This is a genomic window from Pseudomonas khavaziana, assembly GCF_019145205.1.
GTDB classification, from domain to species: domain Bacteria; phylum Pseudomonadota; class Gammaproteobacteria; order Pseudomonadales; family Pseudomonadaceae; genus Aquipseudomonas; species Aquipseudomonas khavaziana.
Map to the genome: position 1 here is coordinate 1 of NZ_JAHSTT010000007.1, position 57,671 is coordinate 57,671.

The window sequence follows — 57,671 nt, forward strand, 5'->3', positions numbered from 1 at the left end:
CGTCACCGCAGCTACATCTACGAGCCGAACAGCTTTCGCCCATTTGCACTACTGGAAGGCTTCGGCCCAAAAGAAACAAAGCCCTACCACTACCAACTCGACCACCTCGGCACACCGCAGGAACTCACCACGCCTGAAGGCGAAATCGTCTGGTCCGCCCACTACCGCGCCTACGGCCAAATCGCCCGGCTCGACGTACGCAAGATCGATAACCCGCTGCGTTTCCAGGGACAGTATTTCGATCAGGAAAGCGGTCTGCACTACAACCGCCATCGCTACTACAATCCGGATATTGGTCGTTACCTGTCACCGGATCCGGTGAAGTTGGCGGGTGGGATCAATGGGTACCAGTACGTGCCCAACCCGACGGGATGGGTGGACCCGTTGGGTCTAAATACGTGTCCAGGTAGGGATGGGTGTCAGTCAACAACCGGCCCAGATAGCCCAATAGCAAAGGCAAGAGTTGATGAGGGGCAACCCTCAGCGCCTCAACCGACCGGGGATCATAGACGGGCTAGAATAGAGGAGCTAAGTGAGGCAAATGCAAAACGTCGAATTTTGGAATACGAAGCAAAGTACGACATGCACATGGTTGGCAAGCATGGTCCAGAAGTTGAGCCATCTAAAATGAGTCAACGTTCGATAGATGGAACGGACCCCATAACAGGTAGCTTACCGCTTAAGAGAAAAGGGGTTCCCAGCTCACAATTTAACAGTTGGAAGCTTCAGCTTCAGGCTTGGACAAAGGCAACTTCAAGGGTTGAACGTGGACTCCCGCGTTACACCGGAATAGATGGTAACAAGAACAATATAGTCCGACTAGAACTGCCAGGTGCTGGGCGTGGCTACAGGCCAAATAAGATGGACCCGAACAATCCATTATTTAACCCTTCGATGAATGGTGCCGAAATGAAATTCCGTGAAGATGGCACGCCATTTACCCTATTCCCTATTAAGGAGTGAAAAATGCTATTTCATCCATGCTCTGAAAGCATACCTTTCGACGCGAGCTTACGCTATTTCGTGGGAGCTTTCGATATTTACGACAGAGAAGAAACCAAGGGAAAAGAGCTGTATGCCTATAACCCCAACAACGAGGAAGATAGGGAATACCTAATTATAAATTACTGCCTAGATCCTCATACCAGATACTCTTATCGTCACAAATACAAATTAATTGAAAACCTAGTTACTGCTCTAAACACTGAAAACTTTGACTTTGGCTCCTTCTTTGAAGACGACCCTGATGAGCATTCATCGATGGCCTGGGACGAAACAGAAATAGCCGACCCCCGAGGCTTCTTCGCGGACATCTATCGGCTAGCCAACGAGGTCTGGAAAGAAGATCTCCAAAAAGCCAGCCTCGAAGACCCCTCCACATGGTAACCCTCAGTATTGGATACACTGAATGCCCAGTGTGGGAGGGGGCTTGCTCCCGATAGCAGTAGTTCAGTCAATGCATATGCAAGCTGACCCACCGCCATCGGGGGCTTGCCCCCTCCCACATTTGGATTGAGGCATATCAGGTAAATATTCGGCGGCTGAGATATCGCCACTGCTGCAAGCCAAGCCCCCCACCACATTTATATCTACTTCGTTCTGTAATCCCGGATCTGATCAGCGCTTGGCCAGTTCCATAATCATCCGGCTCAACAAATACACCCGCGGCACTACACTCTCCACCTCGGCATATTCCTCCGGTGTGTGAATATTCCCGCCCACTATCCCAAACCCATCCAACGTCGGCGTACCTACCCCGGCCGACAAACTCGCGTCCGCCGCCCCACCGCTGCCTTCAATGGTCAACTTGCGTCCCAGCTCACCATAAATACCCTGGGCTATCGCCACCAACTTATCCGACTCGGCCGTCTGCGGCATCGGCGGTAAGCCGCGTTGCAGGCTGGTCTTCACGTCGGTTTCGGGGATCAGTTTGTTGGCTGAAACCCGGGCCAGGTCCTTTTCGATCCGGTCAAATTCTTCCGGCAAGGCGGCGCGTACGTCGGCCTTGGCGGTGGCCTGGTCGGGGATGACGTTGGTGCGGTCGCCGGCCTTGAGCACGGTGAAGTTGATGGTGGTTTTCTTGTCTTCATCGCCCAGCTTGCCCAGTTGCAGGATCTGGTGCGCGGCTTCCATGGCGGCGTTGCGTCCCAGCTCCGGAGCGACGCCGGCGTGAGCGGCCTTGCCTTTGACCTCGACCACGGCGGTGGCACTGCCTTTGCGCCACACCACCAGGCCGTCGGCTGGGCGGCCGGGTTCGAGGTTGAGGGTCACGTCGTGGCCCTTGGCAGTGTTGCGGATCAGTTCGGAGGCGGCTTCGGAGCCGGTTTCTTCGCTGGCGTCGAGCAGGAAGGTGATTTGCGCGTAGTCCTTAAAGCCCTGGTTCTTCAGGACTTTGAGTGCGTAGATGCCGGCGACGATGCCGCCCTTGTCATCCATGACGCCGGGGCCATAGGCGCGGCCGTCCTTGATGTGGAACGGGCGCTCGGCGGCCGAGCCTTCCTTGAAGACGGTGTCCATGTGGGCCATCAGCAGGATTTTGGCCTTGCCGGTGCCCTTGAGCGTGGCGACCACATGGCTGTTATTGGCGGCTTTGTCCGGCACCAGTTCAATGCTGAAACCCAACTGTTTCAACTCGTCCACGGCGATGTCGCGCACTTGGGTCAGGCCCGGCTCGTAGCCTGAACCTGAATCGATGTTCACCAGGCGTTCGAGCAGTTTCAGGGCCTCGGCCTTGTACTGTTCGGCCTCGGCCTGGATCTGCTTGTGGGGCTCGGCGCTGTAGGCCGGCAGGACGAAGGACAAGGCCAGGGTGGCGGCCAGGAGGGTACGCGGGAAGGTGAAGAGCATGGGCCGATCCTTGTTTTTGTTGGAAGGTGCGCCAATACCCTACCCCACTAGACCGAGCGCAACCAACTCCCCTGCCCCGCGCTGACGCGGTTGCGCCCGCTGCTCTTGGCATCGTACAGCGCCTGGTCGGCATCGTTGAGCCAACTGATGGCGTCGGCATGGGCCGGCTGATACAGCGCCAGGCCGATGCTCAAGCTGACGCGCAGCGCCGGGTCCTGAGCGTAGGCCAAGGCGTTGAAGCGATCGCGCAGCGCCTCCATGACCTCAGTGGCACGGTTGAGCGGCATGTCTGGCAGGATCACACAGAATTCATCGCCGCCGTAACGTCCGGCCAGGTCGGTGGTGCGCAGGTTCTGGCGCAGCACCTTGCTCAACTGGCGCAGCACGATATCGCCGGTCACATGGCCGTAGGTGTCGTTGATGGTCTTGAAGTGGTCGATGTCGATCAAGGCGATGGCTGCACCCGCCGGGCCTCGGCGGCAGCGTTGGAATTCGATGTCCAGGTGGTCTTTCCAGGCCCCGTGGTTGAGCAGGCCGGAGAGGCTGTCGGTACGGCTCAGGGCCAGCAGCTCGCGCTTGTGGCGGGCCAGGGTTACCGCCTGGCGATAGCAGATCCAACCCAGGGCCATCGGATACAGCATCAGGATCGGCAGGCAGGCATACACCTGGGCCTGGGTGGTCACAGCGATAAACGCCGGGGCGAATATCAGCAGCGCCGTGCCCAGCCCCAGCATTTGTGCCAGCCAGCCGGCGAGCATGAAGCGCGGGCCGCCGATAGCGACGTTGTTCATGCTCATCATCGACAAGGTGGTGACGCTGGGCAGCGGGTTGAAGTGCATCGCGCCGACCCAGAAGCCACCGCAGAAGGAATCGAACAGCAGGCTGCGGCGTTCACTGCGCAATGTGTGGGCCGCACGCAACGAAATTTGATAAGCCACATGCGGCCACACAAACGCGTTGATCAGCATCCAGGCCCACACCCACACGGAGGGACCCAGCGGATACATGCCAAACGCGACGCAGATAAAGCCGAGCGTCAGCCCCAGCAGGCGTGATTTGTACAAGCGCGAAGCGAGCGGAAGTCCATTTCCTCCGACGGCTGGCATGGTGGGGTGCGATCCTGGGTGAGTGCCTGGAGTCTATCAGGGTAACGGCAAATCGCCACTACCGCCTAGAAGCTGACGTCAGTGTGAAAAACCACGTGCCAGCATCAACGCCACGCCCAACAACAACACCGCGGTGATGCGCTGCAACAACACCCGCCGCTTGGGGTTTTCCAACACGTGCTTGATACGCTGGCCGAAATAGCAATACAGGCAGCCGCTGGCAAATTGCAGCAACAGGAACGTCAGGCCGAGGATGGCGATATCCGCCGCTGAACTGTGTTCCCCCGACCCGGCGAACTGCGGGAACACCGCACTGAACATGATGATGGTCTTGGGGTTGGAAAACCCGGTCAACAGCCCCTTGCCAAACAGACTGCGCGAGCCCTCCACGGTGCCGGCGTTGTTGATTGCCACACCGCTGCTGGTCCACTGCTTGTAGGCCAGGTACAGGATGTAGGCGACGCCGACAAACTGGATGGTCTGGGTAATGGCGAGGTTGCCCTTGATCAACTCCGAGAAGCCGACGGCAAAGATCAGGATGGAAATCAGGTACGACACGCTGGCGCCGATCTGCGCCGGGATCGAACTGCGCAGGCCGTCCTTCAAGCCCAGGCTCAGCAACAGCAGGGTCATGGGGCCGGGACTGAAGGTCATGGTGGCGCAAAACAGCAGGAAGTAGAGAAACGAAGACAGGGTTAACGCACTTGTCATGGCCGTAGACCTTGAGTGGATAGAAACAGCAACGGGGCGAGCGCCGCAAGCGCCCGCCCCTGGGCCCGTCAGGCGACAGCGATTTCGGTCGTCAGGGATTCGCGGTACATCACCGCCAGATCAGCCAGGGCTGCCTTGGCGGTCTGGTTGCGGGTTTCGAAGGCCACCAGGCCTTTCCAGTTGGTCTCGACGATGGCCTGCATGACGTCGGCATAGTCACAGTTGCCGTCATGGATGCCGAAGTGCTGATCCTGCACGCCGTTGTTGTTGCTGAAGGAAATGCCCTTGATCAGGTGGTGATACTTGCGCACCACTTCCGCCGGCAGGCCGTTCTCGATGTTGGCGTGGCCGGCATCGAGGAAAAAATACAGATTGCTGTGGGCTTGCAGGCGCTCGAAGACAAAGGCGTATTCCGCTTCATGGGTGAAGATGTAGTGGAACGGCCGGTAGTTGACGTAGTTGGACAGGTTTTCCAGGTAGATATCCATGCCTTTGGCCTCGGCGTAAATCGCCAGCTCCTGCACCGACTTCAGGTAATGCTCCAGGGCGACCTTTTTGGCCATCAGCACCATTTTCGGTTCGACGATGCAACCGCCATGAATGATCAGCGGCGCGCCCAGGCGGCTGGCGATATCGATTTCTTTCTTCACATATTCCACGGCCGCGGCACGGAACGCCTCGACGTCACTGGCCAGGGGCGCCTTGAAGTTGCCATGGAAGATCGGCTTGATACCGGTGGCCGCGATTTGCACCTGCAGGCTTTCGATGCGCGCATCGGACCAGTCGTCGACCATTTCACCAAACAGGCTGCCGTCGATGTACCAGTGGGTGCAGTTGCCTTCGATGGCGGTTTCCAGGCCCTTCTCGGCGCCCAGGTATTTCTGGTGGGCCACACCGGTGCAGAACGGCACGGTGGCGTTGATCAGTTTGCTTTCCATGGGGCGATTCCTTTCGTGGATGGAGCGTCAGGCTTCTAGAGATTCGGGGAGCTCGATGGCCATGAAGTCGGCCTTGGTCACGCCGCAATCCGGGCATGTCCAGTCTTCAGGTACCTCTTCCCAAGGGGTGCCTGCCGGTATTCCGTCTTCCGGGATACCCAATTCTTCTACGTACATAAAACCGCAGGGAGCACACATATAAGTCTTCATGAGAATGCAGAATCCATTGCCCGCTTGTAGGAAACTTCGCCAACTCCTGGCGAGATGCCGCGCAGTCTAGGGAACTGGCATTGCACAAGGCAGGTAAAGTAGTGCCTAATCCGGCCTAACTTCACCGGTAAAAGCACCAGCAAAGACAAGGAAGGTTTATGTTTGTATCGGCTATCGCCTTTGTGGATGGCACGCCCAAGGTGCAACAGATCGTCGAGGCGTTCAGCCAGTCCATCGAAAACGGCGAATGGGCACCGGGCAGCAAGTTGCCGTCGGTGCGTGAATTGACCCAGGTCCTGGGCGTCAGCAAGTTCACCCTCAACGAAGCGCTGGACCGCCTGCGCGGGCGCCACCTGCTCACCTCCAGCCAGGGTCGTGGGTATTTCGTGGCCATGGACAACGCCCGCCCGGCATCGGTGACCTGGGTCGACCTGTTGCCCCAGGACCTGCTCAGCGTACTGCGCCGCCCCTTGGTCACCGCCAGTGGCGAGCTGCGTCCCGGTGGCGGGCACCTGCCGGAGGAATGGCTCAATGGCGAGGCCATTCGCCAGGCCATGCGCAGCGTGGTGCGCGCGCCGTCGTTGCGCATCGCCGGGCTGGGCACGCCAGCGGGGTTGCTGCCGTTGCGCCAGGCGTTGCAACAGAAGCTGCATGGCGAGGGCCTGTCGGTACCTGTGGAGCAAATCATCACGACGCCCAATACCGTGCAGGGCCTGGACATGCTTATGCGCCTGCTCGCCCGGCCCGGCGACACCGTGCTGCTCGATGCGCCGTGCTACTTCAACTTCCACGCCAACCTGGCGCTGCACGGCGTCAAGGTCGTCACTATCGAGCGCCGCCCCGACGGCTTCGACTTCACCGCCCTCGAAGCCTTGCTCGCCGAACACCGCCCCAGCCTGTACCTGACCACCAGCGTGTTACATAACCCCACCGGCCACTCCTTCAGCCCAAGCCAGGCATTTCGCCTGCTGCAACTGACCCAGCAGTACCACTGCCATATCGTCGAGGATGACCTCTACGGTGACCTGCACCCCAACCCGCCACCGCGCCTGGCCGCCGTCGCCGGGCTGGACCAGGTTACCTACCTGTCAGGGTTCTCGAAGATCCTCAGCGCCAACACCCGGGTCAGCTACGTGGTGGCCGCGCCGCAACTGGCCGCCAACCTGACCAACATGAAACTGATGAGCGGCGGCGTGACCTCGGAACTGTTCGAACAGATCGTCTACCGCATGCTCAGCGAAGGCAGCTACGCCAAGCATCGCAAGCGTATGGTGCAACGCCTGATGGAAGCCGGTGGGCGCGTCGAACAATGGCTCAAGCGCTGCGGCTGCGAACTGCCGATGGCCTATGAAGGCGGGATGTTCATCTGGGCGCGCCTGCCGCCGGGGGTCAACGGTGAACTGCTGGCCCAGGAGGCATTGAAGCGCAGCATGGTGCTCGCGCCCGGCGCGCTGTTTGGCTACGACCCGGCCCATCGCGACTCGATGCGCTTCAATGTGGCCCACAGCGATGAGCCACGGGTGCAGCGGGTGTTTGAGGCGCTATTGAGGGGGGCGCCGCGCTGACTTGTTTTGATTCGATCTCTGAGAGCCTTAATGCGATTGAGGCACCGAGAAAAACAATAACAATGTTTTCTGCAGTGCGGTTTAAAAACCCACTCTATGAAACCCAATATTATTAACTAATTTTTATACCCACCCTAATACTGCGCCCCATATAAACACTATGCAACCGTAACAACAAACTAACACCCCCCTTCAACAGCATTTTGCAACACGTGCCTCTGGAACCTATTATTTTTTTCACCACTACCCTTTGCGATACAACTTCGCGTCTGCTGGGCACCGCAGTTAGTTCAGCTCGAAATAAAATATCATCATGGAAACGGTATGAACGAAATCTCCCCTTCCTCTGCTCCGCTACACCATTCGGCCGCTCGCGCTTCACAATATGAGCCTGACGAGGAAATCGACGCAGATAAAGATAAGAAAATGTCGCTGGATACTTTTCAGGCCGGTAGAATTATTTCACGTAACGGAGCCACATGGCACGACCGAAATCGAGACGGCCACACAACAATCTATTACCAGCTCAACCAACATCACCCTATTGATCAACACGACATCAACACCAACTTCAACAATTCGCAAAAGCATGGACTTAGAGTTGCGATGCAAAGTTGGTCCGATATTGCCAACGTTATCTACAAGGAAAATCCACGAGAAAGCGAATGGGTGGATGATCAAAAGTTCAGGGAGAACACACCGGACGCTGAAGCACCGCTCTCGATACACAAATTTACAACTCCCAACCCAGGTGGGCTAGCCGTCCCTGGAACAAGTTTTGTTGCCATAAAATTTGCGGACCCAAACGAAACCACACTTCCTAATACCCGGTTTGCCAGCGTAGCCATCCATGAGTTAGGGCATCATCTGGGCTTGCCTCACCCTGGGCACTACAATGATGCGCAAGCCAGTCACGAGAATGACGCCATTTACAAAGAGGACACTAGAGCCCATAACATCATGAGCTATTTTTCCGAAAAAAATAGTGGTCACGATTTCGGAAAGTCATTTATACGTACGCCCATGATGGATGACATCAGTGCAATCCAAAGACTTTACGGCGCAAACTATAACACTCGAGATACAGACACCACCTATGGCTTCAATTCAAACACCGAGCGCGAAACCCTGACCTTCAAGTCCCCCAAAGACCTCCCGGTACTTTGTATATGGGACGGGGGTGGAAACGACACATTGGATTGTTCCGAATTCACGGCTGATCAACAAATCAACTTGAACGAGCAGACATTCTCCAATGTGGCGGGTCTGAAAGGTAATGTTTCCATCGCCAGGGGCGTTACCCTCGAGAATGCTATTGGCGGCCATGGCAATGATCAGCTTCTGGGAAATGAAGCAGATAACCGCCTGACGGGCGGTTCTGGCACGGATCAGCTGACAGGTGGCAAGGGTAAAGACACGTTTGTCTATAACGCCGTTTCCGACTCGACCCCGGAAAAACCCGATTTAATTACTGACTTTATCAGTGGTACCGACAGCATCGATCTTTCCACCTTGCTGAAAAACAACGGTCTGAGAGGCTTGCATTTCGTAAGCCAATTTTCAGGAAGACTGGGGGAAGCTTTGCTGGATTTCGACGAGAGTCATAATCTAGGTCGCTTGAAGATCGATTTTACCGGCACAGGTCAAGCAAACTTCATGGTCCAGGCCAACGGCAGGATTTATCCCTCCGATGTATTAAGCGCTCCGTCACTGCGTAAAACCGTTGATACCTCACCGCCACGCTTTACTCCGGACGGAGCCCGTACCGATGGTTATGTACCACCACCACCGCTCATATTACCCCCCACGACCAGATTCATGACGGGCACTCAAGGCAATGATGTGCTGCGGGGTGATGATGGGGACAATAATATTACAGGCGGCGCGGGTGCGGACGTATTATTGGGCGGTGCAGGAAAAGATATCTTTATTTATGAAAAAATTAGTGACTCCAGCGTTAAGCGTCCTGATCAAATACTCGACTTTACAACGGGCACAGACAAAATCGACGTCTCCAATATTCTTAGGGCTGCAAATATTGAAAGCCTAAACTTCGTCAATCAATTCACCAGAAAAATAGGCGATACGATTATTCGCCACAACAAAAAAAACAACGAAAGCAGTCTCGCCATTGATATAACAGGCGATGGCAATGCAGATTTTTATATGACATCTCGGGGCGAAGTCAAAGTCGAGGACATTATAAGCAAACACCCCTAACACTTGCCTTCATACTTTGGAGAACCTCAATGACCTTATCAGCCAACTCTCACGCCCACGTTCCTCAATCAATGACGCGCCCGATAGCTCCACTGGTCAACGCGAAACCGTCGCTGACGACCGAGCAGGCAGCCAAACTATTGATTAATGGAGGCGTACGTGATTTAAATCAAGATGGCACTATCAAAGTAATTTATGAATTTTTTTCCAAGACAAAAAAGCCAAAACCATCACTTTCATACCCCGAGCGACCTAAACGAAAATCAAAAAGACCAGACTCGACGCGCACTACAATCCTGGGAAGACTTGGCGAACATCCGTTTTATGGAGCGACCAGAACCTACGCCTCCGGATGAGATTGAAGCCCTAATGGGGAAGCATACTCGCTATGACAAACGATTAGTTTTTTCCAACGGTAGTCAAACTACGCTTACGCAAGTTGGTGAAGGTCGGCATACGGTTGGGGTGGCATTAGACAACTCAACTGAGGCTGCCGATTATGGTCACGAGCACTTTCAGCGTGGTGTGTTAACTCGCGCAATTGGTAATGCCATCGGCTTGGATACTCCACTTCAAATCGCCACCAGAAGCCACATCGACTCAACCGGAAAAAAGGTCCATGGCGACACGGCATTTCACACCAAAGACAACCTTGACTACACGATAATGAGCCCGCATGCGGGTAAAAACTCGCATATCGGCTATCAGACGCGTACGTCTTCAGTGACCAATTCGACGTATTTGAGCGCGCGTGAGGAAACCCGGCCCGCAGCGGCCATGATGCACGACATAGCCGCTGTGCAGAAACTCTATGGCGCCAACTTAGAAACCAGAAACACTGATACTGTTTACGGTTTCAATTCAAATACCGATCGCGACTTTCTCAGCCTTAACTCTGCGAAAGACAAGCCGCTTTTCTGCGTGTGGGACGGGGGTGGTAATGACACCCTGGACTTTTCGGGGTTTTCTCAAAACCAAAAAATCAACCTATATGAACGCTCGTTTTCCGACGTGGGCGGCATGAAAGGCAATGTCTCTATTGCCAGAGGGGTAACGCTGGAAAACGCCATTGGGGGAACAGGCGACGATTTATTGATTGGCAATCACGTCGACAATCGACTCAAGGGCGGCGCCGGCGCGGACACCTTGGAAGGTGGCAATGGCGCGGACACTTTTATCTACGACCATGCCAGCGACTCCGCCCCCGACAACCCCGACCTGATCACAGACTTCAGCAGTGGGACTGACAAAATCGATCTTTCTGGCGTGCTAAAAAGCAGTGGAGTCAGCAATCCGGCTTTTGTTGAAGGCTTTACCAGCAAGGCGGGAGAGATCGTCCTGGATTATGACGCAAAAAGCGGTCGCGGCAGCCTTGCAATAGATTTGACAGGCAACGGCCAAGCCGATCTTTTGATCAAAACCGTGGGCCAGATACACCCCGAGGATGTGCTGGTTTCCTCGCTGCAGCAACCTCCTGTAGCTGCAATATCAAGCCAAGAACCGCCGTTGATTCATCCAGCGCCTGCCGGCTTATCAAAAGCGTTTCAACCGAGGCAGATACGCCAGAACATGATGTCGCCCCTCTCACAAGCTTCGACAGATGACTCGGTTGTAAAGCCTGATAACGTCGCCTATCGATTACTGCCGAATATCGAATTTGGCCCCACTGCAAGTGGTAGTTCGCGCGTGCCAGACACGGACTCGCCGATCACAATACTCTCAGTGAGAAATGGTAACTGGAACCGATACATTGATATGCCAGAGCACCCCAAGGATAACGACCTGGTCGTTATCAATATGACGGCACTGGATGCTACAAAGGTCATATACGACAGCTTGGAGGGTACACAGTATCTTGAAATCAAACCGGGTGAAAAACGTGCACTCAGGTATTCCAAATATACCGATACCTGGCGCCTTGAACCCGCTGGCGACGAGACGCAATGGGTTGGTTCAAAAATTCTGCTTGGCTCTTCCCTCCCCCGTATTTCACTGAGTTCGGAGGGAGGGCAAGTATTCAAGAACGGAGCGTGGCAAAACGTACCCACCCAATGGAGGCCTGAAGCCATATTGCCCAGCGAGGCCATAGACGGTGATGTTTTGACAGTGCATTCAGACTTGAAATTTCCCATCGACATCAAGACATCTGACATCAACGTTCCAACCGTATGGCAGTTGACCAAAGGTGACTCCATTGACTTTATCTACAGTGCCAAAACCGAGACATGGGAGATGAGGCGCCCTACTCAACAGTTTTACCGCGCACAGGCACTGGCCGATGGTGTACTGCCTACGCCCGTTTATAAACGAACCTATATTGAAGCAGACGAAAAAAACTGGCGGTCTTCCATTACCCTACCTACCAAAGGTTTACGCGAAGGGCAGCAAGTGGTGGTCAAATCAACGGCTGACAAAAACATCAAAATCAATACAAACCAAGTCACTTATACAATTGGCGCAGGAGAGACGGCTACATTCCGTGCCGATAAGAACGGGCAGTGGACCAGGGAACAGCCACCTTACAGTTACATGGGAAACCTCCATATGAGACAGAGACTGAATCACTTCGCCCGCTCGGGCGAGTGGACATGATAAGGACACCGCGTCCACACATGACGCGACTCGTTGCGCTTGAATGGGTATCACATCCTTGAACCAGCGGGCGCTGCTGGTGCCGAAGTGCATTGCGACGTTTTCTTGTGCTTGATATCCACCACCGTCCCTGTCTGTGCATCTTTGATCGGCGAGAGCAGGTGCGGCGAGATATTCCAACGCTGTCCATTATCAGTGATCACGGTAACGCTCTTGCGGTTGAACTTCATAATCGTTCCAGACAGGCGCCCACTGCTGGGTGAGTCGAAGCTGCGGTCTGTGTGCAGAGATTCGGCTGCAGCTATAGGCATGGGTATCTACACAACTCTGTGTGGGAGGGGGCTTGCCCCCGATGGCGGCCTGACAGCCGACAAGGATGTTGGATCAGACCGAGTACCCATGGCTATAGGTGGAGCATCACCCCGAAAGCGGAATCACCCGCAACGGTCGCACCGATTTATAGGAAAAGCTCGAGTAGATCTCCTTGACGCAGGGCAAGGTCTGCAACACTTCACGGGCAAACTCGCCAAACGATTCCAGGTCCTTGGCCACCACTTCCAGCAAAAAGTCATAGCGCCCCGACACGTTATGGCAGGCCACGATTTCCGGGATTTCCAACAGCCGCTGTTCGAACGCCCGGGCGATGTCCTGGGTGTGGCTGTCCATCATGATGCTGACAAAGGCCGTCACCCCGTAGCCCAGCGCCTTGGGTGAGAGGATCGCCTGGTAGCCACTGATCACCCCGCTGTCTTCCAGCGCGCGCACCCGCCGCCAGCACGGTGAAGTAGTCAAGGCCACGCGCTCGGCCAGTTCGGCCACGGTCAGGCGGGCGTTGCCTTGCAATGCGTTTAACAGCGCTTTATCAGTGCGATCCAGCTTGATGGGCATGACGTGCCTCTAATCCTTGTTTTTATCGGTGTTTGATCCACAAACGCGGCTTTTCCCGGCATTTTTTGCAAGATTCATCTGCAGTTATGAGCATAGCATTGTAGGAAATAAGGAGCGCCCGACATGAATAATAAACACCCCGCATCCGGCTTTTCTACCCGTGCGATTCATCACGGCTATGACCCCAAGGACCACCACGGCGCCCTGGTGCCGCCAATCTACCTGTCGGCCACCTTCGCCTTTCCCACCGCCGAATATGGCGCCGCCTGCTTTGCCGGTGAAGCCAGCGGCCACTTTTACACGCGCATTTCCAACCCGACCCTGGCCTTGCTGGAAACGCGCATGGCCAGCCTGGAAAACGGCGAGGCCGCGGTGGCGTTCAGTTCCGGCATGGGCGCGATTGCCGCGACGTTCTGGACCCTGCTGCGCCCAGGCGATGAGATCATCGTCAGCCAGACCCTCTACGGCTGTACCTTCGCGCTGTTGCACCACGGCATCGGCGAGTTCGGCATCCAAGTGCGGCATGTCGACCTGACTGACCTGGCCGCCCTGCAAGCGGCGCTGTCGCCGGCGACCCGCATGATCTATTGCGAAACCCCGGCCAACCCCAACCTGCGCCTGATCGACATCGCCGCCGTGGCCGAGCTTGCCCACCGCCAGCCGAATATCACCCTGGTGGTGGATAACACCTACTGCACCCCTTACCTGCAACGTCCGCTGGAGTTGGGCGCGGATGTGGTGGTGCACTCAGCCACCAAATACCTCAGCGGCCATGGCGACATCACCGCAGGCATTGCCGTGAGCAGTTATGCCCTGGCGCAGCGCATTCGCCTGCAAGGGCTCAAGGACCTGACCGGTGCAGTGATGTCACCCCAGGACGCGTCGTTGCTGATGCGCGGCCTCAAGACCCTGGCCCTGCGCATGGACCGCCATTGCAGCAGCGCCCAGGCAGTGGCGGAAGCCTTGCAGGCGCACCCGGCCGTGCAATGGGTAACCTACCCCGGCCTGCGGTCTTTCCCGCAGTACGAGCTGGCGAAACGACAGATGAAGCTGCCCGGCGGCATGATTGCCTTTGAACTCAAGGGCGGCATCGAGATGGGCCGGCGCTTCATGAACGCATTGCGCCTGTTCACCCGCGCGGTGAGCCTGGGGGACGCCGAGTCACTGGCCCAACATCCGGCGAGCATGACTCATTCCACCTACACCCCCGAGGAACGGGCGCAGCACGGTATCAGCGAAGGCTTGGTGCGTTTGTCGGTGGGGCTTGAGGATGTCGCGGACCTGCTGGCGGACGTGCACCAGGCCCTGGCCAAGTGCAGCCGCCCCAGCGTGCGCCGTGCCGCGACGGCAGCCCACGTCCTGAGATAACACCTCATCAGGCGTTATTCTTTCCTACAAGCGATGATCGGGCTTATCGGTCGTCGCTGTAGGCTTAAATCTGTTTTTTTTCGATTGGATCCCCCTCCCTTCGCCAGCCTGTACTAGCATGGGTTTCGGCGGGAAGCATTATCACTGCGGGTTATTCATATTGCTCACCTCGTTAAACCCCGTCGCTATATGGCTGGATGCCCCGCGCTCGATACTCATGGACGAATTGATGAACTCACACCTGTTCCCTCATATAGGCAAGGTCATCGCCAGCACCGGCAGCCGCCATTTCCCACGCATGCTGCATGACCTTATCCTCACTCAATTGGCAGTGGACGCCACCCATATCACCCAACTGCGGATCAGCAGCGAAGGCCACAGCCGCCGCAAGATCAGCCCGGTGTACACCGACTCGGTGGCTGCCCTGGGGCCTGAGCAACCTGCGGCACAACTGCACCTCACACGGCGCAAGGACGATGTGCGCTATGTGCTGTCGGTGTACCGCTCGCACCAATCCGAGAGTTTTTCCGCCCAGGAGCGCAGCATGCTGCAGGATTTCTCCACGCTGCTGCTGCCCATGGTGGAAAAGCACATCACCGCGATCCAGCCGTGCCGCCAGGACAATGAGTCGCCGGTACCGCAAAACCAGGGCATCGACACCCTGCGCCGACGCATCCAGGAACGCCTGGTGCAATCGGGGCTGAGCCTGTCCAAGCGTGAACTGGAAGTATGCGTGGGCCTGCTGGCCGGCCGCACCGCGCCGGAACTGGCCGAGCAAATGGCGTTGAAGGTCAACACCATCGAAAGCTACCTCAAGCGCGCCGCGATCAAGCTGGGCATCAGCGGGCGGCATTCGTTGTTGCGGTGGATGTACGCCACCGAAGACAGCACCCGCTTCTAATCCGGCATCGTTCGAAATGTGAGAGGGACTTGCTCCCGATGAGCATGAGTACCTACACGAAGCAGCCGACCGTAACCACGATGCGCAGCGAGCCGCCCTTGATCTTGATCTGCTTTTGATCTCAGGCGCCCCGTTAAACCACGCTGGCCGGAATTCGACAGGGATTTGGGGGGTAAACCGGCAGGGATGCCGGTTTAGCGGCCGTCAAGGCGGAACCCATAGAAGCCGTTACCGCAGCAATGGATATGTACTCGGTCTGATCCAACATCCTGGTCGGCCCCAAGGCCGCCATCGGGGGCAAGCCCTAATGCCAGTCAGTTAAGCGGTCATCGCCTTCTGTAGGAGCGAGCTTGCTCGCGAAAAACGTCAACAATAACGCGTATTTGCTGAATGAACGCGGCGCCTGTAAGTTTTTCGCGAGCAAGCTCGCTCCTACAAAAAAGCCTTAACTGACTGGCATTAGGGCTTGCCCCCTCCCGCATTCAGTCCTCATAGGCAGGTAGAAATCAATCCCGGGCCAGTGCCTCTATCGGGTCCAGGCGCGCCGCATTCCGTGCCGGCACAAACCCGAACACAATGCCAATCAACGTCGAGCAGGCAAACGCGGTAATGATCGAGCCCAGCGAAAACACCATTTCCCACTCCTTCACAAACAGCGAAAACAGATAGCCAATGGCGTAGGACAACGAGATCCCGATGATCCCGCCGATCAGGCACACCATCACCGCTTCCACCAGAAACTGCTGGCGAATATCCGACTGACGCGCACCCACCGCCATGCGAATACCAATTTCGCGGGTGCGCTCGGTGACCGACACCAGCATGATATTCATCACGCCAATGCCGCCCACCAGCAAAGAAATCACCGCGATCAACGACAACAGCAACGCCAGGGAACGGCTGGTTTTCTGCACCGTCTGCATGATGCTGTCGAGGTTGTTGGTGAAGAAGTCCTTGGTGCCGTGGCGTTGCAGCATGAGCTTGTTGACGTTGTCTTCCACCACCTTGCTTGGCTGGCCGTCCTTGATGCGTACGGTGATGCTGTCCAGGTGGCGCTGGCCCAGCAAGCGCCCCGCCGCCGTTTCGTAAGGCACCCAGACGTTCAGCGCCTTGCTGGCGGCGAACATGTTTTTATTGTCCGCCGTTACACCGATCACCGTGCACGGCAGGTTGCCCACCAGGATCACCTGGCCCAGCGGGTCGATGTTCGGCCCGAACAAACGGTGGCGGGTATTGTGATCGATCACCACCACTTGGGCCTGGCGTCGCGCATCGCTTTCACTGAAGGCGATGCCCGCTTCGAGCTTGAGGCCCTTGACCTTGAAGTAGCGATCGCTGACCCCGTTGACCTGGGCATCGAGGTCGATATTGCCGAAGCGCAGCAGCAGGTTGCGGCCCACCACCGGCGTGGCGCTGTCCACGTAATACAGCTGGTTCAATGCCTCCACATCCGAGGGCATGAGGGTCTCGATGGCCGATGCGCGACTGTCACCAAAACTGGTACCGGAAAAGATGTCGATGGTGTTGCTGCCGATGGCCTGGATGTCCTTGAGCACATAGCGCTTGGCCCCTTCACCGATGGCCGAGATCGACACCACCGAGGTGATACCGATGACGATGCCGAGCATGGTCAGCAAGGTGCGCATGCGATGGGAAATCAGCGCGACCCAGGCCATGTTGAAGGCTTCCTTGAACAACCCCAGGCTTGCCACCAGGCGCCGAGCGCCGCTGCGCCTGGGCTCGATCGGCGCCTCGCTGGGCAGCTCCAGGCCGACGCTGTCGTTGGTCTTGTCGCTGATGATCTGGCCGTCACACACCTCGACGATACGCTGGGCATTGGCTGCGACCTTGGGGTCATGGGTGACAATGATCACCGTGTGCCCGGCCGCGTGCAGCTCGGCGAGGATGCGCATCACCTCTTTGCCGCTGTGGGTATCAAGGGCGCCGGTGGGCTCGTCGGCCAGGATCACCTCGCCGCCGTTCATCAAGGCCCGCGCAATACTCACCCGCTGCTGTTGCCCACCGGACAACTGGCTTGGCCGGTGGCTGACGTGGCCTGACAGCCCCAGACGAGCCAGCAACTCACGGGCGCGGCTGTGCCGCTGGCTCTCCGGCGTACCCGCGTAGATCGCCGGCATTTCCACGTTGTGCAACGCGCTCAGGTGGGCGAGCAAATGGTAGCGCTGGAAGATAAAGCCAAAGTAGTCACGCCGCAGCTCCGCCAGTTGCTCATCGCCCAGGGAGCGGGTTTCGATGCCGTTGATCTTGTAGCTGCCGGCGGTGGCGTAGTCCAGGCCGCCGAGGATGTTCATCAGGGTCGACTTACCCGACCCGGAGGCGCCGATGATCGCGAGCATTTCCCCGGCATGAATGCTCAGGTCGATGCCCTTGAGCGCGATGAATTCGCGCTCGCCGGCCATGAAGCTGCGGGTGATGCCCTTGAGTTCCAGCAGGGGTTGGGTCATGGCTCAGCTCCCCGCCACGGCCGGTGTGGCATCACCGATCACCACCTTGTCGCCCTCGACCAGGCCGTCGAGGATCTGCACCTTGACGTTGTTATTGATGCCGGTCTTGACGTTGCGCGCTATGGCCTTGCCCTTGGCATCCAGCACCCGCACCGAGTAACTGCCATCGGCATTACGCGCCCCCAGTGCCGCCACTGGCACCATCAGCGCAGCTTGGGCGGTGTCGAGCACGATACGCACCTGGGCGGTCATGGCAATACGCAGCCGGTGGTCGGGGTTGGGCACGTCGAACAACGCGTTATAGAACACCGCGGTGTTCTGCTTGGGCGTGCCGGCGGTCTGGGTTTCGAGGAAGTTCTGCGGTGCCGGCTCAGTGCCACGCAGTTTGGCGTAATAGCGCTTATCCGCCTCGCCGAGGATGGTGAAGTACACCTGCTGGCCAGGGCTGATGTGAATCACATCCGCTTCCGAGACCTGGGCTTTGACGGTCATGGTGTCCAGGTCGGCCAGCTTGAGCAGCACCGGCGCCAGCTGGTTGGCGATCACGGTCTGGCCTTCCTGGGTGACGATACCCACCACATCGCCGTCGATGGGCGCATTGATGCGGGTATAGGCCAGGTTGACCTTGGCGGTGTCGATCTGGATGTGTGCGCTTTTGATCTGTGCATCCAGGGACAACAGGTTGGCCTGCTGCACCTGGAAACTTGATTCGGCATCTTCGAAGTCCTGGCGCGACACCGACTCATCCACCTGCAGGCCTTTGTAGCGTTCGTACACCGACTTGGCCTGCCTGAGCTGCGCCGCCGTGGCACGGCGCTGGGCCTGGAGGTTCTCTTCATCGACCTGGGCTTTGCGCAGGGTGTTTTGCAGGATCAGCGGGTCGATTTCGGCGAGCCACTGGCCCTTTTTCACCTTGTCGCCGACTTTGACCTTGAGGGACTTTAATTGGCCCGAGACCTGGGCGCCGACGTCGACTTGCTTGATGCCTTCGAGCAGGCCGGTGGCCAATACGGCGTTTTCGATATCGCCGCGTTCGGCGCTGGCGGTGAGGTATTGGGGAGCGTCGGCGGGGGCCTTTACGGTGTAGATGATCAGGCCGATGGCCACGGCCAACACTGCCAGAAGGCCGATTTTGCGAAATTTAGACGTTTGCATAGTTGGCTTCTTGATTGAGTACAGATCCGTTACTTGGGTAAACGTGGCTTACAATGTGGGAGGGGCGGTGCGACGTTTCGACTTGCTCCCGATGGCGGCCTGACAGCCGACCAGGATGCTGGATTGGTTTGCGTACATATCCATTGTTTAGGTAACGGCCACTATTGGTTCCGCTCTTACAGCGGCTCACTTTTGAAAAGCCCAAAAGTAAGCAAAAGGCCTTCGCCCCACCACTCGGCACCTCGCTTAGGCTCGGTGTGCCCGTAATCCGACAGGTATTTGGGGGGCCGCCTGAGATCAAAAGCAGATCAAGATCAAGAGCGGCTCGCTTCGCATCGTGGTTACCAGGGGCAAGCCCCCTCCCGCATTTCTTACGGTACCCGGCCTCACCACCCGGTCGGCTATAAGGCCGCCGCGCTTTGTTTTTGATCTGGAATCGCCCCGTTAAACCACGCTGGCCGAACGCAGGTTTTGGAGCGTGGGTAACCCGGCAGGACGCCGGGTTAGCCGCACTGGGCCATGGATGGCCCATTGCGGCGGCCCACGCTCCAAAACCTGCGTTCGGGCACACCGAGCCTGGGCGAGGTGCCGAGTGGTGGGGCGAAGGCCTTTTGGTTACTTTTGGGCCTTTCCAAAAGTGACCCGCTGTAAGAGCGGAACCATAAGTAGCCGTTACCGCAGCAACGGATATGTACCCCGAACGACCACCATCGAGGACAAGCCCCCGCCCACATTCGGACCGGTACACAGCCATCAAGACACCACCTCCCCAACCGCCACGCGCTCAACCCACCACTTAGCCAACCCCGACACATTCGGCGCCTTGAGCAAGGTGAAATGATTCCCCCCGCCATACCAAACCTCCAACCCACTCCCCTGCCTTCTCCACCCCTCAATCATCAATCCCTGTTCACGCTGGTTCCCCGCCGCATCCAACGCCGGATCCTGCGCCAACACCAAGCGCACCACACCATCAAACCGAGCCTGCGGCCGATAAACCGTACGCAACGCCGCCGCATACGTGCGCGCCGGCCCGTCCATGGCGTCCACGGCAGCCCGTGCCGGCAGCAACCCGACGCCGACCATCCCCGCATGCAACCATTGCCGCTGCGCCACCTCATCCCGCCCGGCAAAATCCACCGGATCAATCCCCAGGGACTCTCCTGCCGCCAACTGCATCGCCTCGATCAACCGCAACAACGCTGCCGTCGAGGTATACGGCTTGCCGGCCCGCCCCGGCGCCTCACTGTCGATCACGGTCAACGAGGCCACCTCGCGCCCCATGGCCTGCAAGCGCAGCGCCATCTCCAGCGCGACCCAGCCCCCAAACGAATGCCCGACCAGATGTACAGGCCCCTGGGGGCGCTCCAGCTCCAGCGCCGCCAGATAACACTGCGCTGCCGCCTCAACCTGGCTATGGGGTACGGCCTGCCCATCCAGCCCGCGGGGCTGCAAACCCAACAGCGGCCAGTCACGCCCCAGGGCCTCGCTCAAGCCCACAAACCCGGTCACGCTGTCACCGGCCCCCGGCACGCAGAACACCGGAGCATGGGCGGCGCGCCCACTCTGGATACGCAACAGGGGTTGATGCACCGCGCAACTTACCGGCGTACTCGCCGCCAGTGCCGCCGTGATCGCCCGGCCAAGGCCCTGGATATGCGGCGCCTGCATCATGCTCTGGTGATCCCCCGGCACCTCCACCTGGCGCAGTTGCCCTGGCGCCAGGGCGATATCCCACCCCAGCGCACTGCTGCGCCGCGACAACTCGGTGGGACGTTGCTCGGCGCTGAACAGGTGCACCGGTATCGGCAGCGGGAACAGGCTGTAATGGGCCAGCGCGTGCCCATGCCCGACTTCCCGCTGGATAAAGCTCAGCAGGTCAGCGTCCGTCGCCGCCGCCATTTGCGCGTATAGCAGACCTTCATCGCGACAGCGTTGCAGCACAGCCGCAAAGTCCAGCTGTCCAATCTGCGCCTCCAGTTGTTCAAGGCTTGCCAGCTCATTCACACCTCCCTGTGCTTTCCAATACGCGCTGCACTGCAACAGCAAATGCCGCGTGAATGCCTGCGGCCCGCTCCAGCGCGCCTTGCCCTGGTCGGTCATGCGCGGCACATAGCTGTCGATCAAGCCGAGGAAAGCCACGGTCTCGTCCAGCCCCAGCAGTTGCATGGCGATTTCATAGGCCAGCACACCGCCAAACGACCAGCCCGCCACACGGTACGGGCCGTGGGGCTGTCGCTCGCGGATCAGCCCGACCATGCGCGCCGCCAGGCCTTCCATGCTGTCCAGGTGCGCCTCGCCCAGCGCCAGGCCTGGCAGGCCATAGATCGGATAATCGCCGGGCAGGTGCTGGCCCAGGGCCGGGAAATACACGTCCATGCCGCTGAACTCATGTACCAGGAACAGCGGTGCCTGGGAGCCACTGCTACGCACGGTGATCACCGCCGTGTCAGGCAGTGCTTGATCCCCACGCTGGCGCAGCAACGCCGCGACCGAGGCCACGCTGGCATGTTCGAACAGTTCGGCCAACGCCAGCGGCAGCCCGGCTTCGTCGAGCAAATTGACCAGGCGAATCGCCAACAATGAATGCCCGCCCAGCTCGAAGAAACTGTCGTGCCGCCCCACGTGCTCAAGCTTCAATACCTCGGCCCACAACTGGGCCAGGGTCTGCTCCAGGGCATCGGCCGGCGCTTCAAACGTGCGGCTGGTCGAGGCTTCCCAGGCTGGCGCAGGCAAGGCTTTACGGTCGACCTTGCCATTGGCGGTCAACGGCAGCTGCTCAAGCGCCACGTAGGCGGACGGCATCATGTAGTCCGGCAATTGCGCCTGCAGATATGCACGCACCTGTTCAATGCCTACGGGTGCGCCTGCCCAGGTGAAATAGGTCACCAGGCGCTTGTCCCCCGGCACGTCTTCACGGGCCAGCACCACGGCCTCCTGGATGCCGTCGAACGTCGCCAGCCGGGCTTCGATTTCACCCAACTCAATGCGAAAACCACGGATCTTCACTTGGTCATCGTTACGCCCGATGCACTCCAGCAAGCCGTCGGCCGTCCAGCGTCCGAGGTCGCCGGTGCGGTACATAAGGGCGGTTGGGTTGAACGGGTCCTGCACGAACTTTTCGGCGGTCAACTCAGGACGATTCAAATAGCCTTTGGCAACACCGTCGCCGCCGATGCAGATCTCACCAGTGACGCCCAGGGGCAGCGCCTGCAACTGCGTATCCAGCACATACACCTGGGTATTGGAGATCGGCCGGCCCACCGGCACGCTGTCGGCGTCAGCGGCGAGCGCACGCACTTCATAGGTGGTGGCGTAGGTGGTGGTTTCGGTCGGCCCATAGCAATGCACCAGGCGCAGCGCCGGTGCCTGCGCCAACAGGTTGCGGAAGGCTGCCGGGTCGGCACGCTCGCCACCGCACAGCAGGATGCGCAAGCCGGCCAGGGCCTGTGGAATCAGTTGCACATACTGGTTGAACAGCGCGGTGGTGACAAACAACACCGTAGCGCCCTGCAAGGCCACGCCGAAGGCGGTCGGGTCGAGCAAGGTCCCATGGTCGATCACCTGCACCTGGCCGCCGTTGAGCAACGGCCCCCAGACGTCCATGGTGCTGGCATCGAAAGCCGGGTTCGAGGCGAAGGCCACGCGGTCACGGGTATTGAAATCGGCATAGCCGTTGTTGAGCACCAGGCGCGTGATGCCGCGATGGGGCACCAATACACCCTTGGGCGTGCCGGTGGAGCCGGAGGTGTACATGATGTACGCCACGCTGTCCGAGGACGGCGACAGGTCCGGGTTGTGGTGCGGTTGCGCGTCGAGGGCCAGGGTGTCCAGGTCCAGGCGGCGCGCGCCGTTATCTGCCGCACACTCGCTGCGGGTCAGCAGCCAGGCCGCACCACTGTCTTGCAGCATAAAGCCCTGGCGTTCTGCCGGTGCGTTGATGTCCAACGGCACATAGGCGGCGGCGCACTTGAGGATCGCCAGTTGGCTGACCAGCAAGTCCAACGAGCGCGGCAGCAGGATCGCCAGGTTATCGCCCGGTTGCACACCCAGGCCAAGCAGATGATGGGCCAGGCGGTTAGCGCGCCTATTGAGCTCGGCGTAGCTGACCTGCTGCTCGCCATGCAACACCGCCACGGCGTCGGGCCGCGCCTGGGCCTGGGCTTCGAACAGGCGCTGCACCGTATGTTCATGGGGGAAGCTGCGGTTGCTGGCGTTGAAACCCTCGAGCAGTTGCTGGCGTTCGGCCTCGGGCAGGATCGGCAAACGGCTGATGGCGATGTCGCGGTGGTCTTCCAGGGCCTGCACCAATTGCGTCAGCGCAATCTCCAGGTACGCGCACAAACGCTGGGCGCCCTGCCCCATGGCCGTCAGGCGGAAGCCTTCACCGAGGTCGTCCACGCTGATCGCGACCCCGTAATGGGTGTGCTCCTGGGCCTTGAGCAACTCGATGCCCTGCCACGCCACAGCTACACCACCCGCCTGGGTTGCGCTATGGCGATAGTTGAAAAGCACGTTGAACAATGGCGTCGCCAGGGGCACGCCGCTGCAACGCTGGGCCAATGCCAGGGGCGCGTGCTCATGGCTGAGCAGTTGGTTCAGGCGTCCATGGGTGGCACGCAGTGCCGCCAGCACCGAGTGCTCACCCAGGTCGACCCGCAGCGGCAAGGTATTGATAAACACACCCATGGCCCGCTCGGCGCCTTCGCCGCCTTGCAGGCGGCCGAGCAGCACCGTACCGAACACCACTTGCTCACGGTCGCAGACCTTGCCCAGCACATGGGCCCAGGCCAGATGCATCAGGCTGGCCGCACTGACGCCTGCCTGGCGGGCCTGGCCGCGCAGGCGCTGGCTCAGCGACGGGTCGAGGCTCAGTTGCGTGTGCTCATCGGCGCCGAGGTGAGGAACGTCAGTCGGTTCGTCGATATCAGCGAGCATCTCGCGGAAAAACCGCTCGTGATCAGCCGCACCCGAACGGGTCTGCACCACGTAGTTGCGATACGGCACGGGCGCGTCCAGGGCATCCTCGGTACCCAGCAGGAACGCCTGCATTTCATGCTGCAGAATCTCCAGGGCGATATGGTCCATCACCAGGTGGTGGAACAACAACGTCGCCACCACCCGTTGCGGTTCCTCGGCGTACACCAGTCGCATCAGCGGCGCCTGGCCGAGGTCCAGGCGTTGCGGCAAGGGCCCGCTTTCAATGCTGAGGGAGGCATGCCGCCACACCACTTGCACCGGTTCTTCCAGCCCGTCCCAATGCAGGGATGAGCGCAAAATGTCGTGGCGCTGGATCACTGCCTGCAACGCACGGGCGAATGCCTGCAGACGCACGCGGCTGTCGAAGGCAAACTGGGCCTGCAGCACATAGTCATCGCTGCCCTGTGCAGCGCGATGCTGATACAGGATGCCAGCCTGCAATGGCGCCAGCGGGTAAATATCCTGCACATTCGCCGCGCCGCCCGGGATGCAGGCAACGATGCGCTCAATAGCCGCTTGGTCGAGGTCGATCAGCGTCAGCATGTCTGGGGTGATGCGCACGCAGTCGGCCGCGATGCGATTGGCCGGCACCGCCACTTCACGCCCGCCGCCCAATGCCGCCGCCAGGGCCGACAAGGTCGGTTGGCCAAACAGCGCTTTCACATCCGCCGACAAACCCAGCCGCCGCAGGCGCCCCATCAGGCTGACCGCCAGCAGCGAGTGGCCGCCCAGCTCGAAGAAGTTGTCGTGCCGGCCCACGCGCTCCACGCCAAGCAACTCGGCCCACAACGCGGCCAAGGTGATTTCGGTGTCGCCCTGGGGCGCCTCGTATTCACGCACCATCAGGGCATCCAGGCCCGGCGCCGGCAGCGCCTTGCGGTCAAGCTTGCCGTTGGGGCTCAGGGGCAAAGCGTGCAGATGCACGAAGCTGGCCGGCACCATGAACTCCGGCAAGTGCAGCAGCAAATGGGCGCGCAGGTGTTCAACCTCGGTGGGCAGGCCGGTGTAATACGCGATCAAGCGCTGCTCGCGGGCAATCACCGCGGCTTCCTGGACCGCTGGATGCTCGGTCAGGCGCGCCTGGATTTCCCCCAGTTCGATGCGCAGGCCACGGATCTTCACTTGGTCATCATTGCGCCCCAGGTACTCGATATTACCGTCCGGCAAATAGCGCCCCACGTCACCGGTGCGGTACATGCGCCCCGGCATGAATGGATCATCGACAAAGCGCTCGGCGGTCAGCTCGGCCCGGTTCAGGTAACCGCGCGCCACTTGCACACCAGCGATGAACAACTCGCCTACCACGCCCAACGGCACCGGCTGCAACTGCCCGTCCAGTACGTACAAGCGCGTATTGGCAATCGGCTTGCCGATAGGCGTGTTGTCGGGCACGTCAGCGCCTGCGCAGTCCCACGCGGTAACGTCCACCGCTGCTTCGGTGGGCCCGTAGAGGTTATGCAACTGGCTACCCGGCAATTGCTGCTTGAAGCGCCGCACCAGGCTGCCCGGCAGCGCTTCACCGCTGCACATCACCCGCACCAGCCCTGCTGCCTGGCTGACATCGCCATGGGCCAGGAACACGTCGAGCATCGACGGCACAAAATGCAGGGTGGTGATGTTTTCTGCCGCGATTACTTCGCACAGGTACTCAGGGTCTTTATGCCCGCCAGGGCGCGCCATGACCAGGCGTGCACCCGTGCACAGCGGCCAGAAGAATTCCCATACCGACACGTCGAAGCTGAATGGGGTTTTCTGCAGCACCGTATCGCTGGCCGTGAGCCCGTATTCGTCCTGCATCCACAGCAGGCGGTTGACTACCCCGGGGTGTTCGTTGATCACGCCCTTGGGCTGGCCGGTGGAGCCGGAGGTGTAGATCACGTAGGCGGCCACACTGGCCACATCAAGGTTGCTGATGGGCTGGTGCTGCCAGGTGGGTTGGTCCAGATTGATCACCGGCACGTCACCCAGCAAACCCAGGGTGCTGCCTTGGGCCAGCACCACCGTGGGCGCGCTGTCGTGCAGCATGTAGGCGATACGCTCCAGCGGGTACGCCGGGTCCAGCGGCACATAGGCGGCGCCGGCCTTGAGGATGGCGTACAGACCGATGACCATGTCCACGCCACGCTCCACACAGATGGCTACCCGCGCCTGCGGCTGCACCCCGAGAGCTTGCAGGTGGTGGGCCAATTGGTTGGCGCGGGCGTTCAGTTCGGCATAGGTCAGCTGCTGCTCGCCCGCCTTGAGGGCAATGGCGTCAGGGCTGCGGGCTACTTGCGCTTCGAACATGCCATGCAGGGTCTGGTCGAGGTCGTAGTGCACCGCGGTGGCGTTGAAATCCACCAGCAATTGCCGACGCTCACGCTCATCCACCAGCGGCACATGCGCCAGCACCGCCTGGTCGTTAGCGACCATGGCCTGCAGTACGCGGGTGAAGTAGCCGACATAACGCTGCAGGGTCGACTCATCGAAGAGCGCCACGGCATATTCCAGCGCACCGAGAATGCTGCCCTGCACTTCGCCCAGGTTCAGCGACAGGTCGAACTTGGCAAAGTGGCTGTTCTCGACAATGCCTTCCAGGGCCAGGTCGCCCAGCGCCAAGGTCGGTGCGCTGCTGTCCTGCCAGCTCAGCAGGGTCTGGAACAACGGGCTATGGGCCAAGCTACGCGGCGGCCGGGTGATTTCCACCACCTGCTCGAACGGCAGGTCCTGATGGGCCTGGGCGGCCAGGGTCAGCGCCTTGACCCGTGCCAGCAACGCCTCGGTGCTCAGCTCGCCCGAGGTATCGATACGCAACGCCAGGGTGTTGACGAACAGGCCGATCAACCCTTCCACTTCGGTACGTGTGCGGTTGGCCACCGGCGTACCGATCACCAGGTCATCCTGCCCGGACAGGCGCGCCAGCAACGCGGCCCAGGCGCTCATCAAGGTCATGTACAAGGTGGTGCCATGGCGTTGGCTCAAAGCCTTGAGCCCGGCGGTGAGGCGTTCATCCAGGCGTACTTCGACGCTGCTGCCGGCGTAGTCCTGCTGCGCCGGACGCGGGCGGTCGGTAGGCAAGGTCAGCAATGCCGGGGCGCCGGCCAGGGCCTGCTGCCAATAGCTGCTCTGGCGGTGCAGGACTTCGCCGCTCAACCATAGGCGTTGCCATACGGCAAAGTCGGCGTACTGGATCGGCAACGGCGGCAGCGGGTCGGCGTGGCCGTGACTGAAGGCTTGGTACAGCGCCATCAGTTCGCGGGTCAGAACACCCATGGACCAGCCATCGGAGACGATATGGTGCAGGGTGAGCAACAGCACATGGTGATCGTCGGCCATCACCACCAGGCGCCCGCGCAGCAATGGGCCACGCTCGAGGTCGAACGGCGCCGAGGCTTCGCCGTGGATCAGCGCGTCCAGGGCTTGCTGGGGTTGCGGGTGGCGGCGCAGGTCCTGCACTTGCAGGGCTTGCAGTTCTTCGGCGGGCACGATCAGCACCTGGGCCTGATCGCCGTTCTGGGCGAAACGGCTGCGCAGGGTTTCATGCCTCGAGACGATGCGCGCCAAGGCCCGTTGCAGCGCCTGCACATGCAACTGCCCACGCAAACGCAGACCGATGGGAATGTTGTAGGCGGTGTTGGCACCTTCCATCAACGCCAGGAACCACAGGCGTTGTTGGGCAAACGACAGCGGCATGTCGTCATCACGATTGGCCGGCAAAATATCCGGCAAGGTGCTGCGCCCGGCCTGGGCCAGCAGCTCGGCGACCGCCGTCAGTTCAGCATTGGCAAACAAATCGCCCAGCGCCAATTCCACTCCCAGGCGCTGGCGGACCTGGGAAACCATGCGCATCGCCAGCAGCGAGTGCCCGCCCAATTCGAAGAAGTGGTCACGCCGCCCAACCCGCTCTACCTGCAATACCTCGGCCCAGATCTGCGCCAGCAGCGTTTCGATCTCGCCCTGGGGCGCGGCGTATTCGCGGGTGAACACCGCGGCCATGTCCGGCGTCGGCAGGGCCTTGCGGTCGAGCTTGCCATTGGCAGTCAGCGGCAGCGCGTCGAGCTTCATGAAAGCGACGGGCACCATGTAGTCCGGCAAGTGCGCCACCAGGTGGGCACGGATCTCGCTTATCGTCAGCGCATCGAGTTGCGGGTTCTCAGTGAAATAGGCCAACAGCCGTTCTTCACGCACCAGCACCACCGCTTCCAGGATGCCCGGCAATTGGTTGAGCCGGGTTTCGATTTCGCCCAGTTCGATACGCACGCCGCGGATTTTCACCTGGTCATCGTTGCGCCCCAGGTACTCGATCGTGCCGTCCGGCAGCCAACGCGCCAGGTCGCCGGTGCGGTACATGCGCCCCGGGTTGAACGGGTCGCGCAGGAAGCGCTCGGCGGTCAGCTCCGGACGGTTCAGGTAACCACGTGCCACGCCCTTGCCGCCCACGTACAGCTCACCCGCAACACCCAACGGCACCGGGCGCTGCTGGTCGTCGAGCAGGTACACCGCGGCATTGGCGATGGGCTTGCCGATATGCAACGGCTGGCCCGCCTCGACCTTGCCGGAAGTGGCCACCACCGTGGCTTCGGTGGGCCCGTAGTTGTTGATCAGCTCAAAGCGCTGCGCCCGGCCGAACTGGCGCAGGCGATCGCCGCCGACCAGCAGGGTGCGCAAGGTCGGGTGCTCGATGTTCTGGCTGAACGCATACTCGGCCACCGGCGTGGGCAGAAAGCTCACGTCCAGGGGCTGTGCGCACCACCAGGCCAGCAGCGCGTCGATGTCTTCGGCGCCGTCATGGGCGGGCGGCAGGTGCAAGGTGGCGCCCACACACAGCGCCGGCCACACTTCCCAAGCCATGGCATCAAAGCCGAAACCGGCGACGCTGGCGGTATGCCGTCCGGCGCGCAGGTCGAAGGTACTGCAGTGCCAGTCCACCAGGTTGGCGACGGTGTGGTGCTCCACCATCACCCCCTTGGGCAGGCCGGTGGAGCCGGAGGTGTAGATCACATAGGCCAGGTGTTTGGGGCCAACGCCAACCTTGGGGTTGCTCGCCGAGTGGTGCTGCCAGGTGAAACGGTCGAGGTTGATCACCGGCACCTCAAGCTCGGGCAGGCGCCCCAGCAAGGCATGCTGGGTGAGCACCGCCGCCGGCGCGCTGTCGCTGAGCAAGTAGTGCAGGCGCTCGGCCGGGTGAGACGGGTCCACCGGCACATACCCGGCGCCGGCCTTGAGGATCGCCAACAAGGCGGCCAGGGTGTCGAGGCCACGCCGCGCCACGATGGCCACGCGGTCATCGGGCTTGACCCCCAGCGCCAGCAGGTGATGGGCCAGCAGGTTGGCTTGCTGGTTGAGTTCGGCGTAGGTCAGATGCCGACCCTGGTGCACGGCGGCGATGGCGTCCGGGGTCAGCTCGGCCTGGGCTTCGATGCGGCCATGCAGCGTGGTGCCTTCGGGGAACAGCGCCTCGGTGGCGTTGAACTGCTCCAGCAACAGGCGCTGTTCGCTTGCAGGCACTACCGAGAGCTGGTTGAGCGCGGTGTGCGGCGCCTGCTCCAGCGCGGTGACGAGGTTTTCCAGCGCGGTGTGTAGGTAGGCGCACACGCGCTGGGGGTCGACCAGGGTGCTGGCCAGCAAACTCAGGCCGAAGCCCTCGCCGAGGTCGTCCACGCTCAGGGTCAGCGGGTAGTTGGTGCGCTCTTCGGCGCGCAACGCGGCGATGCCCTGCCAGGCCGACACAGCTTCGGCACTGGCGGCGGGTGCGCTGTGGCGGTAGTTGAGCAGCGCACTGAACAGCGGCGTCGGCGCGATCACGCCGCTGCAGCGCTGGGCCAGGGCTAACGCCGCATGTTCATGACGCAGCAAGGTGGTCAGGCGTGCGTGGGTGGCCTTGACCCCGCTGCGCACATCCTGGGCGTCCACATCCACGCGAAACGGCAAGGTATTGATGAAGATACCCAAGGCACGGTCGGTATCATGACTGCCCTGCATGCGTCCCATCAGTACGGTACCGAACACCACTTGGGCCTTGCCGGCCAACACACCCAGCACCTGGGCCCAGCCCATGTGGAACAGGCTGGCGGCGCTCACACCGAGCTGGCGGGCCTGCACACGCAAGCGCAGCGCCAGTTGCGGCGCCACCGGCTGGCTGACCTCGGCGATGCCCCGCGCATCCCCTTGCACATCCTGCAACCCGAACGGCAGGGTCGGCTCGCTGACATCGCCGAGCATCTGCCGGAAAAAGCTTTCATGCTCCTGTTCGCTGATACCCAGCCGCGCCTGCGCCACATAATTGCGAAACGGCACGGCCTGGCCCAGGGCGGCGCCCTGCCCCAACAGGCACGCCTGCATCTCATGGCACACCACTTCCAGCGCGCTATGGTCCAGCGCCATATGGTGAAACAGCAGCGTGGCGACAATGCGTTGGTTGACCGGGTCTTCAGCCCGCACCAGGCGCAGCAGCGGCGCCTGGGTCACGTCAAGGCGATGGTGGCGGGCATCGAATACCTCATGCAGTTGCGCGGCGATATCACCGTTGGCGGTGTCCAGCATCAAGGCTTGCACCGGCAGCCGCGCCTGGCGCCACACCACTTGCGAAGGTTGCGACAGGCCGTCCCAGACCACGCCAGTGCGCAGGATGTCGTGGCGGTCCATGACGCTTTGCAGCGCCTGGGCAAACGCCTCGAAGCGCTCCAGGCTGTCAAAGGCGAACTGCGATTGCATCACGTACGGGTCGCCCTGCTCGGCGCTGACATGGTGGAACAGGATGCCTTCCTGCAACGGCGCCAGCGGGTAGATGTCCTGGATATTCGCTACACCCCCCGGCACGGTGGCGACAATGCGCTCGATCTCGTCCTGGCTCAGACTCGAGAGGGTCAGCATCGCCGGGGTGATGCGTGCGGCGCCGACGGGGATGCCATTGACCGGCACCGCCACTTCGCCAGCCTTGGTCGCCGAGTATTCACCGGCCTTGATCAGCTCGATCAGCGCCGGTTTGTGCTCACGCAAGGCAGCCAATATTGCCGGGTCGCTCAAGGCTTGCTTGTTGCCGTTCACCGCCAACTGCTCGCCTTTGAGCGCCAGTTGCACGTCCTTGGTTTTCAGGGTTGCCAGCAGCTCAAGGATGTTCACAGGACGATCTCCATTCGTTCGGTCATTGCGGCGTAGCCGGCCAGGGTCGGTTGTTCGAACAACGCCCGTACATCGGCTTCCATGCCTTCCTGGCGCAGGCGCCCGATCAAGCTCACGGCGAGCAGCGAGTGCCCGCCCAGTTCAAAGAAGTGGTCATGCCGGCCTACCCGCTCCACCTTGAGCAGCTCGGCCCAGAGCCGGGCCAGCAGGATTTCGGTATCGCCTTCGGGCGCCTCGTATTCGCGTACCCGCAGCGCGTCCATGCCCGGTGCAGGCAGGGCCTTGCGGTCGAGTTTGCCGTTGGGGCTCAGGGGCAAGGCGTCCAGGTGCACGAACAGCGCCGGCACCATGAACTCCGGCAGGTGGTGCAGCAGTTGATCACGCAGACTCTGGATGTCGCTCGGCACGCCGGTGTAATAGGCGACCAAGCGTTCTTCGCGGGCCACCACCACCGCGTCCTTGACCGCCGGATGCTCGACCAGGCGTGCCTGGATTTCCCCCAGCTCGATGCGCAGGCCACGGATCTTGACCTGGTCATCGTTGCGTCCCAGGTACTCGATATTACCGTCGGCCAAATAGCGACCCAGGTCTCCGGTGCGGTACATCCGTCCGTGGTTAAAGGGGTCATCGAGGAAGCGCTCGGCCGTCAACTCAGGGCGGTTCAGGTAACCCCGCGCCACTTGCACGCCAGCGATAAACAGCTCACCGACCACGCCCAGCGGCAGCGGCTGCAACTGCCCGTCCAACACGTACATACGCGTGTTGGCAATCGGCTTGCCGATGGGGGTGTTGTCCGGCACGTCGGAGCGGGCGCAGTTCCACGCGGTAACGTCCACCGCTGCTTCGGTGGGGCCGTACAGGTTGTACAAGCCACTGCCCGGCAGTTGCTGCTTGAAGCGGCGCACCAGGCTGCCCGGCAACGCCTCGCCGCTGCACATCACCCGTACAAGGCCGGCGGCCTGGCTGACATCACCGTGGGCCAGGAACACATCGAGCATCGATGGCACAAAGTGCAGGGTAGTGATCTGTTCTGCCTCGATCACCTCGCACAGGTACGCCGGCTCCTTGTGCCCGCCCGGGCGCGCCATGACCAGGCGTGCGCCGGTAAACAGCGGCCAGAAGAATTCCCACACCGACACGTCGAAGCTGAACGGGGTTTTCTGCAACACCGTATCGCTGGCCGTAAGCCCGTACGCGTCCTGCATCCACAACAGGCGGTTGACCACCCCGGCGTGTTCGTTGATCACACCCTTGGGCTGACCGGTGGAACCAGAGGTGTAGATCACGTAGGCCTGGTGCCGGGCGGTGAGGCCTGGCACTTGGGGGTTGGTGGCTGGCTGCTGGTGCCAGGTGCTGTGGTCGAGGTCGATCACCGCCACGTCACCGAGCAAGGCACGGGTGGCGTCTTGGGCCAGCACCACCACCGGCGCGCTGTCGTGCAGCATGTAGGCGATTCGTTCCTGCGGGTAAGCCGGGTCCAGCGGTACGTAACCGCCACCGGCCTTGAGGATGGCGAACAGACCGATGACCATGTCCAGGCCGCGCTCCAGGCAGATCCCCACTCGCGAATCGGGCTGTACGCCCAGGTCACGCAGGTGATGGGCCAGGCGGTTGGCGCGCTCATTGAGTTGCTGATAGCTCAGTTGTTGCTCGCCCGCCTTCACCGCCACGGCCTGGGGTGTGCACAGCACCTGGGCTTCGAACAGGCTGTGCAGGGTCTGGTCGAGGTTGTAGTCCACCGCGGTGGCGTTGAACTCGACCAGCAGTTTATGGCGCTCCTCGAGCCCCATGATCGGCAAGCGATTCAATGCCTGGTCGGGTGCCTGCTCCAGCGCTTCGACCAGCCCGGACAACGCCGCCTGCATATGCCCGCAGACCCGCTGCGCATCCATCTGGGCCAAGGCGGTGATCCCATAGCCATCGCCCAGGTCATCCACATTCAAGGTCAGCGGGTAATTGGTGCGCCCGTCGTTGGCCAGGGTCTGCATGCCTTCCCACGCCTGCTGCGCATCGGCAGCACGGCCGGCGGCGCCGCGATGACGATAGTTGAGCATTGAGCTGAACAACGGCGCCGGTGCCGCCACGCCGCTGCAACGCTGGGCCAGGGCCAGGGAGGCGTGTTCATGGCCGAGCAATTGCGTAAGCCGCCCATGGGTGGCGCGCACGGCGGTGCGGGCGCCCTGGTCGTCGATGTCCAGGCGCAGCGGCAAGGTGTTGATAAACACCCCCAGGGCCCGGTCGGCGCCCTCGCCGCCTTGCAGTCGGCCGACCAGCACGGTGCCGAACACCACGTGCTGGCGGCCCGACGTGGCTGCCAGCACCTGCCCCCAGGCCAGGTGAAACAGGCTGGCGGTGCTGACACCCAACAGCCGAGCCTGGGCGCGCAGGCGGCGATTGAGGTCGCTGTCCAGGTGCAGGCTGTGTTCGTGGATATCGACACCGTCGCCGCGCACATCCTGTAAACCGAAAGGCAGCGTCGGCTCATCGATATCAGCCAGCATGTCGCGAAAGAATGCTTCATGTTCCTGCTCGCTGACACCCAGCCGCGCCTGGGCCACATAGTTGCGATACGGCATCGGCGCGGCGGTGGGCGCGGCGTGCCCCAGCAGGTAGCCCTGCATTTCGCGCAGCACCACGTCGAACGCAGTGTGGTCCAGGGCGATATGGTGATAGAGCAACACCGCCACCACGCGTTGGTTGGCCGGGTCAGGGGCGTACATCAGGCGGATCAGCGGCGCCTGGCTGATCTCCAGGCGATAGCGTCGCGCATCGAAGCGCTCATGCAGGCCGGCGAGTACGTCGCCTTGCAGCTGCAGCGCCTGCACACTCAGCTCAGCCTTGCGCCACACCACTTGCAGCGGTTGCGCCAGGCCTTCCCATACCACCCCGGTACGCAGGATGTCATGGCGGTCGATCACCTGTTGCAGCGCCCCGACAACGGCTTGCAGGCGCTCGATACTGTCAAACGCCAGGTGCGATTGCAGCAGATACGGGTCGCCCTGCCCGGCGGTGATGTAGTGGTAAAGAATGCCCTCTTGCAACGGCGCCAGCGGGTAGATGTCCTGCACATTCGCGGCGCCACCGGGCACCTGGGCGACCACCTGATCGAGGGTTGACTGATCAAGGGTGACCAGGGACAGCATGTCCGGGGTGATGCGTTGGCAGTCGGCGGCAATACGGTTGGCCGGTACCTGCACTTCGCGACCACTGCCGACGGCGGCGGCCAGCGCGGCGAGCGTCGGCTGGCTGAAGAGTATGCGCACGTCGGCACTGAGGCCGACCTGGCGCATGCGCTCGATCAAGCTGACGGCCAGCAGCGAATGGCCGCCCAGTTCAAAGAAGTGGTCATGGCGGCCCACTTGTTCCACCTGCAAGACCTCGGCCCAGATACGTGCCAGGGCGGTTTCGACCTCGCCTTCGGGGGCCTGGTACTCGCGGCTGAGCAAGGCCGACTGGTCGGGGTCCGGCAGTGCCTTGCGGTCCAGCTTGCCATTGGCGGTCAGGGGCAGCACGTCGAGGCGCATATAGGCAACCGGCACCAGCGCATCCGGAAGCTGCGCGTGCAGCTGCCCACGCAAGGTCTCGATATCCACCGCGCGCTGCTCGGTGAACCAGGCCAGCAAGCGGCCTTCGCGCACCAGCACCACCGCTTCGCGAATGCCGTCCAGTGCCGCAAGGCGGCTTTCGATCTCGCCCAGTTCCACACGCACGCCACGTACTTTCACCTGGTCGTCGTTGCGGCCCAGGTACTCGAGATTACCATCGGGCAACCAGCGCACCAGGTCACCGGTGCGGTACATGCGCCCGTGGTTGAACGGGTCTTGCAGGAAGCGCTCGGCGGTCAAGTCCGGGCGATTCAGGTAACCCCGCGCCACGCCGCTGCCGCCCACATAGAGTTCACCGGCCACGCCCACCGGCACCGGGCGCAGTTGTGCATCCAGGACATAACTGCTGGCATTGGCGATGGGCCGACCGATGTGCAACGCCTGCCCGGCGCGTACGCGGCCGGAGGTGGCAACCACCGTGGCTTCGGTGGGGCCGTAGTTGTTGATCACCGCAAAGCGCCGCTCCTGGGTGAACTGACGCAGGCGGTCACCGCCGATCAGCAGGATACGCAAAGTCGGGTGTTGCAGTGGCCGGCTGAACGCGTACTCGGCCACCGGCGTGGGCAGGAAGCTCACGTCCAGCGGCTGCGCCAGCCACCAGGCCAGCAGTTCATCGATGTTCTCGTTGCCCACTTCGGCGGGCGGCAGGTGCAGGGTCGCGCCGACGCACAAGGCCGGCCAGACTTCCCAGGCCATGGCATCAAAGCCAAAACCGGCCACGCTGCTGGTGTGGCTCACGGCAGTCACGCCGAAGGCTTCGCAGTGCCAGTGCACGAGGTTTTCCAGCGTGCGGTGTTCCACCATCACGCCCTTGGGTTGGCCGGTGGAGCCGGAGGTGTAGATCACGTAGGCCAGGTGCGCAGGCGTCAGCGCGGGCAGCTGTGGATTGCTGACGGCGTGGCGCTGCCAGTTGGGATCATGCAAGTCGACCATCGCCACCGGCCCCAGTAGCCCGCGGGTGCTGCTTTCGGCCACGACGGCCACCGGGGCGCTGTCCTGCAACAGGTAGGCGATACGCTCGGAGGGGTACGCCGGGTCAATCGGCACGTAGCCCGCACCCGCCTTGAGAATGCCCAGCAGCCCCACCAGCATCTGCGGGCCACGGCGGCAGCACAACGCCACGCGGTCATCCGCTTGCACACCCAGTTCCAGCAGGTGATGGGCCAACTGGTTGGCACGTTGATTGAGTTGCTGATAGCTCAGCGTATCGCTGCCTTGCTGTACGGCAATCGCATGGGGTTGGCGCTCGGCCTGCACCTCAAATGCGCCATGCAGGGTCTGGCCCCGGGGGAAGTCCTGGGTCGTGGCGTTGAACTCACCCAGCAGGGTGTCGCGCTCGGCGGTTGGCAGGATGGGCAGTTGGTTGAGCGCGGTGTGGGGAGCACTCTCCAAGGCCGTGACCAACTGCGCCACGGCGCTGTGCATGTAGTCGCACAGGCGTTGTGCGCCGATTTGTGGCACCGCCAGCACGCTCAGGCCGAAGCCGACACCCAGGTCATCCACACTCAGGGTCAGCGGGTAGTTGCTGCGTTCCTCTCCGCCGAGCAGTTGCACGCCTTCCCAGATGCCGTGGCCGTCACGGGCCATTTCGCCGGGGTTGCTGTGGCGGTAATTGAGCAAGGCGCTGAACAGCGGCGTACTGGTCGGCACGCCGCTGCAGCGTTGGGCCAGGGCCAGCGAGGCATGCTCATGGCCGAGCAAGGCGCTCAAGCGTGCATGGGTGACCTTGACCGCCGCTGACGCCCCGGCTGCAACATCGACCCGCAGTGGCAAGGTGTTGATAAACATCCCCAGCGCCCGGTCCGCGCCGTCTCCGGCTTGCATACGCCCCATCAGCACCGTGCCGAAGACCACGTCATCACGACCGGACACCAGCCCCACCACCTGGGCCCAGGCCAGGTGCATCAGGCTCGCCGCGCTCACGCCCAACTGTCGTGCCTGCTGGCGTAGCCGCTGTGCCAGCTCGGCGTGCAGCTGCAAACCGGCTTCTTCGATAGCACGGCCATCACCCTGCACATCCTGCAGGCCGAACGGCAAGGTCGGCTCGTCGACGTCAGCGAGCATGTCGCGGAAAAATTGCTCATGCTCCGCCACACTGACACCCAGCCGTGCCTGGGCCACGTAGTTGCGAAACGGTGCGGCCTCGGGCAAGCCACGCCCTTGGCCGAACATGAAGGCACGCATCTCCTGGCCGACCACTTCCATGGCGGTATGGTCCAGCGCCAGGTGATGGAACAGCAGGATCGCCACGACGCGGTCAAGCGCCGGGTCCCGGGCATAGACCATGCGCAGCAACGGCGCCTGGGTGATGTCCAGGCGGTAGTGGCGGGCATCGAAGCGTGCATGCAGTTGTTCGATGGCACCGCCCTCGGCCGGGTCCAGATGCACCTCCTGCACCACCAGCCGCGCCTCGCGCCATACCACCTGGACGGGGCTGTCCAGGCCTTCCCAGACCACGCCTGTGCGCAGGATGTCGTGGCGCGCCACCACCTGTTGCAGCGCGCCCATAAACCCGTGCAGGCGTTCGAGGCTGTCAAACGCCATGCGCGATTGCAGCAGGTACGGGTCACCCTGCTCGGCGCTGATGTGGTGGTAGAGAATGCCTTCCTGCAACGGCGCCAGCGGGTAGATGTCTTGCACATTCGCCGCTCCACCCGGCATGTGGGCGACGATACGTTCGATGGCATCCGGCGTGAGTTGCACCAGGCTCAGCATCGACGGGGTGATCTGTGTGCAGCCCGCCGGGATGCCATTGACCGGCACCACGATCTCGCGACCACTGCCCACCGCTGCCGCCAGCGCCGCCAGGCTTGGCTGGTTGAACAGCACACGCACATCGGCACTCAGACCCACTTGGCGCATGCGTTCGATCAGGCTCACCGCCAACAGCGAATGCCCGCCCAATTCGAAAAAGTGATCGTGACGCCCGACGCGTTCGAGCTTGAGCACGTCCTGCCAGATCTGCGCCAGCAGGCTTTCCACCTCGCCTTGCGGGGGCTCGTAGCCGCGATTGAGCAAGGCGCTCTGGTCCGGTATTGGCAAGGCTTTGCGATCCAGCTTGCCATTGTTGGTCAAGGGCAGGTTCGCCAGCGGCACATAGGCCGACGGCAGCATATAGTCCGGCAGTTGACCTTGCAGATAGGCGTGTACCTGGTCAATGCCCAAGTCTGCGTCGGCCCAGGTGAAATAGGCCACCAGGCGTTTGTCCCCCGGCACGTCTTCCCTGGCCAGTACCGCAACGTCCTGGATACCTGGGCAACCGGCCAAGCGGGCCTCGATTTCGCCCAGTTCGATACGGAAACCACGGATCTTGACCTGATCGTCATTGCGGCCGAGGCATTCCAGCAGGCCGTCCGCCGACCAACGCCCGAGGTCGCCAGTGCGATACATCAAGGCGCCCGGTTGCTCGACAAAGGGGTTGCTCACAAACTTCTCGGCAGTCAACTCAGGACGATTCAAATAGCCCTTGGCGACGCCATCGCCGCCGATGCAGATTTCCCCGCTAATGCCCAGTGGCACGGGCTGCAGCTGCGCATCGAGCACATAGATCTGCGTGTTGGAAATGGGGCGCCCCACCGGCACGCTGTCTGTATCGGCGCCAACTGCGCGCACTTCATAGGTAGTGGCGTAGGTGGTGGTTTCGGTCGGTCCGTAGCAATGCACCAGGCGCAGCTTCGGTGCCCGCGCCAACAGGCTGCGAAAGGCAGCCGGATCAGCGCGCTCACCGCCGCACAGCAGGATACGCAAGCCGGCCAGGGCCTCGGGGATCATCTGCACGTACTGGTTGAACAGCGCAGTGGTGACGAACAGCACCGTCGCGCCTTGGAGTTCAGCGCCGAACGCCAGCGGGTCGAGCAAGGTGGCGTGATCGATCACCTGCACTTGCCCGCCATTGAGCAGCGCGCCCCACACATCCATGGTGCTGGCGTCGAACGCAGGGTTGGAGGCGAAGGCGACACGGTCGCTGGCATTGAAGTCAGCGTAGCCATTATTGATTACCAGGCGCGTAATACCGCGATGGGGCACCAACACACCCTTGGGCGTGCCGGTGGAGCCGGAGGTGTACATGATGTACGCCACGTCCTGCGCCGATTGCGGCCGCTCAGGGTTATGCGCCGACAGACCGTCCAGCTCCAGCTCGGCCAGGTTGTCGAGCACCTGGCGGGCGCCGCTGTCCTGCACCATGAAGGTCCGGCGTTCGAGCGGCGCGTTGACGTCCAGCGGTACGTACACCGCCGCGCACTTGAGCACCGCCAACTGGCTGACCACCAGATCTATCGAGCGCGGCAGTGCCAGGGCCACCGGCTCGCCCGGCTGCACACCACGGTTTAGCAAATAATGGGCCAGGCGATTGGCGCGACGATTGAGGTCGCGGTAGCTCAGGCTGAGTGGGCCGTGCACCACGGCTATCGCTTCAGGTCGAGCCAGCGCCTGGGCTTCGAACAGTTGCGCGACGGTAAGCTGCGACGGGTATTCACGGGTACTGGCATTGAAGCCCTCAAGCAGTTGCCGGCGCTCGGCGGGCGGCAAGATCGACACCCTGTGCAATGCGGTGGTCGGCGCCTGTTGCAGCGCGCTCACCAAATGACGCAGCGCGGTAAGCATGTAGTCGCCCACCCGTTGCACATCCAGCTCGGCGACGCCTTGCACGGTAAGGTTGAAGCCTGTGCCCAGGTCATCGACATTGAGCACCAGCGGGTAGTTGCTGCGCTCCTGGGAGCTGAGGATCTGGATACCGGATGCGGCAAAGGGATTGTCCCCCGGTGCTTCATCCGGCGCGCTATGGCGGTAGTTGAGCAAGGTGCTGAACAGTGGCAACGAACCCGGCACACCACTGCAACGCTGGGCCAGGGACAGCGAGGCATGTTCATGCCCCAGCAACTGCGCCAGGCGCGCATGGGTGGCGCGCACCCCGGCTTGTACGCCGACGGCGCCGAGGCTGACCCGCAACGGCAAGGTATTGATAAACATCCCCAGCGCCCGGTCGGCACCCTCGCCGCCCTGCATGCGCCCCAGCAACACGGTGCCGAACACCACTTCCTGCTGGCCGGACACCTGGCCCAGCACCTGGGCCCAGGCCAGATGCACCAGGCTCGCAGTGCTGACGCCCAGTTGCCGCGCCTGTTCACGCAGGCCCAGGCTGAGGGCCGGTTCCAGCGGCAAGTGAGCTTCATGGATGCCGCTGCCGTCGCCATTCACATCCTGCAAGCCGAAGGCCAGGGTTGGCTCGTCGATATCGCCAAGCATCTCGCTGAAGAAGGCTTCGTGCTGCGCCTGGCTCAGGCCCAGGCGCGCCTGGGCCACGTAGTTGCGGTACTGCACCGCGTCGGGCAGCTGCGCGCTGTTGCCGCTGAGGCTGGCGCTCATTTCTTCGACCAGCACTTGCAGCGCCGTATGGTCGAGCAGGATATGGTGCAGCAGCAGGATACCGACCAGGCCGCCAGCCTCTTCGGCATAAGCCAGGCGCATCAGCGAGGCGCGGGACAGGTCCAGGCGGTAGTGGCGTGGGTCGAAGCGCTGCTGCAACTGCGCCAAAGCATCGACGCCCTGGCTATCGACACGCTCGACGGCAAGCGGTGCCTGGCGCAGCACCACTTGCACCGGCTCCTCCAGGCCCTCCCAGAGAATCGCGGTGCGCAGGATATCGTTGCGCTCGATGACGCTGTGCAGCGCCTGGACAAACCCATCCACGGCGCCCTGGTCGTTGAAGCGCAACTGCACCTGCAACACGTAGGGGTCGCCCTCGGTGGTTGCCAGGTGGTGATAAAGAATACCGGCTTGCAACGGCGCCAGGCCGTAGATGTCCTGCACGTTGGCCACGCCACCGGGCACGGCCTGGATGATGTGATCAATGGCGGCCTGGTTCAATTCCACCAGCGGCAGCATGTCCGGGGTGATCTGTTCACTGTGTGCCTGGATCAGGTTGACCGGCACCTGCACCTCGTGTTGCCCGCCCACCGCCGCTGCGAGCGCCGCCAACGTCGGCTGGCCGAACAACACGCGCACGTCAGCGCTGAGGTCAACCTGGCGCATACGCTCGATGAGCTTGACCGCCAGCAGTGAATGCCCGCCCAGTTCGAAGAAGTTATCGTCGCGGCCAACCTGGTCGAGCTTGAGCAGCTCCTGCCAGATCGTGGCGATGGCGTTTTCCACCGCGCCCTGGGGCGGCGCATAACCGCGCCGCGCCAAGGCATAGGCGTCCGGTGCAGGCAAAGCCTTGCGGTCGAGCTTGCCGTTGGTGGTCAGCGGCAACTTGTCCAGGCGCACAAAGGCGCTGGGCACCATGTACTCGGCCAGGCTCAGCAGCAAGTGGTCGCGCAAGGCGGCGACGCTGAGTTCTCCCTCGGTGATCACGTAGGCCACAAGGCGCCTGTCACCCGGTTCGTCTTCCCGGGCGATCACCACCGCATCGCGTACGCCGTCGGCGCTGGCCAGGTGCGCTTCGATTTCGCCCAGCTCGATCCGGAAACCGCGGATCTTGACCTGGTCATCATTACGCCCCAGATATTCGACACTGCCATCGGCCAACAGCCGGCCGAGGTCGCCGGTCTTGTACATGCGCAGGCCGGTGGCCGGGTCTGCAAGAAAGCGTTCGGCGTTGAGCGCCTCGCGGTTCAGGTAACCGCGCGCCACCCCGGCACCGCCCACGTACAGCTCGCCGATCACACCCAATGGCAGCGGCTCGCGCTGTGCGTCCAGTACGTACAGCTGCAAATCAGGAATACGCACGCCAATCGGGCTGACGCCGACCAACTGGGCATCCGCCGCCTGCAATGCACGATAGGTCACGTGCACGGTGGTTTCAGTGATGCCGTACATGTTCACCAACTGCGTACCGGCATTCACCGCCCGCGCATACCAGGGCTTGAGCATGCCCGGTTCAAGGGCCTCGCCGCCGAAGATAACCTGGCGCAGCGAATGCGACCGGGTGCTGTGGCCCTGGGCGGCGATCAACTGGCGGAACGCACTCGGCGTCTGGTTGAGGATGCTCACCTCGGCGTCGCAGAGCAGCGCGTAGCACTCGTCCGGTGAGCGGCTGACCAGTTGCGGCACGATCAGCAATTGGCCGCCGTACATCAGCGCACCCCAGATTTCCCACACGGAAAAGTCGAAGGCGAAGGAATGGAACAGCGCCCATACATCGTGCTGGTTGAACCCGAACCAGTGCTGGGTGGCGCTGAACAGGCGCGCCACCTGGCGGTGCTCGATCATCACGCCCTTGGGTTGGCCGGTGGAGCCGGAGGTGTAGATCACATAGGCAAGGTTGGCCGGGCTCAGGTGCAGGCGTGGGTTGAGCAGGGACGCCTGGCCAAGGTTGTCGAGGTCCACCTGGGCCAGCTCGCCGACCAACTGGCGGGTGTTGGCCTGCACCAGCACGGCCACGGGTTGGCTGTCGGCCAGGGTGAAGGCGATGCGTTCCTGTGGGTAAGCCGGGTCAATCGGCACGTAACCGGCGCCTGCCTTGAGGATGCCGAGCAAGCCGATGATCATCTGCGGGCCGCGCTCCACGCAGATCGCCACGCGACTGTCCGGGCCCACGCCCTGGGCCAGCAGCGCATGGGCGACCTGGTTGGCGCGTTCGTTGAGTTGGCGGTAAGTGAGACGTTGTTGCTCAAAGCGCACGGCAATGGCTTCGGGCTGGATGGCGGCGTGGGTTTCGACTTGCTGGTGGATCAGCGCGGTGTCGGCGTAGTGCGTGGGACTGTGATTCAAGGTGTGCAGCAGGGTGTGGCGTTCAGCGTCGGGCAAAATGTTCAGGCCGCAGAGCGGCATTTCCGGTCGCTGCTCAAGCGCCTCGGCCAGGCTTTCCAGGGCGGTGTGCAGGTAACCGGCGACCCGCTTCGCGCCAATCGATGCATCGACCATCACCGTCAGGGCAAAGTCTTCCCCCAGGTCATCGACGTTGACGGTCAACGGGTAGTTGGTACGCTCCTCGGCGCCCAGCACCTGGATGCCCTCGGCGACCTCGATCACCGCCGCCATATCGGTGGCAGCACTGTGGCGATAATTAAGCATCGCACTGAACAGCGGGGTCGGCGCCGCCACGCCACTGCAACGCTGGGCCAGCGCCAGGGACGCATGTTCGTGATCGAGCAAACGCGTGAGGCGTTCATGGGTGATCTTGACGGCAGCGCGTACGCCTTGTTCGCCGACATCCACCCGCAGCGGCAAAGTGTTGATGAACATGCCCAGGGCCTGTTCACCGCCCTCGCCCGCGCCCATACGACCGAGCATCACGGTGCCGAACACCACCGCCTCACGCCCGGAGACCACGCCCAGCACCCGGGCCAGGGCCAGGTGCATCAGGCTCGCCACGCTCACCCCCAATGGACGTGCCAGGCTGCGCAGGCGGCGACTGAGTGTGCTGTCTACGGGACTGCGCGCTTCATCGATGCCCTGGCCATCGCCCTGCACATCCTGCAGGCCGAACGGCAGCGTTGGTTCATCGATATCTGCAAGCATGTCGCGGAAAAACGCTTCATGGGCCTGCTCGCTGACACCATGGCGCACCTGGGCGATGTAGCTGCGAAACGCCACCGGCGCGGCGGCCTGGGCCTGCTCACCGGCGAGGTAGAGCTGGATTTCATGGCGCACCAGGTCCAGGGCGGTATGGTCGAGAATGGTGTGATGGAACAGCAGCATCGCCACCACGCGCTGGTTGGCCGGGTCATCGGCGAACACCAGGCGCAGCAGCGGTGCCTGGCCCAGGTCCATGCGGTAGGTGCGGGCGTCATAGCGCGCGAGCAATTGGGCGAGACGGTCGCCGCTGCCCAAATGCGCTTCTTCGCAAGCCAACTCAGCCTTGCGCCACACCACTTGCAGGGGTTCGTCGAGTCGCTCCCACACCATGGAGGTGCGCAGGATATCGTGGCGGTCGATCACCCATTGCAGCGCCTGGGCGAAGGCCTCAAGGCGGGCGCGGCTGTCGAACACAAACTGCGCGTGCAGCACGTAGGGGTCGCCCTGCGCTGCCGAAAGGTGGTGGTAAAGCATGCCTTCCTGCAGCGGCGCCAGGGGGTAGATGTCCTGCACATTCGCTGCGCCACCGGGGATGGCCGCGACGATCCGGTCGATGGCCGACTGGTCCAGGTTGACCAGCGGCAACATGGCTGGGGTGATGCGATAGGCCGGGCTCAACCAGTCACCGCCATGCTCGGCGACCAACTGCAACAGCCGGGGTTTGTGCGCGATCAATTGATCCCAGAGCGCATCATCCAAGGCTTCGTCATCACCGAGAATGATCAGGTCGCCCTCTTCAGTTTGCAGACGGATCGCGTGGGTGGAAATCGCTGCCAGTAAGTCGCTGAACTGCATGGGGAACCTGCCTGATAAGTCACGGTTTTAGAGAATGTCCGTATTCAGTTTTTCCGCTAGGCGCGGCGCCCTTGAAAAACAACGGGCGCAGCCGGGGGCCAGGAGGGGCTTCCGGCAGGCTTGGAAAATTAAGGGATTTGAAGGGTGGGGGGTGACATGGGAAGCGGGGACAAGTGTGGGGCGGAAGGGTTCCCGTTTTTGCTCGTGGGTCTTCAAGTTAGCTGAGTTTTACCAGTACAGCGGTAATGACGTCCATGTCACACCTGTGGGAGTAGGCTTGCTCCCGATAGCAGTGGGGCAGTCAATTAATTCATACCTGACCCACCGCTATCGGGAGCAAGCCCCCTCCCACATTTTGGCCTGTGTCGCCTGCTCGACATGCATTGTTAAAGGCCAGCAATCCATATCCCTTTAATTTGCAGGACGTTTCCTAGACAATCCTTCGGCCTTGCGCCTGCTCAATCCACTGGCTAGCCTTCGCTTCGTCGCTGCATATCAGCGATCGGGTGTGGAAACCCGGGAATGAGTAGGCGTCATGATCGTATGCAAACGCTCAATGGCGGCTGTGCGCGGGCAGACTTCGGTCTGACTGGGTCCTACTCCCCGGTTTCCACCCCGCGTATGGCTGCCACCCAATCTGCCGTGTGGAAACGGCACCGGATGGCGCCCCAACTGAGTAGGAGCTATATCCATGAACAAAGTCGTCCCCGATCCACCCTATCCCGTTTTTGTCGCCCACGAAGACCTGAGCTTCGAAGACGCCATCGCCAGCATTTCCTCGCTGCTACGCTGCGCCACCACCACAGCAACCGAAACCGCCGAGGGCCTCAAAGGCACCCAACGCGACATGGCCTGCTCCACCGCCCACTTGATCGACATGGCCCGCACCCTCGCCGACCGCGCACTGGATTGCCTGCAACCCAAACCTGCCAACACCCCATAACCCCTGTGAGAGGGGGCTTGCTCCCTCCCACATTTTGGCCTGTGTCGCCTGTTCGACATGCATTGTTAAAGGCCAGCAATCCATACCCCTTTAATTTGCAGGACGCTTCCTAGACAATCCTTCGGCCTTGCGCCTGCTCAATCCACTGGCTAGCCTTCGCTTCGTCGCTGCATATCAGCGATCGGGTGTGAGATCCCGTGCATGAGCAGGCACCATGCGCTACAACCGTCTATGGCGGCTATGTGCGGGCAGACTTCGGTCTGGCCGGGTCCTGCTTCCGGTATCTCACCCCGCACATAGCTGCCACCTTTTGACGTGTGAGATCGGCAAAAGAATGGCTTCCAATCCAAGCAGGAGCTTCAAGCATGAACAAAGTCGTCCCCGATCCACCCTATCCCGTTTTTGTCGCCCACGAAGACCTGAGCTTCGAAGACGCCATCGCCAGCATTTCCTCGCTGCTACGCTGCGCCGCAACCACCGCCACCGAAACTGCTGAGGGCCTCAAAGGCACCCAGCGCGACATGGCCTGCTCGACGGCCCACCTGATCGACATGGCCCGCACCCTCGCCGACCGCGCACTGGTTTGCCTGCAACCCACACCTGCCAACACTCCATAACCCCTGTGGGAGGGGGCTTGCTCCCGATAGCGGTGGGTCAGTCAATTAATCCATATCTGACCCACCGCCATCGGAGCAAGCCCCACACATTCGGCGGTACAGACCCGGCAACCCCAGGGTAAACAAGGCCGGCGGGAAGTGGTACAACAGGGGTCCTTGCCACTTTCCTGGAGGCCACCACTCATGACATCCAAGCTCGAACAACTCAAGCAATTCACCACCGTGGTCTGCGACACCGGCGACCTGGAAGCCATCAGCCGCCTGCGCCCGGTGGACGCCACCACCAACCCGTCGCTGCTGCTCAAGGCCGCCGCCATTCCGGAATACGCCGAGTTGCTGCGCAGTGTCGTCGCGCAGTCCAAGGGCGACGTGGGCCTGGCCTGCGATCACTTCGCGGTGGCGGTGGGTGCGGGGATTCTCAAGGTGATCCCGGGGCGCATTTCTACCGAGGGCGAAGCGCGCCAGACCTTGACCGAAGCGCAATTTCGCTGGGCCTCGAATGAAGATGCGATGGCCACTGAAAAACTCGCGGAAGGCATCCGCCAGTTTGCGCGGGACCAGGAAAAACTGGAAAAGCTCTTGGCCAGCGCATGACATCATCCATCGCCCCGCTAGGCCAACCCCGTTCCCTGGTGTTCCTGGCCTATCCACAAATGGGCCTGCTCGACCTGACCGGCGCCCAAACCGTGTTCTGGGCTGCGACCAAGGCCATGACCGAGCGTGGTCTACCTGGCTACGTGGTGCACAACGCCAGCCTGGCAGGTGGCCTGATGCCGACTGCCGAGGGCTTGAGCGTCGATACGCTGGCGTTGGCCCAGTTTGAACCGGGCACCATCGATACCCTGGTGGTGCCCGGCGCGCCCGCCATTGAACAAGCCATGGCGGACAACACCGCCCTGGTGGACTGGCTGCGCAACGCCTCCGGCCAGGCTCGACGCACCGCCTCGGTGTGCAGCGGCACCTTCCTGCTGGCATCGGCCGGCTTGCTCGAGGGCCGCCGCGCCGCGACCCATTGGGCGATGTGCGACCTGCTCAGGCAACGCTTCCCGAGCATCGAAGTGGATATGGACGCGATCTTCGTGCAGCAAGGCCAGGTGTGGACCTCAGCTGGCGTGAGTGCCGGGATCGACCTGGCCCTTGCGCTGGTGGAAGCCGACTGCGGCCGTGAAGTGGCGCTGCAAGTGGCGCGGGAGTTGGTGGTGTTCCTCAAGCGCCCCGGTGGGCAGGCGCAGTTCAGCCAGGTGCTGCAAGCGCAAACCACCGACAGCGCCGGCTTCGATGCGCTGCATGTCTGGATCAGCGACAACCTGCAACACAGCGACCTCAGCGTAGAACGCCTGGCCGCCCAGAGCCATATGAGCCCGCGCAACTTTGCCCGGGTCTATAAGCAAAAAACCGGGCGCACCCCGGCCAAGGCCATCGAGCTGTTTCGCATGGAAGCGGCGCGGCGCATGCTCGAAGACTCCCAACGCAGCATCGACCAAATCGCCCGGCTGTGCGGGTTTGGCGACGAGGAACGCATGCGCTGCACCTTCCACCGTCATCTGGCCATCTCGCCCCGTGATTACCGGGAGCGCTTTTCTCGTTAGCGCTGACGGTTCTGGCAGTCATCCAGGGTTTTATGTACTTTCTGCCAGTCCGCGCTGCTTTTACAGTGATCAGGCAATGCCTTGCGGCTTATCTGGTCTCTGGAGCAACCCCATGAAACAACACATTCTCATCATCGGCGCCGGGTTCGGCGGCGTGTGGAGCGCCTTGAGCGCGGCCCGGCTGCTCGACAAACATGACCGCAACGATGTGCACATCAGCCTGCTCGCCCCGCAAGCGGAACTGCGCATTCGCCCACGCTTCTACGAGCCCGACGTACACAATATGCTGGCGCCCTTGGGCCCGCTGTTCGATGCAGTGGGGGTGACCTTCGTGCAAGGCGCCGCCGAAAGCATCGACGTCAATGCCAAGCTGGTGACCTACCGCAACGCGGCCGGCGTCCCCACCGCCCTTAGCTACGACCGCTTGGTATTGGCCGCCGGCAGCCGCTTGAATCGCCCCGACATGCACGGTATCCAGCACGTCTTCGATGTGGACCAGATCGAAGATGCCACGCGCCTTGAAGCCCATATCAAGGCCTTGAAAAACCTGCCCGACAGCCCGGCCCGCAACACCGTGGTAGTCGCCGGCGGCGGTTTTACCGGCATCGAGACCGCCACCGAGATGCCGGCGCGGCTGCGTGCGGCGCTGGGAGATGCTGCCGATATTCGGGTGATCGTGGTGGACCGCGGCCCGCAAATCGCAGGTTCCATGGGCGATGGCATACGCCCGTCAATCATCGAAGCCAGCCAGGAATTGGGACTGCAATGGATACTGAATACTTCGGTGGCCTCGGTGGATGCCGGCGGCGTGACCCTGGCGGACGGGCAGCGGATTGAATCGAGTACCGTGATCTGGACCATTGGCTTTCGCGCCAACCCCTTGACCGAACATGTCGACAGCACCCGCGACCCCCAGGGTCGCTTGCATGTGGACGCACACTTGAAGGTCAAAGGCCAGCCCGCCGTCTTTGCAGCCGGTGACGTGGCCTACGCCGCCACCGACGAGCTGGGTAACTTCGCCGCCATGTCCTGCCAGCACGCCATCGCCCTGGGCCGCTACGCCGGCAACAACGTCGCCGCCGACTTGATCGGCGTGGCGCCGATGGCCTACAGCCAACCCAAATACGTGACCTGCCTCGACCTCGGCGCCTGGGGCGCGGTGTACACCGAAGGCTGGGACCGCCAGCTGAAACTGGTGGGCCAGGAGGCCAAGGCACTCAAGCAGCAGATCAACAGTGTGTGGATCTACCCACCGGCGGCGGATCGGGCAGTGGCGCTGGCGGCGGCGGATCCGTTGATTCCGGTGGCGTAGAACTTCGCGTTGCTCACCACATTGACGGGGAGAGATCGATTCAATTTTTTGATGTCGTCCACTCCCCGGTTGCGATAGAGCATCCTCCAGGCTACTCTTCCAACTCGCAGCAAGTGCTGCGATTGGACTTGGCGGTCCGACCAGATATAGGCGCAACGGCGCCCCCAACACGATTGCAGGCGCTTTTTTTGCGCCCGTGATTTCGTGCAATGGCGGGTTGCGCAGGGACTTCTTCGGAAGTGCCGGGTCCTATATCCCCGGTCCGCCAACCTTGCGTAATCCGCCACCCTAATTCTGCTTGGCGGCAGAAGGTGACGGCTCACTTAGATATAGGAGCAAGAACCATGACCTCATCTGATCGATACATGCCCATCACGGGCCCCGATTGCACCATACCTACCCTGCTAATCGATACTCAGGCACCGCTAGATGCCTTGCATGACGCAGCTGTTTTTCGCATTCGGGCAGTCACTCAAGTTCTGGAAAACCTGGCACTTCGCGATGAAATAAACAGCGATACCGTTGTGTTGCAGGACTTCGCGTTGCTGTTAAGTATTCCATTGCGTGACGGCTGCGATTTACTGGATATGATTGGGCGTAGGCTAAGGGCAAGGATGTCGTAGACGAAAACGGGCGGCCTCGCGGTCGCCCTCTATAAGCATGGGTATCTACATAACTTTGATACACCGCTGCTCCCTGGCAGCTTATAGCTATCTAGCTGATGCAGCGATCCAAATGTGGGAGGGGGCTTGCTCCCGATGGCGGCCTGATAGCCGACCAGGATGTTGGGTTGGTTTGCGTACATATCCATTGTTTAGGTAACGGCCACTATTGGTTCCGCTCTTACAGCGGCTCACTTTTGAAAAAAGCCCAAAAGTAAGCAAAAGGCTCTTGCCCCACCACTCGGCACCTCGCTTAGGCTCGGTGTGCCCGTAATCCGACAGGGATTTGGGGGGCCGCCGCCACGCGCCATCCATGGCGCGGGGCGGCTAAACCGGCATCCCTGCCGGTTTACCCCCCAAACCCCTGTCGAATTCCGGCCAGCGTGGTTTAACGGGGCGCCTGAGATCAAAAGCAGATCAAGATCAAGAGCGGCTCGCTTCGCATCGTGGTTACTGACGGTCGCTACGTCAGAGTTGTGTAGATACCCATGCCTCTATAAGCTCAGCCAATCAGCAAAACCGCACTTATTCAGTGCGCCTTGTGATAGTTGGTCAAAGCATTCATATAGGCCGCTTTAACTGTCAGGCCTACAGTATCCAATACCTGCGCGTTAAGAGCAGCAACCTTGTCACCGATTAAGCTTTGCCCCACCTGCTTCAACTTGAGCCGGGAGCGCCCAGGGTATTTCGCGCCGGCGACGTCCACCGTCAGGGTAACCTCACAGGCGTAATAGTCAGGAGAGTTCCAAGTCTTGACGAAGACTCTGTCGATTTCGACGCTGGTTTTGAGTGTCGAAGTGGGAGAAGCGTCCACAGCACGTTTGGTGAACTCGGTCCAGTCGTCAACAGGAACGTTGGCGAACCCCTCGTAAAGGCCAACATTGTAATTCGCAGCATGCCAAACAATCTTGCTCGACTCCTTACAGCGCGTACACTTTTCACCGCCGGTCACTTGCACGATATCGGCCTGTACAACACGACCTTTGATTGCCGCCAACTCGGCCTCCGTCGAGTACGCCGCGAAGTGCAACTGGTTGGTAACGCAGCCACCGAGCGATAACAGAACACAAACAACCATTAAATACTTCATCAATCACCAGTCCCTGTGAATTTTATTTGTTGAACGGCACTCCCTGCCCAAACCGCCGAATCGCCAGGCAATATCCCACCAACGCCAGCGCCGCCAGCAACCCGCCCGCCGCGCCGATCCAGGCGAAGCCGAAGTGGCTGCCGACCCAGCTACCCATCAACGCGCCGCCGCCGATGCCGATGTTGTAGATACCGGAGAACATCGCCATGGCCACGTCGGTGGCGTCCGGTGCAAGCACCAGCACTTTGGACTGCATGGCCAGGCCAAAGCCCATGATCGCCATACCCCAGAAAATGCTCAGCACCACCAGGTAAGACTCGGCGCCGCTCAACGGCAGCATCAGGGCCAGGCATGCGGCGAGCAGGAATACCGTGCTGATCACGAAGACATGGGGGTTGAAGCGATGCACCAGGCTGAACAACAACGAACCGATAATGCCGGCACCACCGAACACCAACAGGATCACAGTGACCGCACTGCCGCCCAGCCCGGCGACGCCTTCGACGAAAGGTTCGATATAGCTGTAGGCGGTGAATTGCGCGGTGACCGTCATCGCGGTCAGCACGTAGAGGGCCACCAGCGCCGGACGTTTGAACAGCAGTGGCAGGCTGCGCAGGGAACCGGAGTTCTGGCTGGGCAGCGGCGGCAAGGTGCGCGCCAGCCAGAACACCAGGGCGGCGGCGAACGCGGCGATCACCAGGAAGGTGGTGCGCCAGCCCATGGCCTCGCCCAACAGACGACCTAAAGGAATGCCCAGCACCATCGCCAGTGACGTGCCGGTGGCCAGCAAGCCAAGGGCCTGCACCTGCTTGCCTTCCGGCGCCAGGCGTACGGCCAAAGAAGCCGTGATCGACCAGAACAACGCATGGGCCAGGGCGATGCCGACCCGACTGACCATCAGCAAGCCGAAGCTGGTGGCCACGCTGGAAAGGATATGGCTGGCGATAAACAGGCCGAACAGCACGATCAGCAATTTGCGCCGTTCGACGTTGCGGGTCAGCAGCATTACCGGCAGCGAGGTCAGCGACACGATCCAGGCATAGATGGTGAGCATCAGGCCGACGCTGGCTACGGGCATGTCGAAGCTGGCACCGATAGCGCTGAGCAGCCCGACAGGGACGAATTCGGTGGTATTGAACACAAACGCGGCCAGCGCCAGGGCGATGACCGGTTGCCAATTGGCTTGGGGGGTTGCGGCTGAAAGGCTCATTGACGGGCGCGGTACTCTGACGATGATCAGGCGCCGCCCAGGACAAGCGCCGCCGCCGAGCATTCTATAGGTTTCTCGGGCGGCTGTTGAGGCGGATCGTCGCCCCGGGAGCTATGGCGAGGTCATGGTAATCACGTAGTTGCCCGACTCGATGGCCTTACCCGCATTGTCCACCAGCAGATAGCGCTGGTCGTAATAGCGCCCCTCGCCGCTGTCCGCCACCAGCCGCACATGGGCCGCGTTGACGCTGGCAACCGACGCTACATTGCGCGCCTCGAAGCGGCTGCCGCGACTGACTCTGGCACAGCCGCGCAGCTCCATCACCGAACCGCTGCGCGCATTTGTCGCACACCCCGACTCGACGATGGCGCCGGTGAACCTGAGAGTGCCCTGCCCAGCTATCTCCGCTGCGCCGCAGGTGCTTGCCCATAGACAAAGGAGGCTCGCCATTACTGAAAAACGACCAACGTTCATGCCGACACTCCTTCTTGGGTTAGTAAGAAGTTAGTCGTCGGCGCGGCGGTTAACTTGAGCTTATTTACCCGAGAATGAGAGGTGGATCACGGATCCACCTGCCCCATCAACTCAGGAATACTTTCCGGACGCTGGGCATAGCGCTGGGCCAACGCCGCGCAGACCATCAACTGGATCTGGTGAAACAGCATCAACGGCAAAATCAACACGCCCATGCTCGCCCCGGCAAACAGCACCTGCGCCATCGGCACGCCGGTCGCCAGGCTTTTCTTCGAGCCGCAGAACAGGATGGTGATGCGGTCTTCCTGGTTAAAACCAAACGCCTTGCTCAGCAACGTGGAGGCCACCAGCACCAGCGCGAGCAATACGCAGCAGGCCACCACTAGACCGCCCAGTTGCCACAACGGAATCTGGTGCCAGATACCTTCGGTGACCGCTTCGCTGAATGCGCCGTAGACCACCAGCAGGATCGAGCCCTGGTCAACGAATTTCAGCCAGGCTTTGTTACGCCCGACCCAGCGACCGATCCAGCGGCTGGCGACTTGCCCGGCAATGAACGGCAACAACAACTGCACGCTGATTTTGACAATCGCATCGACTGTGGAGCCGCCATCACCGTGCACGTTGAGCAGCAGCGCTACCAGCAGCGGCGTCAGGAAGATACCGAACAGGCTGGAAGCCGCCGCGCTGCAAATCGCCGCCGGGATATTGCCGCGGGCCAGGGATGTAAAGGCAATCGCCGATTGCACCGTCGCCGGCAAGGCGCAGAGATAGAGCATGCCCATGTACAGATCTTTGCCGACCAGCGGCGACAACACCGGCTTGAGCGCCAGGCCCAGCAGCGGGAACAGCACGAAGGTCAGGCTGAACACCAGCAGGTGCAAGCGCCAGTGGCCGGCACCGGCAACGATGGCCTGGCGTGACAGCTTGGCGCCGTGCAGGAAAAACAGCAGCGCGATGGCCAGGTTGGTGACCCAGCCGAAGGCGACGGCGGTCTGGCCGCTGGCCGGTAGCAGGGAGGCGAGGATCACCGTGGCGATCAGGGTCAGGGTGAAGTTATCGGGTAGAAAGCGCGGGCGGGTCATAAGCAAGTCTTCCAGGGGTTGCCAAGAGCGTCGTGGCGACTCTAACGTAACCGCCTGTTACCGACTAACGCCAATGAGCCAGTAAATGCCGCCTAAAGGACATGAAAAAGCCGTGCGACGCAGTGTGCCCGGGCTTTCCAGCCTGCCACGGCCTGTGTATGGGCGTACTGAATCCTTACCCAATCGGGCGCTGACACGACGGCACAGTCACCCGTGGGTGCAGTTGTCCTATGCGATTTCCGGGGTGCTGGAGATCCAGACCAGCGTCGGCCGCTTCGTCGCGCCGCCGCAACGTGCAGTGTGGATCCCGGCGGGCATGCCCCATCGGGTATTCAGTTCGCCCCATACCGAAATGCGCAGTCTGTACCTCGATTGCAGCGTCACGGCTTGGGCGGCCGAGCGTTGCCAAGTGCTGGAAGTGAGCAGTTTGTTGCGTGAGTTGATCCGCAACTTCAGCCAGTTGCCGGTGGAATATGCCCAGGACGGGCCCGATGGACGCCTCGCCCAGGTGCTGCTCGACCAACTCGCCGCCGCGCCCCAGGTGGATCTGATGTTGCCGTTGCCCCATGACCCACGACTGCGGCAGATCTATCGCAGCCTGAGCCTGCGCCCGGAGCAGCAGACCACATTGGGGGATTGGAGCGCCAAAGTGGGGGTCAGCGAAAAGACCCTCAGCCGCGTGTTCCTGAATGACACCGGGCTGACGTTCCGCGCCTGGCGCCAGCGCCTGCGACTGCTGAGCGCCCTGCCCGCCCTGGAACGGGGTGAGCGGGTGACGGATGTGGCGCTGGGGTGTGGATATGAATCGACGTCGGCATTTATCAATGCGTTTCGTCAGCAGTTTGAAACGACACCGGGTGAGTTTTTCCGCTGATCCTTCGGGGCTGTGAGGATCAAAATGTGGGAGGGGGCTTGCTCCCGATGGCGGCCTGACAGCCGACCAGGATGTTGGATCAGACCGAGTACATATCCGTTGCTGCGGTAACGGCCACTTAGGGTTACGCCCTTACGGCGTGTCACTTTTGTAAAGGCACAAAAGTAACCAAAAGGCCTTCGCCCCAACACTCGGCACCTCGCTTAGGCTCGGTGTGCCCGAACGCAGGCTTGAATCCGTGGGCCGCCGCCACGCGCCATCCATGGCGCGGGGCGGCTAACCCGGCGTCCTGCCGGGTTACCCACGGCTTCAAGCCTGCGTTCGGCCAGCGTGTTTGACGGGGCGCCTGAGATCAAGATCAAAAGCCAGAGCAACAGCAACAGCGCAAGAGCAAGCAGTTGTGTAGATACCCATGCCCCGACGAGGGAGTATCAGCACACACAACTGTGGCTGACACACCGCCATCGGGAGCAAGCCCCCTCCCACATTTTTGACGGCATTTCATGTCTAGAACGGGGTTGGCTGCCTGCGCTCCATAGGGCCCGGACAGAATATCGGGATCTATTGTCATGCAAATAACCCACAAACCCGCGCTCGGCTGGTATTGTGCCGCGCGTTGAAATACCGCGACTGACCTGCGAGGAAATGGACGTTGAACACTGACGAAAAAATGACCGGGGACCTGTTTGAGGTTGATAAGCGCCTGTCACTCAAGCCCGTGGTGGACTTCAACGCTTACCTGCGCAGCGCCTTTGGTGACGGCCCGTGCACCTGCGTACGGTGCGCTGCCAGCGGTGGTGATGAAAGCGGCTATGAGTTCCAGCACACGTTCACCTTCGACGGTAAGCCAATGCACCGTCGCTTTGCTTCGACAGCGGGCAGTGATGTGTTGATGGCGTTGAAGAAGGCGTGGTTGTCGTACACCAAGGTCGAGCTGCCGCTCAGTGGCGTGCTGGTGCTGGAGATGGTGAAGGAGTTTGTCGAGCCGCAGTTGCACAAGCGCCTGGCGCCGTTGTTCGTGGCCAGCGGGCTGGTCAAGGATGTGGACGGCGAGTTGCGCATTCAGCCCCAAGCCATGGCCTGACACTGTAAATGTGGGAGGGGGCTTGCTCCCGATGGCGGCGTGTCAGTCAACCGATGTATGGGCTGACACACTGCTATCGGGAGCAAGCCCCCTCCCACATTTTTTAGTAGCCGGGCACGCCCTGCACGCGCAGCTCAGGGGTCAGTTCCTCTTCCAGCGGCTCGGTCAGTGGCCGATCACTGATCCCCGGCAGCAGGATCACCTTGCGGCACTCTTCCTCGGCTTTATCAAACAGTTCATAGCCCCGCGCCGCCTGTTCCAGGGACAGCCGATGGGTGACGATCGCCTCGGGGTTCAGGTGCCCCAGTTCGATATGCTCCAGCAGCTCGGGTAAAAAGCGCTGTACATGGGTCTGGCCCATCTTGAAGGTCAGGCCCTTGTCGAAGGCATCGCCGAACATAAAGCCGTGGATAAATCCGGCGTATACCCCGGCTACGCTGACCACGCCACCGCGGCGCACGGCAGCGATGCACTGGCGCAGGGCCTTGCCGCTGCTGCCTTCGATCTTGAGGGTGGTGAGGATGGTTTCCGTGGTGCTGCCCTTGGCTTCGAAACCTACCGCATCCACCACTCCATCGACGCCACGCATGCCGGCGGTCTGGCGGATGATGGTATCGGCCGGGTCATCGTCTTCTTCGAAGTTGATCGGGATCACACCGTACATCTTCTGCGCATAGGCCAGCCGGTAAGGGTGGTCGTCGACCATGAAGATTTGCCCGGCCCCCAGCATCAGCGCGCACGCCGCACTGAGCAGGCCCACAGGCCCGGCGCCATAGATCGCCACGCTTGAGCCCTTGCCGATACCGGCATTGGTCACCGCCTGCCAGGCGGTGGGCAGGATATCGGAGAGGAACAGCACCTTTTCATCGGCCAGGGTGCCCGGCACCTTGAACGGCCCGGTGTTGGCCTTGGGCACCCGCACCAACTCCGCCTGGCCGCCCGGAATGCCGCCGTACAGGCGGCTATAGCCGAACAGCGCCGCGCCCGGTGGAATGGCTTTTTTATTCAGGATCGCTCCGCGCCCGTCGTTGGTGGTTTCGCAGGCGGCGTATTGCTGGAGCTGGCAGAAAAAGCAATCGCCACAGGCAATCACGAATGGAATCACCACGCGGTCGCCGCGCTGCACCGCGGTGACCGCCGGGCCGGTTTCTTCGACGATGCCCATGAATTCATGGCCGAAGATGTCGCCGTGTTCCACGGTGGGAATCTTGCCACGGTACAGGTGCAGGTCCGAGCCGCAGATGGCCGTGGCGGTGACACGCAGAATGATATCGTCGGGTTGTTCAATGGTCGGATCGGGCACCGTGTCGACCTGCACCTTGTGTGCGCCCTGGTAAGTCATCGCTCGCATGCTCTGCGCTCCTGCTATTGAGGGGTTACTAGTTAAGGGCGGCGCGATTGCGTCAGTGTTCCTTCAACTTGGCGCAGCACCCGATCAGTGGTCGCCCCTGCCCTGAACCAGCAGTTGGTCGACCACATGGCGCAGGCATTCCAGCTCATCGGTACCGTCGGCCCGCGCCTGGGCGTGCCAGCGCAATTGTTCGGTGGCGCTGTTGCCGCGCCGCAGCAGTGCTTGCAGGGAATCGAACAACTGCGACTCGCCCATGGCTTCGGCAGTGGCGGCAAAGGTTTGTCGGGCGCATTGCAACCATTGCTCAGCGCTGCCCATGGCACCCGTGTCGTTCAACGCGAACCGGCCCTCAGCGCCGTAGCGTTTAGCCTGCCAGCGGTTCTCCTTGAGCAGCCAACGCGCTTGGGCGCTGAATTCGGCGCCGGGGCGCTCCAGGGTGCAGGCGTGGGTGACCATCACCCGAAACAGCGTGGCAAGGGCCAAGGCATCCGCCAGCCGTGGGCAGGCGTCGGTCATGCGCAGTTCAAGGGTTGGGTAACGCGCCGCCGGGCGAATGCCCCACCAGCCGTTGCCATCGGCCTTGATCGCGCCCACGCGCTGCAGCAACGCAAGGTAGCGCAGGTACTCGTTCCAATCGGCAAAATGTTCGGGCACGCCCATGCGCGGCCACTCATCACAAGCCGCCTGGCGGTAGCTCATAAAGCCGCTGGGCGCGCCGTCCCAAAATGGCGACGAGCAACTGAGCAGCAACAACAACGGCAGCCATGGCGACACCTGGTTCATCACGGCGATGCGGTCCAGTGTTTGCGGGACCTGCACATGCACGTGCAGCCCGCACAACACACTGCGCCGCGCCACATACTGGATATCATCGAACAGTTGCTGGAAATGCGCCTGCGGGGTTGGCCGCTGCATGCGCCAATCGGCCAGGGGGTGGCTGCCGGCGCACACTGCCCCGAGGCCGAATTCGCCCAGGGCCTCGGCCAGGTTGCCGCGCACTGTCGCCAGATAATCCGCCGCTTCGCCGCTGGTGGTGAAGACTGGTGAGGCGGCCTCGATCTGCCCTTGGAACATCTCATAGGCGAAGCCACCGCCAATCGCCTCACGGCAGGCCGCCAGCACCGCCGCCGAGGGTTCGGCGAGCATGCAGCGGGTGTGCAGATCGGTGAGCAGGTATTCCTCTTCGATACCAAAGGTGAGCATGGACGTCAGCGCAGCCGTGTGACGGTGAGCGCGACCACGGCGATGCGCTCCACACCTTCATACCCCGGTTTGTCGAGTTCTTCGCCAAAGACGTCGGGGTCCAATTCACGGTAGGTCCAGCCATAGGCATCGTTGGCCAACAGCGGCTTAACTGCCTTCAGGAACGGATCGGCACCGGCCACCATCGCCACGCCGGTATAGAGCACCAGG

General features: G+C 61.5%; 33 protein-coding genes and 1 pseudogene (1 of these 34 running past the window's edge). 16 read left to right on the forward strand and 18 right to left on the reverse strand.

Going from position 1 to position 57,671, the window contains the following annotated elements; translation table 11 throughout:
* Positions 1–963 (forward strand): RHS repeat domain-containing protein (locus tag KVH01_RS17640; protein WP_217882277.1); only part of this gene is annotated, 963 nt, incomplete at its 5' end.
* A 3-nt stretch (positions 964–966) separates the two neighbouring features.
* A complete protein-coding gene (locus KVH01_RS17645; protein WP_217882278.1) occupies positions 967–1,386 on the forward strand; it encodes a hypothetical protein in 420 nt (139 codons plus the stop codon).
* A 231-nt stretch (positions 1,387–1,617) separates the two neighbouring features.
* Here KVH01_RS17645 and KVH01_RS17650 read toward each other — a convergent pair whose 3' ends face one another.
* The 5 genes from KVH01_RS17650 to KVH01_RS17670 form a co-directional block, all read right to left on the reverse strand.
* The gene (locus KVH01_RS17650; RefSeq protein ID WP_217882279.1) at positions 1,618–2,847 is read right to left on the reverse strand and encodes a M20/M25/M40 family metallo-hydrolase; all 1,230 of its coding nucleotides are present in this window, start codon (positions 2,845–2,847) and stop codon (positions 1,618–1,620) included.
* 47 nt (positions 2,848–2,894) lie between these two features.
* A complete protein-coding gene (locus KVH01_RS17655) occupies positions 2,895–3,953 on the reverse strand; it encodes a diguanylate cyclase (RefSeq protein WP_217882280.1) in 1,059 nt (352 codons plus the stop codon).
* Between the two features lie 78 nt (positions 3,954–4,031).
* A complete protein-coding gene (locus KVH01_RS17660) occupies positions 4,032–4,664 on the reverse strand; it encodes a LysE family translocator (RefSeq protein ID WP_043051553.1) in 633 nt (210 codons plus the stop codon).
* Positions 4,665–4,732: 68 nt separating this feature from the next.
* The gene (locus KVH01_RS17665; protein WP_217882281.1) at positions 4,733–5,602 is read right to left on the reverse strand and encodes a sugar phosphate isomerase/epimerase family protein; all 870 of its coding nucleotides are present in this window, start codon (positions 5,600–5,602) and stop codon (positions 4,733–4,735) included.
* Between the two features lie 27 nt (positions 5,603–5,629).
* On the reverse strand, positions 5,630–5,812 hold the full coding sequence (locus KVH01_RS17670; protein ID WP_217882282.1) for a rubredoxin: 183 nt from the start codon (positions 5,810–5,812) through the stop codon (positions 5,630–5,632).
* A 158-nt stretch (positions 5,813–5,970) separates the two neighbouring features.
* Here KVH01_RS17670 and KVH01_RS17675 point away from each other — a divergent pair, with 158 nt between their 5' ends.
* From KVH01_RS17675 to KVH01_RS17685, 4 genes are all read left to right on the forward strand, one after another.
* On the forward strand, positions 5,971–7,377 hold the full coding sequence (locus KVH01_RS17675; RefSeq protein ID WP_217882283.1) for an aminotransferase-like domain-containing protein: 1,407 nt from the start codon (positions 5,971–5,973) through the stop codon (positions 7,375–7,377).
* Between the two features lie 324 nt (positions 7,378–7,701).
* Positions 7,702–9,597, forward strand: a complete 1,896-nt coding sequence (locus KVH01_RS17680; protein ID WP_217882284.1) for a M10 family metallopeptidase C-terminal domain-containing protein — start codon at positions 7,702–7,704, stop codon at positions 9,595–9,597.
* A 29-nt stretch (positions 9,598–9,626) separates the two neighbouring features.
* The gene (locus KVH01_RS29960; protein ID WP_225924265.1) at positions 9,627–9,953 is read left to right on the forward strand and encodes a hypothetical protein; all 327 of its coding nucleotides are present in this window, start codon (positions 9,627–9,629) and stop codon (positions 9,951–9,953) included.
* Positions 9,922–12,189 (forward strand): M10 family metallopeptidase C-terminal domain-containing protein, encoded by a 2,268-nt coding sequence (locus KVH01_RS17685; RefSeq protein ID WP_225924266.1) that lies wholly within the window; start codon positions 9,922–9,924, stop codon positions 12,187–12,189. The genes KVH01_RS29960 and KVH01_RS17685 overlap by 32 nt, the downstream gene beginning before the upstream one ends.
* Before the next feature lie 50 nt (positions 12,190–12,239).
* On the opposite strand, the gene KVH01_RS17690 is transcribed toward KVH01_RS17685, so the two are convergent.
* Positions 12,240–12,419 (reverse strand): hypothetical protein, encoded by a 180-nt coding sequence (locus KVH01_RS17690; protein WP_217882286.1) that lies wholly within the window; start codon positions 12,417–12,419, stop codon positions 12,240–12,242.
* A gap of 187 nt (positions 12,420–12,606) precedes the next feature.
* A complete protein-coding gene (locus tag KVH01_RS17695; RefSeq protein WP_217882287.1) occupies positions 12,607–13,077 on the reverse strand; it encodes an Lrp/AsnC family transcriptional regulator in 471 nt (156 codons plus the stop codon).
* Positions 13,078–13,200: 123 nt separating this feature from the next.
* Between KVH01_RS17695 and KVH01_RS17700 the strand changes: the two genes are divergently transcribed.
* Positions 13,201–14,445, forward strand: coding sequence for a methionine gamma-lyase (locus tag KVH01_RS17700; RefSeq protein ID WP_217882288.1), 1,245 nt, complete (start codon positions 13,201–13,203; stop codon positions 14,443–14,445).
* A 229-nt stretch (positions 14,446–14,674) separates the two neighbouring features.
* Positions 14,675–15,346 carry a helix-turn-helix transcriptional regulator gene (locus tag KVH01_RS17705; protein WP_217882289.1) on the forward strand — a complete coding sequence of 224 codons (672 nt, stop codon included), beginning with the start codon at positions 14,675–14,677 and terminating at the stop codon, positions 15,344–15,346.
* Positions 15,347–15,852: 506 nt separating this feature from the next.
* Here the strand turns inward: KVH01_RS17705 and KVH01_RS17710 are convergent.
* The 4 genes from KVH01_RS17710 to KVH01_RS17725 all read right to left on the reverse strand — a co-directional run bounded on the left by KVH01_RS17710 (position 15,853) and on the right by KVH01_RS17725 (position 43,967).
* Positions 15,853–17,811: a MacB family efflux pump subunit gene (locus KVH01_RS17710; RefSeq protein WP_217882290.1), complete on the reverse strand. Its 1,959-nt coding sequence runs from the start codon at positions 17,809–17,811 to the stop codon at positions 15,853–15,855.
* Positions 17,812–17,814: 3 nt separating this feature from the next.
* Positions 17,815–18,966, reverse strand: coding sequence for a macrolide transporter subunit MacA (gene macA / locus KVH01_RS17715; protein ID WP_217882291.1), 1,152 nt, complete (start codon positions 18,964–18,966; stop codon positions 17,815–17,817).
* A gap of 753 nt (positions 18,967–19,719) precedes the next feature.
* Positions 19,720–31,047 carry a non-ribosomal peptide synthetase gene (locus KVH01_RS17720; protein WP_217882292.1) on the reverse strand — a complete coding sequence of 3,776 codons (11,328 nt, stop codon included), beginning with the start codon at positions 31,045–31,047 and terminating at the stop codon, positions 19,720–19,722.
* Positions 31,044–43,967 (reverse strand): non-ribosomal peptide synthetase, encoded by a 12,924-nt coding sequence (locus KVH01_RS17725; RefSeq protein WP_217882293.1) that lies wholly within the window; start codon positions 43,965–43,967, stop codon positions 31,044–31,046. The genes KVH01_RS17720 and KVH01_RS17725 overlap by 4 nt, the downstream gene beginning before the upstream one ends.
* Before the next feature lie 691 nt (positions 43,968–44,658).
* On the opposite strand from KVH01_RS17725, the gene KVH01_RS17730 reads away from it, so the two are divergent.
* The 6 genes and pseudogenes from KVH01_RS17730 to KVH01_RS17755 all read left to right on the forward strand — a co-directional run bounded on the left by KVH01_RS17730 (position 44,659) and on the right by KVH01_RS17755 (position 49,051).
* Positions 44,659–44,910 carry a DUF6124 family protein gene (locus KVH01_RS17730; protein ID WP_217882294.1) on the forward strand — a complete coding sequence of 84 codons (252 nt, stop codon included), beginning with the start codon at positions 44,659–44,661 and terminating at the stop codon, positions 44,908–44,910.
* Between the two features lie 365 nt (positions 44,911–45,275).
* On the forward strand, positions 45,276–45,527 hold the full coding sequence (locus KVH01_RS17735) for a DUF6124 family protein (RefSeq protein ID WP_217882295.1): 252 nt from the start codon (positions 45,276–45,278) through the stop codon (positions 45,525–45,527).
* A gap of 183 nt (positions 45,528–45,710) precedes the next feature.
* Positions 45,711–46,103, forward strand: a pseudogene (locus KVH01_RS17740) (transaldolase family protein); the annotation flags it as partial.
* A 14-nt stretch (positions 46,104–46,117) separates the two neighbouring features.
* Positions 46,118–47,116, forward strand: coding sequence for a GlxA family transcriptional regulator (locus KVH01_RS17745; protein WP_217882297.1), 999 nt, complete (start codon positions 46,118–46,120; stop codon positions 47,114–47,116).
* A gap of 112 nt (positions 47,117–47,228) precedes the next feature.
* Complete coding sequence (locus KVH01_RS17750) at positions 47,229–48,428, forward strand: NAD(P)/FAD-dependent oxidoreductase (RefSeq protein WP_217882298.1); 1,200 nt, start codon at positions 47,229–47,231, stop codon at positions 48,426–48,428.
* Positions 48,429–48,793: 365 nt separating this feature from the next.
* Complete coding sequence (locus KVH01_RS17755; protein ID WP_217882466.1) at positions 48,794–49,051, forward strand: hypothetical protein; 258 nt, start codon at positions 48,794–48,796, stop codon at positions 49,049–49,051.
* Between the two features lie 568 nt (positions 49,052–49,619).
* Here KVH01_RS17755 and KVH01_RS17760 read toward each other — a convergent pair.
* The 4 genes from KVH01_RS17760 to KVH01_RS17775 all read right to left on the reverse strand — a co-directional run bounded on the left by KVH01_RS17760 (position 49,620) and on the right by KVH01_RS17775 (position 52,949).
* A complete protein-coding gene (locus KVH01_RS17760) occupies positions 49,620–50,180 on the reverse strand; it encodes a hypothetical protein (RefSeq protein ID WP_217882299.1) in 561 nt (186 codons plus the stop codon).
* Between the two features lie 22 nt (positions 50,181–50,202).
* Complete coding sequence (locus KVH01_RS17765) at positions 50,203–51,390, reverse strand: sugar transporter (protein ID WP_043050690.1); 1,188 nt, start codon at positions 51,388–51,390, stop codon at positions 50,203–50,205.
* 111 nt (positions 51,391–51,501) lie between these two features.
* Positions 51,502–51,864 carry a type 1 fimbrial protein gene (locus tag KVH01_RS17770; protein ID WP_217882300.1) on the reverse strand — a complete coding sequence of 121 codons (363 nt, stop codon included), beginning with the start codon at positions 51,862–51,864 and terminating at the stop codon, positions 51,502–51,504.
* Positions 51,865–51,950: 86 nt separating this feature from the next.
* On the reverse strand, positions 51,951–52,949 hold the full coding sequence (locus KVH01_RS17775) for a bile acid:sodium symporter family protein (RefSeq protein WP_217882301.1): 999 nt from the start codon (positions 52,947–52,949) through the stop codon (positions 51,951–51,953).
* 85 nt (positions 52,950–53,034) lie between these two features.
* Between KVH01_RS17775 and KVH01_RS17780 the strand changes: the two genes are divergently transcribed.
* Both KVH01_RS17780 and KVH01_RS17785 read left to right on the forward strand, forming a co-directional pair.
* Positions 53,035–53,823, forward strand: coding sequence for an AraC family transcriptional regulator (locus tag KVH01_RS17780; RefSeq protein ID WP_217882302.1), 789 nt, complete (start codon positions 53,035–53,037; stop codon positions 53,821–53,823).
* Between the two features lie 652 nt (positions 53,824–54,475).
* Positions 54,476–54,907 (forward strand): hypothetical protein, encoded by a 432-nt coding sequence (locus KVH01_RS17785; RefSeq protein WP_056846517.1) that lies wholly within the window; start codon positions 54,476–54,478, stop codon positions 54,905–54,907.
* Positions 54,908–55,010: 103 nt separating this feature from the next.
* Here KVH01_RS17785 and KVH01_RS17790 read toward each other — a convergent pair whose 3' ends face one another.
* From KVH01_RS17790 to KVH01_RS17800, 3 genes are all read right to left on the reverse strand, one after another.
* On the reverse strand, positions 55,011–56,258 hold the full coding sequence (locus KVH01_RS17790) for a zinc-dependent alcohol dehydrogenase (protein WP_217882303.1): 1,248 nt from the start codon (positions 56,256–56,258) through the stop codon (positions 55,011–55,013).
* 84 nt (positions 56,259–56,342) lie between these two features.
* Positions 56,343–57,461, reverse strand: a complete 1,119-nt coding sequence (locus KVH01_RS17795; protein WP_217882304.1) for a carboxylate-amine ligase — start codon at positions 57,459–57,461, stop codon at positions 56,343–56,345.
* Between the two features lie 5 nt (positions 57,462–57,466).
* Positions 57,467–57,671, reverse strand: the 3' end of a protein-coding gene (locus KVH01_RS17800) for a methyltransferase (RefSeq protein ID WP_217882305.1). It continues 740 nt past the right edge of the window; the window shows 205 of its 945 coding nt (coding positions 741–945); the start codon falls outside the window, past its right edge — the gene reads right to left on this strand; the stop codon is at positions 57,467–57,469.

Coding starts and splice junctions, on each gene's coding strand:
- KVH01_RS17705 (WP_217882289.1), top strand. CDS start 14,675: ATGAACTCACACCTGTTCCCTCATATAGGCAAGGTCATCGCCAGCACC.
- KVH01_RS17725 (WP_217882293.1), bottom strand. CDS start 43,967: ATGCAGTTCAGCGACTTACTGGCAGCGATTTCCACCCACGCGATCCGT.
- KVH01_RS17670 (WP_217882282.1), bottom strand. CDS start 5,812: ATGAAGACTTATATGTGTGCTCCCTGCGGTTTTATGTACGTAGAAGAA.
- KVH01_RS17660 (WP_043051553.1), bottom strand. CDS start 4,664: ATGACAAGTGCGTTAACCCTGTCTTCGTTTCTCTACTTCCTGCTGTTT.
- KVH01_RS17680 (WP_217882284.1), top strand. CDS start 7,702: ATGAACGAAATCTCCCCTTCCTCTGCTCCGCTACACCATTCGGCCGCT.
- KVH01_RS17655 (WP_217882280.1), bottom strand. CDS start 3,953: ATGCCAGCCGTCGGAGGAAATGGACTTCCGCTCGCTTCGCGCTTGTAC.
- KVH01_RS17770 (WP_217882300.1), bottom strand. CDS start 51,864: ATGAACGTTGGTCGTTTTTCAGTAATGGCGAGCCTCCTTTGTCTATGG.
- KVH01_RS17780 (WP_217882302.1), top strand. CDS start 53,035: ATGCCGCCTAAAGGACATGAAAAAGCCGTGCGACGCAGTGTGCCCGGG.
- KVH01_RS17775 (WP_217882301.1), bottom strand. CDS start 52,949: ATGACCCGCCCGCGCTTTCTACCCGATAACTTCACCCTGACCCTGATC.
- KVH01_RS29960 (WP_225924265.1), top strand. CDS start 9,627: ATGACCTTATCAGCCAACTCTCACGCCCACGTTCCTCAATCAATGACG.
- KVH01_RS17760 (WP_217882299.1), bottom strand. CDS start 50,180: ATGAAGTATTTAATGGTTGTTTGTGTTCTGTTATCGCTCGGTGGCTGC.
- KVH01_RS17735 (WP_217882295.1), top strand. CDS start 45,276: ATGAACAAAGTCGTCCCCGATCCACCCTATCCCGTTTTTGTCGCCCAC.
- KVH01_RS17745 (WP_217882297.1), top strand. CDS start 46,118: ATGACATCATCCATCGCCCCGCTAGGCCAACCCCGTTCCCTGGTGTTC.
- KVH01_RS17645 (WP_217882278.1), top strand. CDS start 967: ATGCTATTTCATCCATGCTCTGAAAGCATACCTTTCGACGCGAGCTTA.
- KVH01_RS17710 (WP_217882290.1), bottom strand. CDS start 17,811: ATGACCCAACCCCTGCTGGAACTCAAGGGCATCACCCGCAGCTTCATG.
- KVH01_RS17750 (WP_217882298.1), top strand. CDS start 47,229: ATGAAACAACACATTCTCATCATCGGCGCCGGGTTCGGCGGCGTGTGG.
- KVH01_RS17650 (WP_217882279.1), bottom strand. CDS start 2,847: ATGCTCTTCACCTTCCCGCGTACCCTCCTGGCCGCCACCCTGGCCTTG.
- macA (WP_217882291.1), bottom strand. CDS start 18,966: ATGCAAACGTCTAAATTTCGCAAAATCGGCCTTCTGGCAGTGTTGGCC.
- KVH01_RS17755 (WP_217882466.1), top strand. CDS start 48,794: ATGCCCATCACGGGCCCCGATTGCACCATACCTACCCTGCTAATCGAT.
- KVH01_RS17730 (WP_217882294.1), top strand. CDS start 44,659: ATGAACAAAGTCGTCCCCGATCCACCCTATCCCGTTTTTGTCGCCCAC.
- KVH01_RS17695 (WP_217882287.1), bottom strand. CDS start 13,077: ATGCCCATCAAGCTGGATCGCACTGATAAAGCGCTGTTAAACGCATTG.
- KVH01_RS17690 (WP_217882286.1), bottom strand. CDS start 12,419: ATGAAGTTCAACCGCAAGAGCGTTACCGTGATCACTGATAATGGACAG.
- KVH01_RS17700 (WP_217882288.1), top strand. CDS start 13,201: ATGAATAATAAACACCCCGCATCCGGCTTTTCTACCCGTGCGATTCAT.
- KVH01_RS17795 (WP_217882304.1), bottom strand. CDS start 57,461: ATGCTCACCTTTGGTATCGAAGAGGAATACCTGCTCACCGATCTGCAC.
- KVH01_RS17665 (WP_217882281.1), bottom strand. CDS start 5,602: ATGGAAAGCAAACTGATCAACGCCACCGTGCCGTTCTGCACCGGTGTG.
- KVH01_RS17685 (WP_225924266.1), top strand. CDS start 9,922: ATGGAGCGACCAGAACCTACGCCTCCGGATGAGATTGAAGCCCTAATG.
- KVH01_RS17790 (WP_217882303.1), bottom strand. CDS start 56,258: ATGCGAGCGATGACTTACCAGGGCGCACACAAGGTGCAGGTCGACACG.
- KVH01_RS17675 (WP_217882283.1), top strand. CDS start 5,971: ATGTTTGTATCGGCTATCGCCTTTGTGGATGGCACGCCCAAGGTGCAA.
- KVH01_RS17765 (WP_043050690.1), bottom strand. CDS start 51,390: ATGAGCCTTTCAGCCGCAACCCCCCAAGCCAATTGGCAACCGGTCATC.